Genomic DNA, 57,083 nt, shown 5'->3' with positions numbered 1-57,083 from the left:
ACGAGTACCGCTATGCCCACGACGAGCCCGATGCCTACGCCGCCGGTGAAGACTACTTCCCCGACGCACTGGAGCCACGGCCGTACTACCAGCCCGTGCCCCGCGGCCTGGAGCTGAAGATCGGCGAGAAGCTGCGCCACCTGGCCGAACTTGACCGCAACAGCCCGCGGCAGCGGAGAAAGCCGTGATGGCCGTTGCCTTGGGCTATACCAGTATCAGCGCAGTGGCCGGGCTGTCGGCCCGCCACTGACCCCATTCTGAACCAACACCTACCTATAACGAGAGAACGATATGCTCGATTCCAAACTGTTACGCGGCCAACTTCAGGAAGTGGCAGATCGCCTGGCCTCCCGTGGCTTCAGCCTGGATGTCGCGCGCATCGAATCGCTGGAAGAGCGCCGCAAGGCCGTGCAAACCCGCACCGAGCAACTGCAGGCCGAGCGTAACGCCCGTTCCAAATCGATCGGCCAGGCCAAGGCCAAGGGCGAAGACATCGCCCCGCTGATGGCCGATGTGGAGCGCATGGCCAATGAACTGGCCGCCGGTAAAACCGAGCTGGACGCCATTCAGGCGGAGCTTGACGGCATCCTGCTGACCATCCCCAACCTGCCGGACGCCAGCGTGCCGGTGGGCGCCAGTGAAGACGACAACGTCGAAGTGCGCCGCTGGGGTACGCCAACGGCCTTCGACTTCGAGATCAAGGACCACGTCGCCCTGGGCGAAGTGAGCGGTGGCCTGGACTTCGAGGCGGCCGCCAAGCTGTCTGGCGCCCGTTTTGCCGTGCTGCGCGGCCCGATTGCCCGCCTGCACCGCGCCCTGGCGCAGTTCATGATCAACCTGCACACCGGCGAGCACGGCTACGAGGAGCACTACACCCCGTACCTGGTGCAGGCCCCGGCCCTGCAGGGCACCGGCCAGCTGCCGAAGTTCGAGGAAGACCTGTTCAAGATCACCCGCGAAGGCGAGGCTGACTTCTACCTGATTCCAACCGCCGAGGTGTCGCTGACCAACCTGGTGGCCGGTGAAATCCTCGATGCCAAGCAGTTGCCGCTCAAGCTGGTCGCCCACACCCCGTGCTTCCGCAGCGAAGCCGGTGCGTCGGGCCGTGATACCCGCGGCATGATCCGCCAGCACCAGTTCGACAAGGTCGAGATGGTGCAGGTCGTGGAGCCGTCCAAGTCGATGGAAGCCCTGGAAGGCTTGACTGCCAACGCCGAGCGCGTGCTGCAGCTGCTGGAGCTGCCCTACCGCGTGCTGGCCCTGTGCACCGGCGACATGGGCTTTGGCGCGGTGAAAACCTACGACCTGGAAGTGTGGGTGCCAAGCCAGGACAAGTACCGCGAAATCAGCTCCTGCTCCAACTGCGGTGACTTCCAGGCGCGCCGCATGCAGGCGCGCTGGCGCAACCCGGAAACCGGCAAGCCGGAACTGGTGCACACCCTCAACGGTTCGGGCCTGGCCGTTGGCCGTACCCTGGTGGCGGTGCTGGAGAACTACCAGCAGGCCGACGGTTCGATTCGCGTGCCGGACGTGCTGAAGCCGTACATGGGCGGCGTCGAGGTTATCCGCTAAATGGATTACCTGCCGCTGTTCCACAAGCTGCAGGGCGGCCGTGTGCTGGTCGTCGGCGGCGGTGAGATCGCCCTGCGCAAGGCGCGCCTGCTGGCCGATGCTGGCGCTGCGCTGCGCGTGGTGGCGCCGGACGTCGACGGCCAGCTGGCCGCGTTGGCCCGGGAAGGTGGCGGTGAGGTGCTGGTGCGTGGCTATCAGGCCACTGATCTTGCCGGTTGCCGGCTGGTGATCGCGGCCACCGACGACCCTGGGCTCAATGCCCAGGTGTCGGCCGATGCGCAGGCGCAGAGCCTGCCGGTCAACGTGGTGGATGCGCCGGCCTTGTGCACGGTGATCTTCCCGGCGATCGTCGACCGCTCACCGCTGGTGATTGCGGTGTCCAGTGGCGGCGATGCCCCGGTGCTGGCGCGGTTGATCCGTGCCAAGCTGGAGGCCTGGATTCCTTCGGCCTATGGCGAACTGGCGGGGCTTGCGGCGCGTTTTCGGCACAAGGTGAAATCCCTGTACCCGGACGTCAACCAGCGCCGTGGTTTCTGGGAAACCGTGTTCCAGGGGCCGATTGCCGAGCGCCAGCTGGCTGGCCAGGGTGGCGAGGCCGAGCGCCTGTTGCAGGCGATGGTCGACGGCGCGCCGGTGCAGCAGGGCGGTGAGGTGTACCTGGTGGGGGCGGGGCCGGGCGATCCGGATTTGCTGACCTTCCGCGCCTTGCGCCTGATGCAGCAAGCCGACGTGGTGCTGTACGACCGTTTGGTGGCACCTGCGATCATCGAGATGTGCCGGCGCGATGCCGAGCGTATCTACGTGGGCAAGCGCCGCGCCGACCATGCCGTACCCCAGGAGCAGATCAACCGGCTACTGGTCGACCTGGCCCAGCAGGGCAAGCGGGTGCTGCGCCTCAAGGGCGGAGATCCGTTCATCTTCGGCCGTGGTGGCGAGGAGATCGAGGAACTGGCCGAGCATGGCATCCCGTTCCAGGTGGTGCCGGGCATTACCGCGGCCAGTGGTTGTTCCGCCTACGGTGGCATTCCGCTGACTCACCGGGATTACGCCCAGTCGGTGCGCTTCGTTACCGGGCACCTCAAGGATGGCACCAGCAACCTGCCCTGGCATGACCTGGTGGCGCCGGCCCAGACCCTGGTGTTCTACATGGGGCTGGTGGGCTTGCCGACCATCTGTGCCGAACTGATTCGCCATGGGCGGGCGGCCAGCACTCCGGCGGCCCTGGTGCAGCAAGGGACCACGCGCAATCAGCGGGTGTTTACCGGCACCTTGGCGGATTTGCCAGCGCTGGTGGCCCAGCATGAGGTGCATGCGCCGACCCTGGTGATTGTCGGGGAAGTGGTGCGGTTGCGCGACAAGCTGGCCTGGTTCGAAGGTTCGCAAAACGGCTGAAATCGTTGGGGCCGCTTTGCGGCCCTATCGCGACCTGCGGTCGCTCCTACCGGGCATGCATATCCCCTGTAGGAGCGACCGCAGGTCGCGATAGGGCTGCAAAGCAGCCCCAGCGATCTCACCCCTGATATATCCCTTTCCCGACCAACCGTTCGCGGTCATGCGGCACGGTAAAGTCCTGCAACGGCCCCTTTGGCACGATCCCGTTCGGGTTGATGGTCTTGTGGCTCATGTAGTAATGCTTCTGGATATGCTCCATGTCCACAGTCCCCGCCACCCCCGGCCACTGGTACAGCTCACGCAGCCAGTTCGACAGGTTGTGGTAGTCGCTCAGGCGCCGCAGGTTGCACTTGAAGTGCCCGTGGTACACCGCATCGAAGCGCACCAGCGTGGTGAACAGACGCACATCGGCTTCGGTCAGGTATTCGCCGGCCAGGTAGCGGTTGCGACCTAGCAAGGCCTCCAGATGATCCAGCTCGTTGAACACCTCGTCGAACGCCGCCTCGTAGGCGTCCTGTGTGGTGGCGAAGCCTGCGCGGTACACGCCGTTGTTCACCGCCGGGTAAATCCGTTCGTTCAACGCCTCGACAGTGGGGCGCAGTGGCTCGGGGTACAGGTCCAGGCTATTGCCGGTAAGTTCATTGAACGCACTGTTGAAGATGCGGATGATTTCCGACGATTCGTTGTTGACGATGCGCTGCTCTTTTTTGTCCCACAGCACAGGCACGGTCACGCGGCCGGTGTAGTGCGGGTCGTCCTGGGTGTAGCGCTGGTGCAGGTACTGCAGGGCGTCGAGGTGGTCGCCGCTGGAGCCTTGCTCGGTGTCGAAGGTCCAGCCATGGTCCTGCATCAGCCAGCTGACCACGGAAACATCGATCAATGGCTCCAGGCCCTTGAGGGCACGCACGATCAGGGTGCGGTGGGCCCAGGGGCAGGCCAGCGAGACGTACAGGTGATAGCGGCCAGCTTCAGGGGCGGGCAGGGCATTGCGGCGTTGGGCGTTTTCGCGTTTGAACGTGCCGTCCTTGCCGTTTTCATACCACTGGTCATGCCAGCGGCCGTCGATCAAAAGGCCCATGCTGAGCTCCTCGGAAACAAAAGTGTTTGTCGTTGGAGCCCAGTCTAGGGAAAAACGTTCGAATAACTAGCGCAAAGACTGCAGTGGTTTTATCTGTTAATTCGATTGATTGCGCTTGGCCCAGTAGTCACGTGCCTTGGCGAACGCCTGGTCGCGGTCGTCGCCCAGGCCACGCAGGGCCAGCGCCAGGGTGGCGACCACGGCCATTTCGCCATAGCTGTCCTCGGCTTCGCCGCGCCACACGGCCAGCAAATGCTCCGGTTGCAGGCTGGGAGGCTTCACATGGCGGCGCTCGCTCAGCGCTGGCCATTCCTCGTCCCAGGCTTGCCCAGCGGTGGTGCCATACAGGTGGCTGGTGACATCCGGGTTGACCTCGATTTCGCCGCCATCGCCCTTGATCACGATGACGTGATCGCCCAACAGCTGGCTGGCTTCGCGGTGCACGGCCTGGTAACCGGGGTGGAAGATGCTCTGCAGGCCACAGCGTGCGCCCAGCGGGTTGAGCACCCGGGCCAGGGAGTGGATGGGCGAGCGCAGGCCGAGGGTGTTGCGCAGGTCGATCATCCGCTGCAACTGCGGCGCCCAGTCGTGCAGTGGGGCAAAGGCCAGGTGCTGTTGCTCCAGGGCCTGGCTGACCGACGCCCAGTCGCGGCACAGCGGGATATCCAGCAAGGCCAGCAACTGTTCGGTGTACAACCGCCCGGCGGTGTGGGCGCCGCCACCGTGCATGAGAATACGCACGCCGTTGGCGGCCAGGCACTTGGCGCTGAGCAGGTACCAGGGCAGGTGGCGCTTCTTGCCGGCATAGGTTGGCCAGTCGATGTCCACGGCAATGGGTGGCGCCTGCAGGTGGCTGCGCAGGGCTTCGGTGAAGCCGGCAAGCTCTTCGGCGCTTTCTTCCTTGTGCCGCAGCAGCATCAGGAAGGCACCGAGCTGGGTGTCTTCGACCTTGCCTTCGAGCAGCAGGGTCATGGCGGCGCGGGCCTCTTCGCGGGTCAGGCCGCGGGCACCGCGCTTGCCTTTGCCAAGAATGCGCACGAATTCGGCGAATGGGTGTTCGGCCGGGGTTTCCAGGGTCAGTGGGCGGGCGTCGGTCATATGCAATTGGTCGGCTTGGGCAGGCCCGCCAGCTTGGCGGCGAGTTTGGCGGGGGTGCCGTTGAACAGGCGGTTGAGGTGCGGGCTGTTGCCCTTTTCCGTGCCCAGCTTGAGCGCGGTGTATTTGATCAGCGGGCGGGTGGCCGGCGATAGCTGGTACTCGGCGTAGAACTGGCGCAGCAGTTCGAGGATTTCCCAGTGCTCGGCGGTCAGGGCGATGCTTTCGCGCTCGGCCAGGGCTTGGGCAACCGGGTGCGACCAGTCTTGCAGGTCGAGCAGGAAGCCGTCCTTGTCCAGGGCGATGGCGCGATCGCCTACGGTAAGCGTACTCATAACCAGCTGTTGACCTTGTCGTAGTGCAGTGACAGTTCGACGAAGGCCGGGTAGTCCACGGCTTTGGCCAGCTCGCTGGCGATGGCGCGGGCTTGCAGGTCTTCATCGAGGGCGAACAGGCGTTGGGCCAGGCCTGCCGCTTCGAGCTGGCGCTGGCTGTCGCTGCCCTGGCGCAGGGCGTAGACCGCGTCGCCGCACAACAGCACGCCGTCGTCGGCGGCGAGCAGGCGCAGGCAGCTGGCCAGGCGTTCGTCAGCGAACGGGGAGTGGGATAACACGTGCAGGGTTGCCATTAGAGCGTCACCACTTGGTCGAAACGGGCAATCAGGGCCTTGAGCGCGGCGGCGTCCAGCACCTCCACTTGCAGGGCCAGGGCGTCGGTGGGCAGCCCCCGGCGTGCCAGGCTGTGCCCGCAGGCGAACAGCTCTTCGACGCCGAACATCGGCAAGGCTTGCAGGTTGGCGGCAAGGTTCTTTTGCTGCACCGCAGCCGGTTGCTGGTCGGGTGCGAGCTGGAGTACGCCGTCATCGAGAAACAGCATGGCCAGGGGCAGGTCGAAGGCGCCACCCGCCAGGGCAATATCCAGCGCCTCGCGGGCGGACGGGCCGCTCCACGGCGCCTGGCGGCTGATGATCAACATGGACTTGGCCATTTCAGTCGCCTCCGAAGCAGACCAGGCGGTCGGCAGTTTGTGCGGCTTCATGCAGCTGGCCCAGGCCAGACAACTCCCAGGGCTTGGGCAGGTTCACCGCCGGGCGCTGGTAGCGGCTGGCCTCGGCCTCGTCGAGCACGCCACGGCGCAGGGCGGCGGCGATGCACACCACGGCATCGAGCTGGTGGGTGTCGATGAAGGCACGCCACTGGGCGGCGATGTCCTGTTCATCCTGGGGCGTGACCACGTTGGCCGAGGCGCTGTGCACCCCGTCCTGGTAGAAGAACAGCCGGGCAATCTCATGCCCGCGGGCCAGCGCCGCCTCGGCAAAGCGCAGGGCGCGGCGCGAGGAGGGGGCATGTGCCGGGGAAAATACCGCAATGGCGAATTTCATGGGCAACTCGTGCAAGGGAATGCCGCCATGATAAAGCAAAAAAGCCCGCCCCCGCTGTAGCAAGCTCGCCACGATCCCTGCGGGCTGCGCTGTAATCCCCTGCCGTAATCCCCTGTAGGAGCGGGCTCGCCCCGCGAACACCGGCGCAGCCGGTGCCACGCAGCGCCTTGCTTGCTTGGCGGGTCAAGCCTGTTCCTTGCTCACCGGCAAGAACCAGTTCAGCACCAGCGCACAAATACCACCGGTAGCCACCCCCGATTCCAGCACATTGCGAATCGCCGCCGGCATATGCGCCAGGAACTCCGGCACCTGCGCCACACCCAGCCCCAAGGCCAGCGACACGGCAATGATCAGCAACGCACGGCGGTCGAGCCGCGTGCTGGCCAGGATATTGATACCCGAAGCCGCCACGGCACCGAACATCACCATGGCCGCGCCGCCCAGTACCGGCTCAGGCACCGCCTGGATCACGCCGGCCACCGTCGGGAACAACCCCAGCAGCACCAGCATCACGGCAATCCAGATACCGATATGGCGGCTGGCAATACCGGTCAGCTGAATCACCCCATTGTTCTGGGCAAAGATCGAGCTTGGGAAGGTGTTGAACAGCCCGGCCAGCAGCGAGTTGGCGCCGTTGACCAGCACACCGCCCTTGATGCGCTGCATCCACACCGGCCCTTCGACTGGCTGGCGCGACACCTTGCTGGTGGCGGTGACGTCACCAATGGCTTCCAGCGAGGTCACCAGGTAGATCACCAGCATTGGAATGAACAGTGCCCAGGAGAAACCCAGGCCAAAATGCAGCGGCGTCGGCACCTGGAACAGCGCGGCCTGGTGCATGCCAGTGAAATCCAGGCGGCCCAGGTAGGCGGCCAGGGCATAGCCGACCGCCAGGGCGATGACGATGGCGCAGCTGCGCATCCACACCACCGGAACCCGGTTGAGCACCACGATCACCGCAAGTACGGCGCCGGACAGCATCAGGTTCTCGCCATTGGCGAAGGTGCCGTTGGCCATGGCGCCAAAGCCGCCACCCATGCTGATGAGGCCGACCTTGATCAGGGTCAGGCCGATCATCAGCACGACGATGCCGGTCACCAGCGGGGTAATCAGGCGTTTGACGAACGGCAGGATCCGCGACACGCCCATTTCCACGGAGGAACCTGCAATCACCACGCCGAAGATCGCCGCCATCACGCTTTCAACTGGCGTGCCTTGCTTGACCATCAACGCGCCGCCAGCAATCAGCGGGCCGACGAAGTTGAAGCTGGTGCCCTGAACGATCAGCAACCCGGCGCCGAAGGGCCCGAAGCGTTTGCACTGCACGAAGGTGGCGATACCGGAAATCACCAGCGACATGGAGACGATCAGGTTGGTATCACGGGCCGAAACACCCAGGGCCTGGCAGATCAGCAAGCCAGGGGTGACGATCGGCACGATGATGGCCAGCAGGTGCTGCAGCGCTGCCAACAGGCCGATCACCAGCCGTGGCTTGTCTTCAAGGCCAAGTACCAGTTCGTTGGCAGGCGCCGCCGCGCCTGGGCTGTTTTCGTGTGAGCTCATCTAGGAAGCTGCCCCGGAAGAAAAAAGGAGCGCATTCTACGGGCAGAAGTGGGATTGGGGTAGGGGAATGCACGATACCGGCAAGATCGGCGATCAATTGCCTTGTTTTCTGACTTTTTAGTCAGCTTCAGGGTGTTTTAGGAGGGAGCAGGGGGCGAGGCTGACTGGGGCTTGGCTTGGGTTATGAGGTGGGGCGGAAATCGAGCGCCGCCCGTGCGGCGCATCGCGAGCTGCGCTCGCTCCTACGTTGTGACTGCCTTGTTTGTACGACGCAATTACGAGACAGGCGCCAAGGCGGTCGCGCGCAATTCACTGGCCCGAAACAAACGTAGGAGCGAGCACAGCTCGCGATGCGCCGCGCGGGCGGCGCTCGATCTCACAGGCGCCGCCCCCTCAAGGCGAGCACCTCACAACTCTCCGCATGTTCTTCAACACGCAAAGAAAAGCCCGCCGAAGCGGGCTTTCCCAAACACTCAATCAATTCAAATCAGTCATCACGGCCCATGATGCCAAACAGCTGCAGCAGGCTGACAAACAGGTTGTAGATCGACACATACAGGCTGATGGTCGCCATGATGTAGTTCCGCTCACCGCCATGAATGATGGCGCTGGTCTGGAACAGGATGCACACCGACGAGAACAGCACGAAGCCTGCACTGATCGCCAGCTGCAGCCCGCTGATCTGGAAGAAGAAGCTCGCCACCACGGCGCCTAGCAGCACGAAGAAGCCGGCGGTGATGAAGCCGCTCAGGAAGCTCATGTCCTTGCGGGTGATCAACACGTAGGCCGACAGGCCGCCAAACACCAGGGCAGTCATGGCGAACGCCGAGCTGACAACCTCAGCACCGCCCGCCATACCCAGGTAACGGTTCAGGATCGGGCCGAGAATAAAGCCCATGAAGCCGGTGAGGGCAAAGGTGGACACCAGGCCCCAGGCCGAATCACGTAGTTTGTTGGTGAGGAAGAACAGGCCATAGAAACCGATCAGCACCACGAACACGTTCGGGTAGCCGACGCGCATCTGCTGGGCCACGAAGGCCATCACGCCGCTGAAGGCGAGGGTGAGTGCCAGCAGGCTGTAGGTGTTGCGCAGGACCTTGCTAACCTCCTGCTGCTCGGCCTGTAGGCCGTGGTTTACGGCATAATCCTGTTCGCGCATGGCGACACTCCTGTGGTTTTGGACGTTCAGATGCTAGGAGTCTACCAGAGCACTCGCAACCCGCGACACAGAGAGTTTGACAGCGTGTTTCATTACGGTATTATGGCCGCCGCAAAACAAGCTGGAAGCGTGGCCGAGTGGTTTAAGGCAACGGTCTTGAAAACCGTCGATGGGCAACTATCCTAGAGTTCGAATCTCTACGCTTCCGCCATACAAATGCCTGATTTCATTGATGTTTACCTTAGGCGACCCCTCAAAAGGGAACGTTTTGGGAACATTGGGAGATCGAAGGCAAGCGAAGGGGCCGTCAGCAGGCTGTCTGAAGTCCAGCAATCTGCACGGCCTTTCAAGAGAATGCTCCGTATCGAAAGATACGGAGCATTTTTCGTTCTAGGCTCTGTCTGAAAAAAGCCGTCCATACACCGCATGACACAAGCCAGCGAGACCATCGCGGCATAACTTATTGCGAGCTTGTCGAAGCGTGTGACGATTCGACGGTTCTCTTTCAGCCAGCCAAACATGCGTTCGATGATGTTGCGCTGTCGGTATTTGGGCCGGTCGAACAGTCTGGGTAAGCCAGGCTTGGGCTTGCGCTTCATCGAGCGCAGCGGAATGACGGGTTGCATTCGATATTGGTCGCAGTAACGGCGTAGCGCTTCGGCGTCGTAGCCCTTGTCGGCGAGCAGCCATTTGCAGCGCTTGCGCGGGCGGCCACGTTGGCTCGATGGAATGCTGACCTCGTCCAACAGTGGTTGTGCGTAGCTGATGTCACTGGCTTGACCGCCAGAGAGAAGGAAGCGCAACGGTATCCCGTTGGCGTCGCAGAGCATGTGGATTTTGGTTGTCAGGCCGCCACGGCTGCGGCCTAGAGCGTGATCGGCAGGCTCGTCAGCCCCCCCTTTTTCCGCGCTCCAGATGAAGCACGGGTTGCTCTAACAGCGGTCGAATCGATCATCCAGGTGCGGGGATCGATCAAGCCTTTGTCATTGAGTCTGAGGTGCAATCGTCTGAGCATCTGATCGAACGTTCCGCGATTTCGCCAGACTCGGAAGCGGTGATAGACCGTCGCCCAAGACCCGAAACGCTCTGGCATATCTCGCCAGGCTGCTCCTGAGCAGAGCACCCAGAGCACACCATCGAGCATCAAGCGATCACTGCTGCGGGGCCTGCCCCTAACGTGGGCTGCCGTGAAGAGATCGGCGACTACTGCCCACGCTTCATCCGAGAGTTCGTACCGCTTTGCCATCACAGAATTCCTTTCCGTAGATGGTCGGCGACTGTACAGGACCCAAGCTGCTCCAGGGCCACATTTGAGTTTCTTGGGATTTCAGACAGAGCCTAGTCTTTGAAGGCTTAGTGTGGGTCCAAGGCCGGGTACCTCCCGTGTTCCACTTCGCCGTTACCGCCGTAGGCGCTAACTAATCTCAAAGAATCATCGAGGATGGAGACTGCGTTTAATCAGCTGGTCCTTCTGTCTCAGTCTACCGCACGCTGAAGCAGTTGACTGGCCGATGCCTGGGCCTTGCGCAGCAACGCTGGGACGTCGATACCTACGAGCTCGCCTTGATGCTTCAGCACTCGACCATCGACCAGTACAGTGCGGACGTTCTCTGGCCTAGCCGAATACACCAGCAAAGCCGCCGGGTCTCCACCGCCGTATCCTGCAAGGTTGATGGCGTCGATGGCCACGATTTGCAGGTCGGCTCGCTTGCCCGGTGTCAGGGTTCCGGTCACAGATGAAAGGCCCAGTGCTTCGGCCCCGCCGCGGGTCGCCAATTCCAGCAACGCGCGCGGGTCCGGCGCCCGCTCATTGCGCTCGGTACCGCTCCACGTCAAAGCCGCGAGGCGCAGTGTGGCATACATGTCGGCACTGCCGGCCAGCGCGTTGCCATCGATGCCTAGGCCCTGCCGCTTCACAGGCGCGAAACGCGCCAACGGGGTTACGCCGTAGCCTACACGGTGTTCGCTAATCGGCGTGAGCGCAAGGCTAGCTCCGGCTTTCTCCACTGCCAGCAACTGGGTAGCGCTGGCATCTGTGGCGTGAACAACAGTAAGGCCTGGGTACAGATAGTCGCGTGCTATTAGGGCATCTAACATGGGGCCGGGTTCGCCGCTGACATGCACCTGAATGGGAAGTCCGAGTCGACGAGCCGTGTCGTACTCTCGCTGACGCATTGCCCAGTTGTCGGCATCATTGCGGTCACGCGGCAGGCGCCAGGCGAGACCGAGCTGAACCAATTCACTTGCGGTCTGGGCCCGTGCCAGAGACTGGAACTGGTCAAGGTCGATAGGGTGTCGCGTGGTTTTGTCCGGTCCACCGTAGAACAGGATGGCGCGCAAGCCTGACTGCTGCAGTGCCCGTATTGCGGCATCAGCGTGGGCAGGGGTGCGCACGTTGTCGAAGAAGTCGCCTGTAGTTGTGATACCGCCAGAAATGAGCTCCAGCGCGCCTAGATGCATGGCTTCGTAGGTATCTTTGGGCGTCATTGCTGCCGCTAAGCGAGTGCTGATGGGAAAGAACTGGCCGGCCTGGTTGCGAAATTGGCCACGCATCAAAGTGACATAGAGGTGGTTGTGAGAGTCCACGAAGCCTGGAAGTACGATTTGACCTCGGGCATCGATGACCTGGGCGTCGCCGGCATCCAGATTATGGCCGACGGCGACGATGCGCCCATCGTGAATCAGCACTTCACCGTTCTCAATGTCACCCAAGGCCGGGTCCATGGTCATCACGCGACCCGCTTGAATCAGTATGGCATTGGGGATGTCGTTGGCGTTAACTGGCTCTCCAAGGGCACCGAGCAGCAGGACGAGGAAGGCGAAGCGTGATTTCACTGGGCTGGTCCTCTTTCTGAAAATTCAGCGTGCGACGCTCCAAAGCACCGCAGCCAGGTATCGGGGAGTCTAGGGTTGATTTCCCGATTGATAATTGGCGTAGACTTCAATGAATAGTTAACTTGCTTGGTAACAGTGATGCGATTCGAGAACGTGGCACTCTTGAGATTTTTCGTTGCCGTGGTGGAATCGGGTTCACTGTCTGCCGCTGCGCGCCTTCACCATGTTTCGCTGCCTGCAGCCAGTCGCAAACTTGCTCAACTGGAGGGGATATTCGGTCTGCGACTGCTACACCGAACCACGCGTCGGCAATCGCTCACCGAGGAAGGACAGAAATTGTATGAAAAGGCGCTGTCGATCCTGGACGAGCTGGAGTCATTGGAGCGCACCTTACGCTTGAGCGGGAGTTCAGTCTCGGGGCAGCTCAGGGTGACCGCACCGGTCTCCTTTGGCAGGCGTCGTATTGCCCCCTTGCTAGCGCAATTTTCCAGTCTGCATCCGCAACTGCGGATCCAGCTGCACCTTACCGATCACGTGCTGGATATGGTCGACAGCGGTGTGGACGTCGCCATCCGTTATGGCGCCCTGGACGATTCATCCTATGTATCGCGCTCGCTGGCGCCGAGTCATCGGGTGCTCTGCGCCTCCCCAAACTACATAAGTGCCTGCGGGAAACCTGAAAGCCCGCAGGATTTGCTGAACCATCGATGCCTGGTGATTGGCATGCAGCCTTTCGCGGATTGGCGCCTGGGGGAGGAGGTCGTGCGCATCACTCCAAGCTTCTGTGCCAACGATGGCGATGTCATCCATCAGATGGCGCTTGAAGGGCATGGTATTGCGTTGAAATCGATCTGGGATGTGGCAGATGACCTGCGCGCCGGCAAGCTCTGCCACGTGTTGCCGCAATTCCAGACTCCCGCCACTCCACTGCATGTCGTCTATGCGCACAGGCACTACCTGGCACCGCGCATCCGAGCATTCACAGACTATCTGATAGAGAACCTTCGCCGCCCAGACCCTCCGGCGGTGAATCTGGAACACATTTCGCCGGAAGGATGATTGCACAGTGATCGGGCACGGCTATTGGGTGCTGTTGCTGAGGCTGGCTGAGGAAGATGCGGAGGACAGAGACCGCTCAGGTGCCTTGATCAGGAACAAAAACATCAAGCACCCGACAATGGCAACTATTGCCGCGACAATAAATGCCATGGTGAAAGAGCCCGTTCGTTCCACGATGACCCCGGTAGCGATCGGCGCAATCGAGCCTCCCAGATAGCCACCAAAATTCATCAAGCTACCGAGCGATGCAGTCAATCGAGAGGGGATAACGATGCTTACTAGCGACCATGCGCCGCCATTGGCAATGTTGAGAAAGAACATGGCACTGGAGATGAATATCACGGCATGAGTGTTACTGTCGGTGAACGCTGCGGGAACCGTGCAAAGCGCGCTGGCCAACAGCCCCAGGCAGATGGGGTACTTGCGACTGGCAACAGGCGTCATCCCTCTGTTGGTCAGATAGTCGGATATCTTGCCGACCGCCAGCAGCCCAAGTGCGCCGCAGAGAAAGGGGATGGCTACTACCCAGCCCGTATGGGCCAGGCTCAGCCCACGCTCTTGTTCGAAGTAGCTCGGCAACCAATTGAGATACAGCCAGAGCATGTAGATCACGCCCACGAAGCCCAGAATCAGGCCCCACGTCGTCGGGAGCTTCAAGAGTGATTTCCATTCTGACGCAGTCAACTGTCCCTGATCCGCGCTCTGCGCTTCGCCCCCCAGCTCAAGGCACTCCTCAGCCGTCAAGGTGACATCTTTTCGATCCCTGTATAGCGCATAAAAGACGACTGCGAGCACCAACCCTGCAATCCCGGTAGAAATGAAAATGGCGCGCCAGCCGAAATTCAGCAGGATCAGCGTAAGAATGATGGGCGCAATGGCCGGCGCGAACATCGCGGCTGATGTGAATACACTCGTCCCGAACCCACGATTCTTGATGTTGAACCACTCGCTGATGACTTTGGCGCCCCCTGGGAAATGGCAGGATTCGCCAGCGCCAAGCACAACGCGTAGCCATATGAAATGAACGTAGCTTGAGATGAAACCACACAGCAGTTGAGCGCCGGACCAGAGTGCCAAACCGAGGCTCATGGTGCGCCTCACGCCAAACCTGTCCAGCAATGCGCCCATCGGAAGCTGGGCTAGCGCATAGGACCAGGAGAAGGCTGACAGCAGTATGCCCATCTGGGTCGGTGTCACCCCAAGCTCAGTGGAGATAGCGTGGTTGGCGATGGATAAGGCGCTGCGATCGAGGTAGTTGATGATGCCGATGACGAACAGTAGGACGAGCGCGATGGTTTGAATTTTTCTGATTCGGCTGCTTTTGGGGTCCATGGTCACTGTCGAGGCAGCAATCGCCTCGATCTCCTTTTCGAAGGTGTAGAGGTAGGCCGATGTGCGCTTGCAATAGCCAGCGCCGACGGCGCTGGCTAATGCAATGTTCAGTGGGTTGGGCGGTCGCTCAGTTCCCCGTTTACCAAGCGGATTATTTTCAGTGGGTTACTGTTTTTCAAAGCGTCGGGCAGCAGCGATTCAGGATAATTCTGGTAGCAGACCGGACGCAGGAACCTCTCGATGGACAAGGTACCGACCGATGTGCCGCGTGCATCTGAAGTCGCTGGGTAGGGGCCACCGTGAACCATCGCATCACATACCTCGACACCGGTCGGGTACCCGTTCACAAGGATGCGCCCGACTTTGGTTTCGAGGATTGGCGTCAGCGCTTCAAGCAAAGGCTGATCCTGCGCCTCAGCGATCAGCGTTGCAGTCAACTGGCCGCGCAACGCGTGCAGCAGTGCTTTGAGCTGCGGGACGCCGTTCGCCTCCACCATGACGGTGCACGGCCCGAACACTTCTTCCTGAAGCAACGCGTCGTTGTCCAGAAGCAGCGCTGCATCGGCTTGGAACAATTGGGCATTGGCGCTGTTGCCCACGCCGGGTTCGCCCGCCAGATGGGTAACGCCGCTGTGGCGCTGCAAGCGATCAAGTCCGCCCTGGTAGCTCTTCAGGCCGCCACTGCTAAGCATGGTTTGAGACGGTTGGCTGCAGATTGCTTGTCCAAGCTTCTTGGCGAACGCGGTGAAGTCGTCTCCAGCCATTCCCAGCACCATTCCTGGGTTCGTGCAGAACTGGCCTGCGCCCATCGCCACTGATGCGGCAAGGTCAGCGGCAATCTTGTCGCCGTTGCTCGCCAGTGCTGCGGGCAGGATGATGACTGGGTTGATACTGCTCATTTCGGCAAACACAGGGATCGGCTGCGGGCGGGCTGCGGCCATGTCACAGAGGGCGCGACCTCCAGCCAGCGAGCCGGTGAAGCCAACAGCCTGGATAGCCGGGTGCTTGACCAGCTGTGCGCCGACACTGCTCCCATAGATCATGTTGAAAACACCCTTGGGCATCGAGGTCTTTTCCGCCGCCTTGATCACAGCAGTAGCCACATATTCAGAGGTGGCCATATGCCCACGGTGCGCTTTGAACACGACCGGGCACCCTGCTGCCAAGGCTGCGGCGGTGTCGCCGCCGGCAGTGGAAAAGGCCAGGGGGAAGTTGCTGGCACCGAAGACCGCAACAGGCCCTACGCCTATTTTGTATTGGCGGATGTCCGGGCGCGGCAGCGGTTGCCGATCCGGCAGGGCCAGATCGATCCGAGCACCGTAGAAATCACCACGTCGAAGGACCGTGGCGAACAGGCGCAACTGGCTCGCTGTGCGCACCCGCTCACCGACGATACGAGGCCTGGGCAAGGCGGTTTCGCTGGTCACCACATCCAGAAAGTCGTCGCCCAGTTCTTCAAGCTCGCTGGCAATGGCATCGAGAAATTCCGCTCGGCGTATTGAGGACAATGCACGGAAAGCCGGATAGGCATCGGCGGCGGCTTCAGCTGCAGCATTCACTTCTTTTTCAGTGGCTTCGTGAAACTGGAACGGAAGGTCTTCACCTGTGCATGCGTTCACACTGTTCCAGCGCGTCTGTCCTTCGGCACTGCGTTCGCCACCAATGAAATTGTGGCCGGATAATTGGGTCATGACAGGTTCTCCACTTAACGCGTTTCAGTAATTGTTTGATGTGGCAAGGCGTGCACTTACTTGAGCATGAAGGTGTATGAAACGATGAAGCGGTTTTCATCCCTGCGTCCTGTTGCACTTCCCTGCAGCTCTACGTTGCGAGCGCGAAATCCTAGATTTTTCAACGGCCCGCTCTGGATGACGTAGCTGATATCAATATTGCGTTCCCATTCGCTGCCGTTTTCTCCGCCTATTTCAAAATTATCCCCATGCACATAACGCGCGAACGCTGTCAGCCCAGGGACACCCAGGCCAGCAAAGTTGATGTCGTAACGTGCTTGCCAGGAGCGTTCCTGCGGGCGGTCAAATCGTAAAACTTGGATGGCGTTCGGTACTGCGAGCAGATCGGTATCGAAAATAAACGGTAAGGCACTGTCGCCAGCGTTGTATTGATAGCCAATGCTAGCGGTATGAATGCCTCGGTTGAGGCTCATGTAAACCGATGACATACGGCTGTCGATATTGCCTGCCAGCGCCTGACCGCTTTCTCCGCTGTCGAGGTAGTTGAGGGTGGTGCTCAGCCGCCACGGGTCAGCGTTCAAGGTATGCGTTGCAGTCAGCAAGTGCTGGTCATAAACGTCCTCCAAACGCCCGCCCCAGGCGCCGACGGACAACTGCGGCGTTGCCTTCCACACACCTCCCAGGTAGTTGAAATTGTCGCTGCTGACCGTCGTGTAGTTACCCACGACCAAGTCATCCCTATGGCTTGAGTCCCGGTTGTTGGCTTGGCGCACGTGGCCGACACTCAGGCTGAGGTTGTCGATTTCATTGATATCGAGCATGACGCCTTCAAAAAATTGGGGCAGTAGCCGCGTGTCATTCGACGCGATCAGTGGGACCTTCGGGAACAGGCCGCCGGCAGTGAGCTCCGTTTTTGAATACTTGAGCTTGAGCGCTGCAGTAGCTTCGGAAAATTCGTCGGCCGATTCAGGATCGCTTTTTCTAGGCCCGCCTGGTCGGGTGTAGGCCCCAGGGAGCAGGGCACTGCCACTCCTCGCCGGGGAGGAATCCAGCTTCAGGCCAAGACCTGCATAAACGTCAACGCCAACACCGATGACGCCTTCGGTATAGCCAGATTGTGCTCGGAAAATGAATCCCTGCGCCCATTCCTCGATTTTCGATTGGGCGCCGGGCGCGGCATCGCGAAAATCGTGGTTGTAGTAGAAATTTCTGAGTGTGAGATTGGCCTTGGAATCTTCAATGAAGTCTGCGTGGGCTGGCCAAGGGCTCAAACTGCACGCAGCGATGAAGCAGGGAAGGCATTTGTTAGCAACTGGGCTGCGACTCATTTTTATTTTTATCCTGAGATGTCGTGACAGCGAAGCAGGCAGAGGCGCTCAGCCATTGCTCGCGATGGCCGAGTGCACGCATTAAAGTGACTTAGAAGTATTGATGCATCAAAGCGGAGTGATCTTGACCGGCTCGCTTTGAGTGGCGCGCAACGTGTTTTTCAGCGGCGCGCCAAAGTCCGGAAGCTCGACTTCCATTTCATCACCCGGCTGCAAGTTCAATCCGTCAGCGAACGATATTGTCGCTGTGCCGAAGAAGTGAACATGGACATCGCCAGGCCTCAGGAACTGGCGATATTTAAAGTGGTGGTGTTCCAGGTTGGCAATGGTGTGGCACATATTGTCTTCGCCTGACAGGAACTCGCGCTCCCAGATAACCTCGCCGCCCCGTCGAACGCGGCTCATGCCTTTGAGGTGAGAAGGCAACTGTCCCAGACGCAATTCGGGGCCATAGGAACACTGGCGCAATTTGGAATGAGAGAGGTACAGGTAGTTCCTGCGCTCCATCACATGGTCGGAATACTCGTTACCCAGGCAATAGCCCAGGCGATAGGGCTTACCGTCCTCGCCAATGACATACAGGCCACAGATCTCAGGTTCATCTCCGCCGTCTTCAGCGAAGTCAGGATAGTCCAGCGCTGTGCCTGGACGAACGACGGTCTGGCCGTCGCCCTTGTAGAACCATTCGGGCTGAACGCCGATCTGGCCCTCTTGGGGCTTGCCGCCGGCAACACCCCACTTGAACATTTTCATCGTATCGGTGAGCGCTTCTTCGGTTTGCTCGGTCTGCTGGTGCATTTTATCCCGGGCCGCAGCGCTGCCGAGGTGTGTAAGGCCGGTGCCAGTGATCAGGCAGTGGGCGGGATCGGGGTGGTCTAGCGGGGCAAGGACGCGCTTGTCTGCCAGCAGCTTCGTGTAGTCGTGTTCGCTCTCCAGGCCGAGCTCTGCAATCAAAGCACTCAGCGTTTTCCTCTGGTTGATTGCCTGGCGGGCGAGCTCCCAAGTCGTCTCCACACCGCGTACGACCGTCACTGTGGCGCCTTCGACTACACCAACCTGACGCTTGCCATTTTCCTGCTCGAACTGGATCAGCCGCATGAGGGGCTCCTTGTTGTTGTCATCCCTCCCCAGTGGAGGTATGGCTGGACGATAAAATAGTACTTTCTTTTTGGCAAGGGCTTCCTTGTTAGCTTTTTTGGGGGTAGGATCGCCAAAAAATCAAAGTTAGTACTACTAACTCGGAGTGAGCAGCCATGACAGAACAAAAACGTCCCCTTCGCTCGGAAGCCTGGTTCGGCGCGAATGACAAGAACGGTTTCATGTACCGTAGCTGGATGAAAAATCAGGGTTTTCCTGAGCACGAGTTCCAAGGCAAGCCGGTAATCGGCATCTGCAACACCTTCTCGGAACTGACGCCTTGCAACGCTCATTTCCGCAAGCTGGCCGATCATGTGAAGCGTGGTGTGTGGGAGGCGGGTGGTTTCCCTGTCGAGTTTCCCGTTCACTCCACCGGTGAATCGAACCTGCGGCCGACCGCGATGTTCACCCGCAACCTGACCAGCATGGATGTGGAAGAGGCGATCCGCGGAAACCCGGTCGATGCCGTCGTCCTGCTGACCGGCTGCGACAAGACGACCCCAGCATTGCTGATGGGGGCCGCGAGCTGCGATGTCCCCGCCATCGTGGTCACTGGCGGCCCTATGCTCAATGGCAAGCACAAGGGCCGCGACATCGGCGCCGGAACCAGCGTTTGGCAGATGTCCGAGCAGGTGAAAGCGGGTGAAATCAGCCTGGATGAGTTTTTGGCCGCTGAGGCAGGAATGTCCCGCTCGGCAGGTACCTGTAATACCATGGGTACAGCCTCGACCATGGCCTGTATGGCGGAGGCGCTGGGCACTTCCTTGCCCCATAACGCGGCAATCCCTGCTGTGGATGCGCGTCGTTATGTACTGGCCCACCTATCCGGCATGCGGATTGTCGACATGGCCCTGGAGGATCTGCGCTTGTCCAAGATCCTGACCAAAGAAGCCTTCGAGAACGCCATTCGCGTGAACGCTGCAATCGGCGGCTCGACCAATGCGGTGATCCACCTTAAAGCCATCGCAGGTCGAATTGGCGTCGACCTTCAACTGGACGATTGGACCCGCGTCGGTCGTGGTACGCCCACCATCGTCGATCTCCAGCCCTCGGGCCGCTTCCTGATGGAAGAGTTCTACTATGCGGGTGGTCTGCCCGCAGTGATTCGCCGCCTCGATGAGGCTGGCCGGCTGCCCAACCCGAACGCGCTGACTGCCAACGGCAAGTCGATCAGTGAGAACTGCCGAAATTCACCGATCTATGGTGACGACGAAGTCATCCGCCCGATCGAACGCCCTCTGTGTGAGGATGGTGGCATGTGCATTTTGCGCGGTAACCTCGCTCCGCAAGGTGCAGTGCTCAAGCCTTCCGCCGCAACACCTTCGCTGATGCAGCACCGAGGTCGTGCGGTCGTATTCGAAACCTTCGATGATTACCGTGCACGGATCAACGATCCTGATCTGGATGTCGATGAGACCTGTGTTCTGGTTTTGAAAAATGCAGGACCCAAGGGCTTCCCGGGCATGGCGGAGGTCGGGAACATGGGCTTGCCTCCGAAGATTCTGGCTAAGGGCATCACCGATATGGTGCGCATCTCCGATGCCCGCATGAGTGGTACTGCCTATGGCACCGTGGTGCTGCATGTCGCTCCGGAAGCGGCGGCGGGTGGGCCACTTGCGGCGGTGCGAAATGGCGACATGATCGAACTCGATTGCGCCAGCGGCCGTTTGCACCTGGATATCAGTGACGTCGAACTGCAACAGCGGTTGCTCGATATCGCCCCACCGACGCTGCCGCTCATCGCAGGCGGCTATCGCCACCTTTATATCAACCACGTGCTTCAGGCCGACCAGGGCTGCGATTTCGATTTCCTCGTCGGTTGCCGTGGCTCGGAAGTGGCGCGCCACTCCCATTGAATTCAGGGGCCGATGCGCATCGGCCCGTTCTATCGCCTATTCACAAAAACATTAAAGGTGTAGAGAAATGAGCAGTCAGAACCAGCGACCACTGCCGACCCAAAGCGTAGAGCTCAACAGTGCCCGAAACCAGGATGCTGCCAGCGGGGAAGGGATCTACTACGTCCCGACCAACCCGTTCAATTACAAGCAGCCACAGGTGCCGATTCACCTCTTCGAAGCAGAGCGTCAGCGCGCGCTATTCCAAGAGGGAGGCAGCGAGGTCATCGACCTGGATCTCGGTGAGCATCTGCATCTGAACTACCCGGCCACAACGCCTAATCTGCTGGCTCGTTACGTGAAGCTGCAAGGGACTGCCCCCTTGCAAACTCAAGTCTGCGCAACGTCGGAAATCTACATCGTCATTTCCGGCACCGGTGTCAGTACGGACGGACATGCCAGTTTCGAGTGGAGTGAGGGCGACGTTTTCATTTTCAGCGCGGGCCAACTGCTCACGCACCGCGCCACCAGTGGCAACGCCTTGCTGTTCATGGCCTGCGATGCGCCTATCCTGGCGTACTCAGGCGCGCAGCCTGCCAGCCGAGAGAAGGCCATCGTTAAGCCGACGCATTATCGGCTTGATGAGATCAACGACAACATGGACAAAGCCTACGCTCGCAGCCAGGCGGCCGATGAGGTGAGCAAGGCGGTAGTATTCACTAATCGGCAGATGGAATTGCTGCGCACTACCACACCTTTCATCACCACGAACATGAATACGCTGAGCCCCCACTCAGATCAGCGACCGCACCGTCACAACGCGGCCGCTATCACGTTGGCCCTGGATTGCGAAGACGTTCATTCGATGATCGATGGCACCCAAGTGCAATGGAAGCCCGCCGGCGCGATGGTGACCCCGCCCAATGCGGTTCACTCCCATCACAATCGCGGCAATACATTGATGCGAAGTTTCGTTGTTCAGGACTCAGGCTTGTATTACTACTCGCGCACCGTCGGCTTCAGCTTCGCAGACTGATATACGGCCCCCCTGCATCAGGGGGCCTCAAACCTCTACTTCCCACAATGATAATAATCGAGGAAGAATCATGGCTATCAAACGTCGCTGGCTGGGTGTCGTTTTATTGTTCTTCGCTGGCATCATCAACTTCATCGACCGAAATGCGCTGCCTATCGCAGCACCCTTGGTTGTAAAGGAATTCGGCTTCACGCCCTCTGAAATGGGCATCGTGTTCAGCAGCTTCTTCATTGGTTATACCCTTTTCTGCTTCGTGGGTGGCTGGGCATCAGATCGTTTCGGTCCATGGCGGGTTTTTGCAGTAGCTATGCTCTTCTGGTCGGTAGCCTGCGGCTTCACGGCAGCCGCTGTCGGCTTCGCTTCGCTGATCCTGGTGCGTATCCTGTTCGGTATGGGAGAAGGGCCATTTACCTCCTGCACAAGTAAGTTCGTATCGAACTGGTTCCCTCGCAAGGAAGCAGCGTCAGCGCTTGCGGTAGCCAATGCGGGGACACCTGTCGGCGGGGCCATCGCTGGCCCGGTCATCGGCCTTATGATCTTCTACATGGGCTGGCGCCCAGCGTTCGTGGCCGTTGCGATCCTTGGCATCGTTTGGCTGATTTTCTGGCTCTACATGTCGCGAAACACGCCACGCGATGACGCCCGAGTCACTGAGCAAGAGCTTAAAGAAATCGAGATCGATCAGCCTAGCGAGCTTTTGTCGAGTGCCCAGCCGCTGCGCAGTTACCTGAAACAACCGCGCGTATTAGCAACGGCCTTCGCATTCTTCGGGTTGAACTACACGCTGTATTTCTTCCTGTCATGGTACCCAAGCTACCTGACTTCCGTTCACGGCCTCGATCTGAAGTCGATGGGATGGGTAATGGCGATCCCATGGACTTGCGCATTCATTGGCATGTTGGGCGGCGGCATGTTCTCCGACTGGATCTACCGGCGCACCGGAAGGCTGCTTTTCAGCCGCAAGATCGTGCTGATCAGCTTTTTGGGGAGTTCGGCCATCGCGATTATGTTTGCTGGCATTGTCCCGTCGTTTGTCCTGGGCGTTGCGCTCACGAGCTTGGGCATCTTCCTCTTGTACATGACCGCCACGACATACTGGACGATCCTCCAGGCAGTGGTACCTAAAACCAGGATTGGTGGTGTGGGGGGCTTTGTTCATGCCCTGGCGAACATCGCGGGCGTCATCGGGCCGGTTGTGACCGGGTTCATTGTCCAATGGACAGGTTCCTACACCAGTGCGTTTGTTCTGGCAGGTATAATCGCGGTCTTGGGGGCATGTGCCGTGCTGATGTTCGTGCGCTCTGACACCGAGGCATCGGTCGAGCATCCAGGGCATCCCGTAGCCGAGTAAGGGGAGGGGGCAGGTGATGGAAGACCAAACATTCAACGCGGTGGCACCTGGTGAGCGTGGCGGGCATGGTCAGTGGTATCATGCGGCCTCCAGCGAGCTTCGGAAGCCAGTGAAGATGGATGCCCCCTCCAAACAAGTCGGTAAAAGTCGGCCGTCTGATATCGTGCAGACGCTCGGATTGCAGATCATCGGCGGGCATTTCAAGGAAGGTGAAAAGCTCCCGCATGAAAGCGAGCTCATGGAGACGCTGGGTGTGAGTCGAACTGTCTTGCGCGAATCTTTCAAGGTGCTGACCGCCAAGGGGCTGGTGTATTCCAGGCCAGGGCTGGGGACGGTTGTGAAGGCGCGAGAAAACTGGCATGTGATGGACCCGGAAGTGCTGTGTTGGCTTGTCGAGTGCACCCCGCAATCCCAGTTCTTCGAAGCCCTGACAACGGTACGACGCATCTTTGAACCTGCCATGGCTGCTCTTGCCGCTTCGCGAGCAGAAGCGGCGGACATCGCGGTGATCAAGGACGCGTACGAGCGAATGGAAAAGGCAAAGGACCGTACCGAGTTTCTGGTGCCAGACCTGGACTTTCATCGCGCTATTGCCAAGGCGACGCATAACTTCTTCCTGGTTCACCTTTCGGACATGTTGTCCGTGGCGCTGCGTGAATCCATCGAGCTGACGGTTCAGCGGCCCAACGTCAGCTCGCACAGCCTGCCCAGGCATAAAGCGATTCTGACTGCCATTGAAAGTCGGGATCCCGCCGCTGCCAGGCAGGCATCTCTCCTTCAGCTGGATGACACTGAAGAAGCCAAAGAACTCGTGAGCAACAAACTCACCACCCTCTGATTATTTGGGCAGCGCGCTGACGCGCTAGCCATAAATACTTATCGACACCCACGGCGCTCAGCCGATGGGTGCACATGCTCATGGCCCACAGCCAGACAATAATAAGGAGCACTCAGTGATCGACGAGGCCCGCGTTACGCGAAAAATCACCCTCAAACTCATACCCTTTCTTGTACTGCTGTATGTGGTTGCTTATATAGACCGTTCTGCCGTTGGTTTTGCCAAGCTTCATATGGGGGCTGATGTAGGTATCGGCGATGCAGCCTATGGCCTGGGAGCAGGTTTGTTCTTTATCGGCTACTTCCTTTTCGAAGTGCCTAGTAATCTCTTGCTTGACCGATTTGGTGCGCGCCGTTGGTTTGCTCGAATCCTGCTAACCTGGGGCGCTATTACCATGGCGATGGCGCTGATCAGTGGGCCGTACAGTTTTTATTTCCTCCGTTTTCTCCTTGGGGCGGCCGAGGCTGGATTCTTTCCCGGAGTACTGTATTACCTCACCCAGTGGTACCCAATCCGCAACCGAGGCAAAGTTGTTGGTTTATTCATGCTGTCTCAACCGGTTGCCATGGTTGTGACAGGCCCACTGGCTGGGGCGCTGCTCGGAATGGAAGGGGTGGGTGACCTGCACGGCTGGCAGTGGCTGTTCCTGATGATCGGGGCGCCTGCGGTGCTTTTGACCTGGCCGACACTACGCTTCCTGCCAGACAATGCACGGCAGGTGAGTTGGCTATCCGAGGATGAAAAGAATTGGCTGAGCGGTGAATTGAAAAAGGACGAAACACTTTACGCTCAGACCCGACATGGTAATCCGCTGCATGCGCTGAAAGACCGGCGCGTGCTGACCCTTGCGGCCTATTTCCTGCCGATCACATTGAGTATCTACGGTCTGGGACTCTGGCTACCGACGATTCTAAAAGCATTCGGTGCAAGCGACCTTGCCACCGGGTTCATGTCATCGGTGCCCTACCTGTTTGGCATTCTGGGCCTGCTCATCGTGCCTCGCAGCGCCGACAAGCTGAAGGACCGCTACGGCCATCTAACTGTTCTCTATTCAATGGGCGCGATCAGCATGTTTCTCAGCGCCTGGTTCGCCTCTCCAATGCTCCAGCTGGCGGCGTTATCGGTCGTGGCCTTTTGCTTGTTCTCCATCGCCGCCTTGTTCTGGGTCCTCCCGGGTCGGTTCCTGGTCGGCGCAAGTGCCGCTGCTGGCATCGCTCTGATCAACTCTGTTGGTAATCTTGGCGGATATCTGGGCCCATTCGGTATTGGTGCGTTGAAGGAATACACGGGGAGTATCGCCTCGGGCTTGTATTTCCTGTCGGCGGTGATGGTAGGTGGCTTGCTGCTAACGGCGGTTGTCTATTTTTGCCTGGAGCGGTCCTCGGGAGCGGTTGAGCAAGCCACTGGCGATCAAGCAAAAGTATAATCGATGTGTCTGTGCGCGTTACCGCGCACGAGCATCAGGTGAATTTTGGTCAAACTGGCTGCCCCCTCCCGCGGTTTTTACCCGCGTCCACGTGGAGGGGGCGTTGCCGTGTTGAGGTTGTCATCGCCGGTGACGTTGAGACCTGCTCAGTTAAGCTCGAGCAGGTAGTTGATCACGACGGCATTGATATTCACCTTCGCCGTTGCCAAGCAGGCGAAATCCTCGGCGCCCATGACCTTCGGCGTGTGCGTCAGCAGGCCTTCGCCAAAGAGGGGCGCAAGGCTCTGCTGGACGACGCGTGCTTGCACTTCATCATTTACGAGTGCCGGCGCCAGCGGTGTGAATTGCAGCTCAATAACCACATCGAACAATGTTTCATCCCCTCGGACGATGGCTTCCATACGCTGATTGATCTTTGCCTGCGTCTGCGGGGGTATCGGTCCGAACACTGATGAGCATGCATGAAGGGTAGCCGCCAGCCCCAGCTTTCCAGATCCTCGACACTCAAAACACTGGCCAGCAGCAATCCGGTACTGGCACTGAACAGGGCGGAATAGCCCTGACTCGCACTTTGCCAGTCGCACGCAAGAGGGCACTCACAGCGTTCTACGCCTGATGTGTGAGTGTTCGGTATGCAAATCTCAACCCGCCTGCAGTCGCAATAAGTAATACTATCTGGCCTTAAATCTCTAAAAAATCCAATAAATTCGTTGTTGATTTGTAGAAAATAGTACTTTATGGTCTCTTGGCGTTTTCGGTGCCATAGCAGTGCTAGGCATTAGCGCTGCTGGCATGAGCTCTACAAAAACAACAATGGAGGCTCCCCCATGCTCGATGACTCGAAAAGTCACCGCTCGCTGTACGGTGCAATGGAAAAAATCCCGGGCGGCTTGATGATAGTGCCAATGATCATTGGCTCGATCTTCGGCACTTTTTGCCCGACGGTGCTCGACGCCGGCAGCTTCACCTCTGCGCTGTTTCGCGACGGTGCATTGCCGCTGATGGGTCTGCTGTTGTTCGCGACCGGCATGCAACTGACGGTCAGGACTCTGGGACAGGTCGCCAGCACCACCGGTGTGCTCCTGACATGCAAGTCGATCATCCCGGGCCTGCTGGTGATCGGGCTAGGCTACTTCTGCGGCCTGGACGGTATTTTCGGTATATCCCTGATTGCATTGCTGGCTGCCATGGACAACAACAATGGTGGCGTATGGGTTGCGTTTGCCGGCAAATATGGCGACCGTCGCGATCAGGGCGCGTACATCGCCAGCGTATTGAATGACGGCCCGTTCTTTTCGATGGTACTGATCGGCGCCGCAGGTTTCGCGGTGATCCCTCTGGATACCATGCTGGCGGCCCTGTTCCCTGTTGCCCTCGGCGTTTTGGTGGGCAATCTCGATTGCAAATGGCGAACGGTCATGGAGCCCGTCGCCAATGTAACCATCCCCTTCATCGCCTTTGGCCTGGGCATCCGTATTGACCTGTTCGATATCCTCAAGGGCGGCCTGACAGGTATCGGTTTGGGCATCGCAGTGGTCGCTGTGACCGGCACGCTCGTCTATGCCGGTTATCGATTCCTGCTCAAGCGGGGCGAGGACAGTGCAATCGGCTTCGCTGCCGGCACTACCAGCGGTAACGCCATTGCCAACCCGGCAATCCTCGCGGCCATCGACCCTGCTCTGAATCCGTATGTCGGTGTGGCAACGGCCCAAGTTGCGGCGAGCGCATTGGTAACTGCCTTACTTGCGCCAACTGTCGCTGCCTGGTTGCTCGGCCGCGCGCGTAAACGGGCTCGGACACGCCAGCGGGTTGCACCTCCCAGCGGGGCGCCAGCGCCGTCAGCCAGTGGCAGGGGCCTGTCATAAGTTCTCATGACCGAGGGGCGTTGCTCGACGCCCCGATTGCAAAGGAGATGTACATGCACAACGATAAGAACGTCCATCACCGCTACCTGGCAAGCGATGTCGAGCAATTCGCCAAGGCCCTGTTCACGCATTACGGGGCTGATGAGGAAAAAGCCGCAGCCTTGGCCAATGTATTGCTGGAAGGTGAACTGCTTGGACACCGAACCCACGGCCTGGCTTTGCTCGAACCTTACCTGCGCGAAATCGAAAGTGGCAGCATGACGCTGCAGGGAGAGCCTGCGGTAATTGCCGACAAGGGCGCGGTGAGCACCTGGGATGGCCGCCGACTGCCTGGGCCATGGTTGATGAAGCGCGCTCTGGGGCAGTGCATCGAGCGGGCCCGGGAGTACGGCACTGCGACCCTGGCTATCCGTCGCAGTCACCACATCGCATGCTTGGCAGCCTATCTAAAGGAAGCCACAGATCAAGGCTTCATCCTTGAGATTCAGGCTTCCGGGCCCTCATCTGCCAGCGTGGCACCGTTCGGAGGGCGGCAGGGCGTGTTATCGCCCAACCCCATTGCAATCGGTTTCCCGACCCGCGACAGCGCCGTGCTCATCGATGTGTCGACGTCGGTTACGTCCAACAGCTATGTCAACCGCTGTCAGCAGCAGGGCAGGGAGCTGCCCTGGCCATGGCTGCTGGACGCTGCGGGGCAACCCAGCAAAGATCCAGCTGCCATCGGGCAGGGGGGGACCATCCTGCCATTGGGTGGCATGGACGCCGGGCACAAAGGGTATGGCCTTTCGCTCATGATAGAGGCCCTAACCACCGGTTTGGGTGGCCATGGCCGTGCAGATCCTGCCGAGGGATTCGGTGCCAGTAGCGTGTTGTTGCAAGTTTACGATCCACAAGCATTCGCTGGCACGGAAGCGTTCTTGCGGCAGACGCAGTGGCTGCAGGAGTCGTGCAAGGCGTGTCCGCCGGTGCATGAGCAACAGCCCGTCAGACTGCCCGGAGAGCGGGGCCTCATCCAACGCGAGACCCAGTTGCGTGAGGGGCTGCTGCTCGAGTTCTCTGTAATTGCCAGTTGGCCTGCCCGTGCGGCCGCTGCGCGTATCGCCCTTCCCGAACCCTTGCGTTGAAACCGAGCGGGTCCTTGAGCCTTCCGTCAGGAGTGATCGTTAATGTCACCGATGTCATTCAGCAAACAGGTCTGCCTAGCCATGCAAGAGCCAGACAGGCCCTTGGTGCTTGCGCAGGAACAGCATCCGCAAACCCGCGAGCAAGCGTATGAAATGCAGTTGCAGGTTTTGGAGCAATTGCAGCAAAGCCCGGGCGGCTGGAAAGTAGGACCTACGCCCACGGCCGGCCTGGCGCAAGGAAGTGTGCTGCCAGGCAGTTGGCTGCTACCCACGGGTGCGCAGGTCCATCTGAACGCGTTCAATTATCTTGGCCTGGAAATGGAAATTGCCTTTCGCTTCAAGCAGGCATTCAGCGCTCGGACTGTGCCGTATACATTCGAAGAGGTCGAAGCCAACCTGCAGTCGATGGCTGCCACCTTCGAGTTGGTGACCAGCCGGCTGGAAGGCTGGCCAAGCGTGCCCGCGCTCTTGCAACTTGCCGACCTGCTCAATCACGGGCGCTTGATCGTGGGCGATTTCATCGCCTATGACCGAGCGTTCGATTTCCAGGCACCCACGGCTACCCTAACCGCTGGCGGGCGCTCCGTGTGCCCGGAAAAAATAGGCAATCCGGCAGGCGACCCACGGTTACTACTGCCGTGGCTGGTCAATCACCATACGTGCAACGGCCTGGATTTCCTGCCTGAATGGTTGGTAACGACAGGGTCCTACACAGGACTGCAGGCGCTGGAATCCCCCGCCGTTTATCGGGGGCAGTTCCAGGGCCTACCGCCTGTGGAGTTAACACTCAGCTGAACGCGCAAGCCCTGGCAATTACAAGCATGTGTCTCATTATCTGGAACGCCGTCGCTTTCGGAGTGTGGGCAAGGCTGCCGGCCATTTTCGTGCGGGCAGGCACTTCATATGATCGGATTCATCTGTGGAATCCCCATCCCTGAAGAATGGCAGGTGCTTGCAAGCCCTGCCCACCCACCACCTCGAAGGTGACTCATGTTCAACAATAAAAAGAAATACCGCTCCGTTGTGCTATTCATGCTGCTGCTGGCCATGATCATCAACTACATCGACCGCGCCGCGTTGTCGATTGCCATGCCGTTCATTACCCAGGACTTTCATCTCACTCCAGTTGAGAAAGGGCTGATCTTCAGCGCGTTCTCCGTAGGCTACGCCGCGTTCAATGTCATTGGTGGTTACCTCGCCGACCGTTTCGGTGGCCGTCGGGTACTGATCTGGTCGATGGGTGGCTGGTCTGTGGTGTGCGCGGCCACCGCAGCGGCGTTCAACTTCTGGTACCTGATCGTGGCGCGGGCGCTGTTCGGGGCGGGCGAGGGGCCCAACTCGGCTACCGCGAACAAAGTGGTGAATGTCTGGTTCCCGCTGAAGGAACGCGCCAGCGCGGCCGGTATCAACCAGGCCGGCGGGCCGATCGGTGGCGCACTGGCAGGGCCGGTGATCGGCTTCATGGCCTTGTGGCTGGGATGGCGTGTAGCGTTCGTGGTCATGGGTGTGCTCGGGCTGCTCTGGGTAATCGCCTGGGCAAGGCTGGTGACTGAGACCCCGGCCCAACACCCCAAGGTAAGCCCCGAAGAACTGGCACTGATCAACGAAGGTCGGAGCGATATCCCGGGGGCAAACGGCGAAAAAGCTTCGTTTGGCGACGTGCTGCGTAACCGTTCGGTACTACTGACTGGGATTTCGCTGTTTTGTTACAACTACATCCTGTTCTTCTTCATGACTTGGTTCCCCAGCTATCTGGTCGATGCCAAAGGGGTGAGCTTGCAGCACATGGGCATCGTCAACTCGCTGCCCTGGTTGGTCGGCGCGGTCGGGTATCTTGGGGGTGGCATTCTGGTGGATTACATCTTCCGTCGCACGGGCAAGCAGACCCTTTCGCGCAAGGTCGTATTGGTGCCTTCGTTGCTGACCGCGGCAACCTGCATCGGCGTGACGGGTTTGGTCGACAGCGTTACCGTCGCCGTGGCCGTGATGACTGTTGCCATTGGTTTTCTCATGTTGACCGCGCCGGCCTATTGGGCGTTGATCCAGGACAGCGTACCCAGCAATCAGGTTGGCACCGCCAGCGGCTTCATGCACGGTCTGGCCAACTTGTCCGGCATCGTCGGGCCTACCATCACCGGTTACTTGATCCAGCAATCGGGCACCTATTCCACAGGGTTCATCCTGGCCGGTGCGTTGGGCATTGCGGGCGCGATGATTGTGGCGTTCTTCGTAGGGCGCAATGGAGCCAACGCCATCGGTGTCGCGCGTACAGCGTGACGACTGACGATTCTGATCGGGTCGCCATGCGGCCCGTTCTTCTTTTGCCTGCGAGTCCGGAACAATGACTTCATACGTGTTGACGCCTGCGATCCAGGCGCTGCTTGAGCGCAGCGCTCATTTCACGCCGCTTGATAACTCCTTGAACGCCAGACGTGTAGCATTCCAGGCCCTGTGCCGTGCGTTCACCCCGGCCACTCCTGGCAACCTGACCCTGCACGACATCTGCCTGGATGGCCTGAGCTTGCGTCTGTACCTACCTGCAGGCGAGCCCCCGGACGGAGGCTGGCCAGTCATGCTCTATCTGCATGGCGGTGGCTGGAGCATGGGTAATCTCGACAGTCATGACTGGTTCGTCTACCCGGTCATGCAGCGCGTGCCGATAGCTGTGGTTGCGGTGGCGTACCGGCTGGCCCCGGAGCAGCCCTATCCTGCAGCGCTAGAGGATACCCTGACGGCCTGGCACCTGTTACGTCGTGGCGCTTTGCGCCCGTCTCTGTCGACAGTACGAATGCTGGTCTGCGGCGAAAGCGCTGGTGGTACGTTAGCGGCGGCTTTGTGTGTGGCGCTGCAGACTCAAGGCCAAGTACAGCCCTTGACCCAGGTGCTGCTGTATCCGGTGTTGACGGCTTCTGAGCAGCTGCCATCCGCCCGTGAGTGCGCCGATGCACCGTTTCTGACCAGCGCTGCCTTGAAAGCCTCCATCGAGACCTACCTACCCAACCCGGAGGATCGCGACGCTGCCACCGCCATGCCGCTGAATGCCTTGACCCTCAGGGGCCTCGCCAGCGCCTTCATCGGCGTGGTGGAGCATGACCCGCTGCGCGATCATGGTATCGAGTATCACTGCCGTCTGCTGGCGGAGGGTGTGGCCAGTTCCTTGTATGTGGGGGAGGGCCTCGTTCACGGCTGCCTGCGCGATGCCGGCATCACCGAGGTGGCTGCGCTGTATGATCGCGTCGCCGACCACGTGCGAGCCGCTCTGGCGGTGAACTGACCTTTACCGCTGGTTACCAGGCAACCAGCGGGTAGCGCTTGTTCAGGCAAGCTTCAGCGGATGTGGCATGTAGGGGCCTCCAACATACCCAGGCCCCTCGCTGTCGGGCATATCGGCAAGCGCAACGAAGTTGTCCGCCCGATGTTCATCGGCGCGATCCTGCGGCGTATAGCCGAGTTCCAGCGCACGACGGTTGGGGAAAAACGCCTCTGGGCAATCAGAGACGCCGTAGACGGTGTCACAACGCAACGCGGGATGGTCCAGGCCAATCTGGATCAGTTGCAACAAGTCACGAATACTCACCCACAGGCGTACGCGTCGCCCGTCGACGGCGTGAGGCCCAGCACTGCCAATGCGAATGATCAATGCGCGCAAACCGGTGCGATGGGCATACAGCGACACTGCGCCTTCTCCGAACACCTTGCTCAGTGCGTAAAATCCGTCAGGCGCTATTTCGGCACGGTCATTTCGAAAGCCCTCTGCAGCGTGATGGCCAACGACATGATGGCTGCTGGCGAAGACGAATCGCTCGATGCCGAATCGCTGGCAAGCATCCAGCAGGTGGAGGGTGCCGCGGTAGTTGGCATCCAATGTCGCTTCGAAACTGATGTCCAGGCTATGGGCGCAAGCCAGGTGAATGATTGCATCCACGCCTTCACAGGCCTTCAGCACTGCTGCCTGGTCCGAGAGGTCGGCGATGAAGCCCGTTTCACCGGGCTGCAAATCATCCAGGGCAACACGATCCAGCAAGTGCAAGCGATAGCGGTCACGCAGCAGTGGGCGTATTGCAGCAGCGATGCCGCCAGCGGCGCCGGTAATCAAAACAGTTTTCATGGTCATCGTTCTTGGCGTTGTTATGAGAAGTCGGGCTGGTGCGACGCTAAGGCACACGAGCAAACGTCATTGCACTATCGCAGAAGTCCAGGTTGTGCATGCAGTCAGCGACGTGACCGGCATGCCCTTGCGGTCGCCGTGTTCCACATCCTGGGAGCAATCAGGACGGCCAACGCTTGGCCCCTGTAAGCGAAGCCGCCTCAGGCGTAAACCTGGGGCGGCTTGAGTTGAGGCTCGACAGGGCTTTAGTGGGTGTAGTCGACCGCGACCCATTCGAAGTACTGCTTCAGCTCGGCGACCAGTGCCTGATGTGCCGGGTGTGGCAGGTAGCGCTCCACGGCAGTGGCGTCGTCGAAGCCAGCATCTAGCACGTAGTCCCAGCAGATCGGGCGCTTGAGCTCATTGGCCGCAACGGTCCAGTCCCTTATGAAGTCGATCTGTTCCGGCAGGCGATGCATACGCTCTACCAGCTGTTGCTCCAGTTCCGGATTCGCCGCCATGCCTGGCAGGCGGCGGAACATCACCAAGTGTCTCATCATGGTCGGTTCTCCTCAGCCCTGCGCCCAGACTGGGGCATCCTGTAGCGCCACGGGCCGCAGGAAGCGTTCCATCGCCGCGTAACCTACCGAAGTGGTCTGCGGTGCAGTCGAACTCGGCCACGGCCCACCGTGTTGCTGTGCCGCGCACACCGCCACGCCGGTAGGAACGCCGGCGAACAGCACGCGGCCACTGACAGCCTCGGCGGCGTGCACCAACGCACGGTTGGCAGGCGTGTCCTGATCGACGCCCCAGAGGGTACAGGTCAAGGTACCGCCGATGGCGTCCAGAACCTGATGCACCTGCTCCAGATCGCTCGCTTTCACTACCAGTGCGCCGGGTCCGAACATCTCTTCGCGCAGCGCAGGGTTGGCCACGAACGTGGCAGCGTCGCAGGCATACAAGCGCGGTGCCGGGCCTGCGTCAGCTTCGCCAGGAGCGAGCAATGTGGTGGCGTTTGCCCCAACATGGGCACTGGCTTGTTCGAAGCCAGCGAGTATGCCGGCTGTCAGCATGGCGTGCGTCTTGATCGGCGCCAGGGCTTCGACAAGTTGCCCGACGAAACGCTCGCTAGCTTGTCCTTCAAGTAGCACGATCACGCCGGGGCTGGTGCAGAATTGACCGCAGCCGAGCGTCATAGAAGCGGCCAGGGTATTTGCCAGCGCCTCACCGTTCTGTTCCAGAGCGTGAGGCAAGGCCACTAGAGGGTTGATCGACCCCAGCTCGCCGAAGAAAGGAATGGGGCGTGGCCGTTCGTTGGCCAGCTTCCACAGTGCAGTGCCGCCTTGGTACGAACCGGTGAAAGCGACTGCTGCAATGTCCGGATGCTGCACCAGGTAGGCGCCAGCGCCACGGCTGGCATTGTCGACCAGGGTCAGTAGCCCGTCAGGCAGGCCTTGGTTTTCGATCACATTCAGGGCAAGGTCGTAGACTGCCTGCGACAACTTGGGATGCCCGGAGTGCGCCTTGATGACCACAGGGCAACCGGCCGCCAAGGCAGAAGCGGTGTCGCCGCCTAGCACAGAGAAGGCGAAAGGAAAGTTGCTGGCCGAGAACATGGCCACCGGTCCCAGGGGGCGCAGTACTCGAGTCAGTTGCGGGCGCCCGACGGGTGGAACACCGACCACGGCTTCATCGACAATGCGGATCTGGGACTTGCCCAACTCCAACTGCTCGGCGAAGCCACGCAATTGAAACGCGGTACGGGCCACTTCTCCATTCAGGCGTGGAGCGCCCAAATGAGTTTCATCATCCGCCAACTGCACCAGCACGTCCTTGCCCGCCTCCAGGGCATCCGCCAGGCTGCGCAGCAGGTGGGTCCGGGTGGAAATGCTTGCCTGCGCCCACATTGGCGCAGCCGCACGGGCTTTACCTACGGCGCTGTCGATCAGGCCATGCTCGTTCATTTGGCCTCCTTGGCAACTGGCTCCAGGTGGTAGCCGCGACCGCTGTAGTCGAAGTCGAGCAGTTCATTGATCGGCACGTCCTTCTGTGCCGGTGAGGCGTAGTACGCGCGGATCTCTTTGATCAGGCCCGTTTGTTCATCGAAGACGTACCACTCATCACCGCGCAGGGCAGTGCCCAGTTTGCTTTTCCAGTGGGTCCACTCGATGACCGCTTCATGGCTGTCGTGGCTGACCAGAATCTTTTCGATGGTCCACTGCGAGCCTAGATTCTCGACGCACCAGATCCATTTGTCGGCGATGGTTGCCGCACTGCGCCACGGAATTTCAGGCAGCCCGGCCGGGAAATAATGGACGGCGTCGGGGGTGAAGCATGCAAGCAGTTCATCACGATCGGCAGCATTGCATGCGGCGAAATAGCGCCGGATGAGGGCACTGTACTTGGATTGATCGATGCCAGGCATATCACGCGGTTCCTTCGTTGGGTGACTCGAACGGAGCACGCTCCGGTAGTCTCTCCGATACTAGGGAGCGGACAGGGGCAGGCAAGGGCGCAACGGTCACTCCGGCGCCCTTTAGGCGAGGTCGTCCCAGATAATGGAACGAATGGCTAGAGGTCGATCTGCAAGATTGACCCCGACAGGGGTGCTTTCTTCAGGATGTCCAACGCGATGTCATGCCGAGAAGAGGTGACATACAGCGTCTCGCCGGCGTCACCCGCGATGGCGACGCCGGTCGGGCAAGGCAGCGGCAGCGGAATGGTGTTGTCAAGCACGCCGTCCTGAGAAAAGTGCACCACGCTCCAGCCTTCGCGCAGCGCCGTCCACAGCCCGCCTTTGGCATCGACGGCCAGGCCGCTGAGTATCCCCGAACTGCGCGGCACCGTGGCGAACTTGCGGATAGCCTGGTTACCTGGCTTTAGCATCAGGAGTGAGCCTGATTGCGGTGCGTTGGCGTAAAGTGTCCCGCTCTCTTCGTGCCACAGCAGATGATCGACCGGCTCGGCCAGTTGCCAGATGCTTTCGAAGGTGCCGTCGCGTTCGACTATTCCGATGCGACTCTGCTGACCAGTACCCACCGACATCCACAACGTACTGGCGGAGCGGTTGCAGATTGCGCGAACGTGCTTGTGCAACCACATTGGCAGCGGCCGGGGCTCGGCACCCTCCAAGGCAAACGCGGTATTTTCCAGTACCAGCACCGGGGTGTGTTCCCAAGTGAACATGGCAATGATCGGTTCAGCCATCATTACGCGTGTTGGGCCCGCTTGCGGTTGCCAGGTACGGTAGGCTGGGGCAAGCGTATCCAGCCAGCAAAGCGTTTGCGTTCGCGAATCCCACAGGGGCTGACTGGCGTGAATGGACTTGGGCACCTGCTCCAGCGCTGTGACGGCAGATTCCGAGGCACTTGCCTTCGATGAATGCAACTGGCTGCCGATATGGCGTGCAGCTTCCGCCAATTCAGGGCCAAGCAACTCGATACGCGCCAGCGGCAGGCGGTAGGCTGGACCGGCCACGCTGATGGCGCCACGCACGACGCCATCCATATCGACCACGGGCGCACCGACGCAGCGGGTTCCCAATACGTTCTCTTCATCGTCGATGGCATAGCCGCGCCGCTGAATGATGCGCAGCTCCGACTGCAGGCGGCGGCGATCGGTAATGGTCAGGGGTGTCAGGGCCTTGAGCGAAACCTCGCGAATCATCGCATCGCGTTCATGCTCCGGCAGTGCGGACAGGATCGCCTTGCCTTGGCTGGTTGCGTAGATAGGTTTGCGATGGCCCATCGATGCATTCGAGCGCATGGAGTGCGGGCTGTCGAATCGCTCCAGGGAGATGACATCCAGCCCTTCGAGCACGCCCACGTAGGAGGTCTCGCCAGTCAGGTCGCGCAAGTTGCGTAACTCTGCAGCGGCCGCAGACACCAGGTCGGGCAGCGCATAGACCTGGCGGGCCATTTCCAGACAGCGAAAGCCCAGGCAGTAGAGGCGCCGGCCCGGGTCGCGGCGGACCAGCCCGCGGGCGATGAGGGTGGCGAGGATGCGATACAGCGTGGTCCGCGGCAGGCCCAGGCGCTCTGCGAGCTCATTCTGACTCAGCCCCTGAGGCGCATCGCTGATCAGGTCGAGTATGTCGATCGCCTTTTCCAGCGATCCGGTTCCGTCTCCGGCAGTTCTTGTCACAGCCTGCTCCCATTATGTGGAACAAACCCGATGGCTGGCTTGCGCAGTGTTCGCGGGGCGCTTCCGGCCTCGGGTGGGTTGAGTGATAGTCGAAAGGGAGGGGCAACTGACCTTGCCCAAGGTTAAGCCGAGCCAGCGCGGATGTCTACGCGGACCCATCCGCCGCCTGGTCGCCTGGCCAGTCGTAGAGAACAACAACTAAGCGATCGTTCGTCACCCCAGCCTGGCGGCGAGCAGGTCGAAACGCTACGGAGAACGCCGTGTACAACTCTGAAAACTCAATAACAGGAGGGCAGGAAGCCCGTTCCATCCTGCCTGCCGTGGCCACCTTCGATGGATACGTGCGCGCCGACGGTAGCGTGGGTACTCGCAACTTTCTTGCTGTGACCATCGTCGGCAATTGCGCAGCAAGTGCGGCCCGGATGGTCAGCGATCATTTCACTCCTGCGCGTCTGGCTGCCTGGCCGAACGTCGATGGTGTAGTACCGCTGATTCACGAACTCGGTTGCGGCATGGAAATGACTGGCGAGTTCATGGACGTGCTCAGGAGGACATTGGGCGGCTGCATTCGCAACCCTAACAATGCGGGCACTGTGGTGTTGGCATTGGGCTGCGAACGCAACAACATCTATGGTTTCCTTGAGCAGGAAAACCTGGCGCGCGGCGCCACCGTGCATACCGTCGTGCTGCAGGAGGCAGGTGGGACTGCAGCCGCAGTGCGCCAGGGTATCGAGGCGATTGAGAGCATGCTGCCGCTCGCCAATCAGTTCGAACGCCAACCTGTTTCCGCCAGTCATCTGTGCGTGGGTTTGCTGTCGGCATCCCTTGACGCGCAATGCGGGGTTTCTGCCAACCCTGCACTGGGCGCGGCCATGGATCTCATTGTGGAGCAGGGTGGTTCGGTGATTCTTTCCGATACGCCCGATCTCGTGGCGTTGAGTGACGAACTCGCACCCCATGCCGCAACCGACCAGGTGGCGCAGGCCTTGCGAGGACGGGTCGAAGGCTGGCGGGCCTATCAGGCTGGCCGCGACACTCGCAGTAACCGAATCGCTCTGAGTGATGCCAACGGGTTTGTCAGTGTACGCGACAAGGCTAGTGCGGGATTGGCACGTGGTGGTCACTCCGCCATCCAAGCAGTTTATGACTATGGTCAGGCCATCACCAAGCCCGGCCTGGTGTTCATGGACGGGCCAAGTGACGAGGCGGTGTCCGCGAGTGGGCAAATGGCTGCCGGCGCCAATATGTTGTGCCTCACCACTGGCAAGGGATCAGGTTTTGGCACGGCGCTGGTGCCGACCATCAAGCTGGCCAGTAACAGCCAGGTCTTCGCCCATTTCAACGACGACCTGGATGTTGATTGTGGCGGTGTTCTGGAAGGGCGCCTGAGTGTCGAGGACATGGGGCGGTGCATTTTTGATGCGGTACTGCGCTATGCGTCCGGACACAAGACCTGCAACGAAATACTCAACGTGGGCAACACGGAGTTTGCGCCGTGGCCCAAGGGTGTTCTGGCCTGAGCCGAGGATGACATGATGACTAGCGCAACCGAATCCGTGGCCAGCCCACAAGCATTGGGCCAAAAGGCCGTCAAATCGCCATTCATCCGGCTTGATTCGCGTGACAACGTAGTTGTTGCCCGGGTGGCGGTCCAACCGGGCACTCCAGTACCCAGCGAGCAACTGGTGACCCTGCATGAGGTACCCGCGGGCCACAAAATCGCCGCGATTGCCATCAAGCGTGGCGAACCGATCCTCAAATACAACACCGTGATCGGCTATGCCGCCGAAGATGTCGTACCCGGCACCTGGCTGCACAGCCACAACATCAACTTCGATGAGGTGGTCAAAGACTACCGGTTCGGCCTGGACTACAAAGCAACCGAGCGCGTGCCCGCCGAACGCCAGGCGATGTTCCAGGGCATCGTCCGCAGCGACGGGCGCGTCGCCACGCGCAACTACATCGGTGTGTACTGCGTCAGTCACCGCGCCGCGAGCGTCGCTCGTCAGGTAGCCGCGTGGTTCACCCCGGAACGCCTGGCAGCCTACCCGAATGTCGATGGCGTGGTGCCCTATGTGCACGAGCAAGGCGCTGCGATGGAGCGCTCTGGCGAGCCAATGGAATACCTGCACCGGGTGCTGTCCGGTTACATCGTTCATCCCAACAATGCTGGCGGCGTGCTGATCGCTCTGGGTGAAGAAGATAACGACCTGGATTACTTCATGCGGGCACATAGCCTGGAGGAGGGAGGGCAGCTCAAGACGCTCGTCATGCAGGACCTGGGCGGCTCCAAACGCACCCTCGAAGCTGGCATCGCGGCCGTCCAGGCCATGCTGCCGCACGCCAACCAAGTGCGACGCGAGCCGGTATCCGCCGAACACATCGTGGTGGGTTTGCAGTGTGGTGGTTCCGATGGCTTTTCCGGCCTTTCGGCGAACCCGGCACTGGGCGCCGCCATGGAATTGCTGATCGCCAACGGTGGCACTGCAATCCTTTCGGAAACCTCTGAAATCTTCGGTGTCGAGCACACCTTGACGGCCCGCGCGGTGACCCCGGCCGTGGGGCAGAAACTGGTGGACCGAATCAACTGGTGGCTGCGCTACAACGAAGGTAAGGATACCCAGATCAATGGTCGGGTCAGTCCTGGTAACAATGCCGGCGGACTTGCCAACGTGCTTGAGAAAAGCCTGGGTGGGGCGAAGAAGGGAGGCAACGCGCCGCTCATGGAGGTCTACCAATATGCCGAAAGGGTTAACGCCCGAGGCCTGGTGTTCATGGATACGCCGGGTTACGACCCGGTTGCGGCCACTGGCCAGATCGCCGGCGGCGCCAACCTGATCTGCTTTACCACCGGCCGAGGTTCATGCTTCGGCTCGGTACCGGCGCCAACCGTGAAGCTGGCGAGCAACACGCCCATGTACGAGCGGATGGTGGGCGATATGGACATCAATTGCGGCGTGATCATCGACGGTGAAGCGACGATCGCGCAAATGGGAGAAATCATCTTCCAACAGGTACTGCAACATGCCAGTGGCCTTCCCACCAAGAGCGAGGCGTTAGGCGTTGGCATTAACGAATTCGTGCCATGGCCTCTAGGCGTGGTGGATTGAGTTCACCTTACTCGGTGTTTTGCCCGGCATAACGCCGGGCGTGCATCAACTGTTCTGCCAAAAGCCATTCAAAAATAATATGAGGCGATTCCGATGAGCAAAGATATCGGCATGACATCTGCGGCTGCGCCGCTGGATGTCGCAGATGCGAAGAAAGTTACTTATTGGCGTTATGGCATGCTGGCGCTGATTACCCTGGTCTTGACCTTGAGCGCTGGTGATCGTGCTGCATTGTCGGTGGCCGGCAGTACCATGACCCAGGAACTCAATATCAGCGCTGTCGAACTTGGATATCTGTTTTCTGCCTTTAGCTGGGCCTATGTCATCTTCCAGATGCCGGCGGGTTGGTTGGCGGACAAGATCGGTTCGAAACTGGCCATGGGCCTGGCGGTTGCGACCTGGTCGCTGGTCACGATACTGATGGGCTTTGCCCATTACTTCCCAATGGTCGTGTTGGCGCTGCTGGTGATGCGCTTCCTGCTGGGCGTGTGCGAATCGCCTGTGGGACCTGCGGGTGGGCGGGTGATCGCCTCATGGTTCCCATCGTCGGAGCGCGGCACTGCAGGCGCGATCTTCAACAGCGCCCAGTACCTGTCGCTGGCGATCTTCACCCCGTTCATGGGCTGGTTGTGCCATCAGTACGGCTGGGATTCGGTATTCATCGTCATGGGTCTGATCGGCCTGGTGGTGGCCGTTATCTGGGCTAAGTTTTATTACCTGCCGGTCAGGCACCCGAAACTGCCCGTCGAGGAGCTGGAATACATCCGCGCCGGCGAAGGCCTTGTCGACCTGGAAACCCTAGGCAGCAAGGGGCAGGGCCAAAAAAAGACTTCGCAGTGGGCCGACATCCGGCAACTGTTCCGCAACCGGATGATGGTGGGGATTTTCCTCGCGCAGTACTGCATCAACGCAATCACCTGGTTCTACATGAGCTGGTTCCCGATCTACCTGGTGAAGGACCGTGGCCTGGACATCCTGCAGGCTGGCTTCATCGCGGCGATCCCGGCGCTGTGCGGTCTGATCGGGGGCGTATCCAGCGGCTTCGTCTCCGACGCACTGTTGAAAAAGACCGGCAGCCTGAGCATTGCGCGTAAGACACCGATCACCATTGGTTTGTTGCTGAGCGCGAGCATCATGCTTTGCACCTTGATCGACTCGGCCTGGCTGGTAGTGGTGGTCATGAGCCTGGCGTTCTTTGGCAAGGGCTTCGGCTCCCTGGGCTGGGCAGTGGTGGCAGATACTGCGCCGAAACGCCTGATCGGTACGACAGGGGGCGTATTCGGTGCCATCGGAAACCTGTCCGGGATCGTCACCCCGGTGGTGATCGGCTACTTGCTGCAATCGAGCGGTTCGTTCGCCAGCGCGCTTATCTACGTTGGTGTTCACGGGCTGGTTGCTGTTTTCAGTTACTGGGTCATTGTCGGCAAGATTCAGCGCATGGCGCTGGACTGAAGGTCCATTTCTAAAAACAAGTCTTTCGCAAGGTTGCCGTCCTGAGTTGGTTTCAGTCTTGAGTATTCAAGACTGCGGGTGATTGCACCTTGCGTTAGACGAATTCACTTAATCTAAAGAAGGTAGGATTGAACATGAGCACGCATGATCGCGCAAAAATCTCCAACGCCGTAGAACCTACGCTGGACGAACTCGCTGCCCGCACTAATAACAAGTTCGTGTCCGATGAAACGCTGGCGCGTTTGGCGAAAGTGTCCAGCGGCACGTTGACCACGCAACTGTTCAAACGCGGTTATCGTCAACCGGTGATGGTGGGCATCACTGCGCTGAACAAAGCCACCAAGCCGTTCGCGGGTCGTGCATACACCATGCGCTTCATTCCGGCCCGTGAAGATCTTGATACCGTGGCCACCGTCACCACAGGCCCTAACCCGGACAACCTGCAGTGGTTCGGCGTCGAGCAAGTGGCCGAGGGCGATGTTCTGGTCATTGACAGTCGTGGCGACTCCCGAGCTGCCGCAATGGGTGATGTGTTGATCAAACGCATGATGCTGCGTGGCGCCCGCGCAGTGATTACCGACGGTGCCTACCGTGACGGTGACGAGATCGCCGAGATGGAAATTCCCGCATGGTGTGCTGGCGTAACTGCGACGTCACGCTTGTCGTTCCACCATGTAGCCGATCTGCAAGTTCCGATCGGTTGTGCCGGCGTTGCCGTATTCCCTGGTGACATCATTCATGGTGACCGCAACAACATCACCGTGATTCCGGCCCACTTGGCCGATGAGCTTGCCGATGTCTGCGAAGCCCAGGACGACATCGAGAACTACATCGCCCAACGGATTGGCAGCGGTGATCCGATCTGGGGCGTGTTCCCGGCGGACGAGAAGACCCGTCAGGCATACCAGCAATGGGTAGCCGATGGCCGTCCGGCATTGCCACAGAAGTGAACCCTGACCATGGTCAGTAAGGGAGGGTGACAGGGTGCGCAAGCAGACATTGCAGGATTACTCGCTGCCTGACGGCAGCCTGTATGAGGCCGGTGCGACACGCTATGTGCGAACCGCCAATTTCATGGTGGCCATGACCTGGGTGAATGGCCACACGCGACTGGAGCGTGACAATGTCGATGAGTACATGGTCGTTGCCCCCGCTGGCATCATGGTTGCTGCCACGGCAGGCACGCAGACGCTGTTTGGCGATGGTGATGATCTTTTCATCGCTCCGCCTGGGCACAGTGTGATCGAGGCAGAGGGCTCGGGCTGGCTGGCAAGAATCTTCAGCCATCGCGCCACTGATTTGGTCGAACTGGCCGTGAATCAGGCGGACTATGCCGATGGTGCCGCCGAGATCGCCCCGTTGATCGACTGGCCGTCGCCAATAGATGGCTTCCGCCTACGTCATTACCCGTTGCAGCACTACGTGAATGGAAGCTTGCCAGGTCGGTGTTTCCGTTCGAGCAACCTGATGGTGAACATTACCGACGTCTACCCGGGTAAACGCGATAGCCGCAAACTCAAGCCGCATTCGCACAGTGACTACGAGCAGATCACCCTCACCGGGGCCGGGCAGTTTGTTCATCATTTGCGCGCACCGTGGGGAATTGATTCGACCCAGTGGCAAGCCGACCAGCATCTGGAGGTCGGGAGTCCGTCGCTGCTCACCATTCCGGCGGGCCAGATTCATACCACTCAAGCCATGGAGGCAGGGTGCTGGCTGGTGGATGTATTCGCCCCTCCACGCATGGACTTCTCGAAAATGGCCGGTTTCGTGCGCAATGCCGACGAGTACCCCATGCCGCCAACTACCTGTTAGCGTGCATGGCATCGGCTAATGAACGCTCTGTTCAGCCGACCGCTGAACAGAGCGCAGTACGTTTCAATTGAATTGAGTAGAAGTACATGAAGATACGTTCGGTACAAGCGCGCATTGTCGAAATTCCCTTCAAGGACGGTGGTAGTGGCCAGGGCATTACCCCGACTACCTGGAATATGCTGGAAACCGTTCTGGTACGCGTAGAGGACACCGAGGGCAATGTTGGCTGGGGCGAGTCTTTTGCCTACTTCATCGCGGATGCGACCTGTTCGGTGATCGACTCGCTGATCAAGCCGATGGTGGAAGGCACTAAGGTCGACTCCATTGAAGCATGGAACCAGCAAATACAGCGCCAGTTGCACCTGTTTGGGCGTTATGGTGTCACCCTGTTCGCGATTTCAGGTGTCGACATGGCGCTCTGGGACCTCTATGCAAAGCGCGTCGGCAAACCCCTTTACAAGGTGCTCGGTCAGGGTGAGCGCACACGCTTGTCGACCTATGCCAGCCTGGTACGCTACAACGATGCCCGGATCGCTCCGCAGGTATGTGGTTTGGCGCTCGACGAAGGCTTCACTAGTCTGAAGCTGCACGAGATAAGCATGGAGCCGATAGAAGCTTGCCATGCTGCTACTCGAGGTCAGGTGCCAATTTCCGTGGATGTGAATTGCAGTTGGTCAGTGGCCGACGCCCATGCCCACCTGCAGCGTCTTGGGCAAATGGGCAATATATCCTGGTTGGAGGAGCCAATTTTCCCACCCGAGGATTTCAAGGCACTGAACAGCCTGCGTAATGCAACGGTGCCAATAGCCGCGGGGGAGAACTGGTGCACTGAACAGCAGTTCCGCCAAGCCATCGAAGCGCGTGCGGTCGACTACATACAACCCAGTGTGACCAAGGTCGGCGGTATCAGCGAGTTCTTGCGAGTCATGCACACCGCCGATCAACACGGCATTGGGGTGTTGCCGCACAGCCCGTATTTCGGTCCAGGGTTATTGGCCACGTTGCATCTGGCAGCCGCGTTCCCGCAAATGATGCAGGTGGAATACCTGTATGTAGAGCCCGACGCCTGGTTGATCGACCTAAGCCCTATTCGCCATGGCGCCGAATTTACCTTGAGTGATCAACCCGGGATTGGCCTTGAGCCGGATGAGGCAGTGATCGCGAAATTCTTGCGCCCCTGACTCACGAGGAGAGCCCACAATAACGTCCCTCATTCACGCCTACTCCGACATGTGGCTGACCTGCAGGTGCCGATGGTTTGCGCCGGGGTGGCCACCTACCTGGGAGACATCATCGTGGGTGACGCCGACGGCCTGACCGTGGTGTCGGCGCACCTGGCCGAGGAACTGGCCGAAGCGTGCAGCGTGCAGCGTGCAGGACGACATCGAAAGCTACCTGGCCATGCGGATTACCGCGGGCGAAGCACTGTGGGGCGTTTATCCGCCGAGTCCAGCTTCGGTTTCCGACTACCACGCTTGGGTTGCCGCCGGGCGCCCGGCGATCCCATCGATCATCGATCGAGAGGAGCGCTGAGAGGCGTTGGTCAAACTTAGAACTGACTCTGAACTTGCAAACCGAGTACCCAGGCATCGTCTATCTCCCGCAAGCCTGCAGGATCTTTTACATATTGCAGGTTCGGCATCACGCTCAACCAGCCCGTTGCGTGGATACGGTAGTGCAGCTCCGCCTGGTACTGGGAATGTTGCTCGGGCACGAAGCCTGTCGCTTCATCGTCCAGGCCGCTCAGTTCATTGGCCTTCTTGGCATTGCGCAAGAACCTTGAGCTCAGATGCATGCGGGCTATTCCGAAGCCCAGCTCGTCACGCGGCCTGGCATCGAACAGGCCGGCATAGACCAGGCTGAGTTTTTGATAGCTGTCCACCGGGGTTGTCTGGCGGTCGTGAAAGGTGGCACTGGCTGTCAGCGTCAAACCACGCGAGCGGTCACCGTTTACTTCGGTAAGTTGCTGTTTGCCGACGATCCACGCGCCGTGACGGCGGTCGCGATTGCGATAGGCGTTGCCGCTGAGCGCAGCGCTCTGGCCGAACGCGTCCTGATACACATCGGTGACCGCCGCAGTGGTGGTGTAGTAGCCGAGGCGGTACTCACCCGGGAGGCCATCGAGGGTCGGCCGCCAGAGCAGTTCGACCGGGAAGTGGCCACCTTCAGTACCGCCAGGGTCCAGCCTGAATCCCTTGTCGTTTTCGAGGTTTTCCGGGTTGATCGCATAGGCCCCTGCCTGCAGGTACCAGTCTGGCGCCAGCCGATAACGCAGGCGTGCACCCCATGAGCTGATGGGGCCGTTGTGGATGCTGCTGACGTAGTTGCCGGGCTGGGCGCCACAGAACGCGACGTTCTGGAACAGGCAATCCTCGCTGGCGAAGTCATCGCTGGAGGCCATGCGGCCCAGCTTCAGGTTGATGCCATCGTCGAACCAGCCTTTGCTCAACCACAGTTCGCTGAGGCGGGTGACGCTGCCACGCCCGTGAATTTCCTGCACGGAGCCTACGGCCGAAGCACGGGGGTCATTGATGTCGTCGTCAAGGGTGTCGCCGTTACGGTTGGCTACCGCGATGGAGAAGGCTGCATCCTCCCAGCCCAGGAACTTCTGCAGGTCGATGTCGGCACCGATGCTGAACTGGTCGGTGTAACGTGTCGGGTGCTTGCCCTTCGAGTATCCGCCGCCCAGCAGCGTGGCAGTCTCGCCAATGTAGCCGAGCTTGATGTCGATGCCTTGCTCCAGCAGTTCGGTGCGTTTCCCGTTCCAGTCGCCGGTCATCCAGCGTGACTGCGGCGCAAAGGCGCTATCGGCCATTGCATGGTCAACAGCTCCCCCCAACCCGCATGCAACCGCGATGCAGGCAAATGGCACTCGTTTCATTGTTGTTCCTTGGCACAGGTAGAAGGCGAGGGGCCGGCGTTTTCTGCGCTGCCCCTGTCAGCTGGGTTTATTGTTGTCAGCCTTGTGGCGTCTTGAGTTTTTCGTGCGCGTTCAGCTCGCTGCGCTGGGTCGCCACGTCCTTGGCAGTTACCTCCGCGGCGCCGTTGCCCCACGAATTGCGCACATGGTTGAGGATGTCAGCGATCTGACGGTCATCCATCTTCCAGGCGAACGAAGGCATGCCGGCGGCGGTCTGCAGCGTCTCGGTATGGGGCGCGCGGGCACCTTTGAGCATCGCGTGGATCAGGTTGGTCGGATCGTCGGCGGTGATCCGAGTGTTGCCCGCGAACGCGGTTACCATGCCCTTGATGCCTTCACCCTGAAGGCCATGGCAGGCCGAGCAGTTGACCTCGTAGGCGAGGGCAGAGGCCTGGGCCTTCTGCGCGTCGATCTGCATCGGCAGCGGTGCCTTGCCCGGCGAGGCGGCGAGTGACTTCAGGTACACACCGATGGCCTGCAGGTCGTCCATCCGGTAGTACTGGAAGGAGTGCTCGACAGCCTCGGCCATCGGCCCGGCGGCCACGGCGTTGCCGTCGGATCCGGTCTTCAGGTAGGTGGCCATTTGCTGGACGGACCAGTGACCGATGCCGGTATGCGGGTTCGGCGTGATGTCCGGGGCGTACCAGGCACCCAGTCGGCCGCCCTGCAGGTAGTTGCCGGTTTGTTCGCCGCCCAGCAGGTTGCGCGGTGTGTGGCAGGTACCGCAGTGGGCCGGCCCATCAGTGAGGTATTTGCCACGGTTCCAGTCAGGCGACTGCGCGGGTTGTGCAGTGAATGGGGAATTGTCAAAGAACAGCATGTCCCAGCCTGCCATTGCCAGGCGGATGTTGTACGGGAAGTGCATGCCCGCGTTCTCATCGATCTTCTTCTTCACTGGCGCAATGGTGGAGATGTAGGCCCACAGGTCATGCATGTCCTGGTCGCCCAGCTTGGTATAGGCGGTGTAGGGCATGGCCGGGTACAGCAGGCCATGGGAGCCCATGCCTTGGCGCACGGCGTTGAAGAAATCGCGCTCGGTCATCTTCCCGATCCCGGTTTCGGCATCGGGGGTGATGTTGGAGGTCACCAGCGAGCCGAATGGCGTATCGATGGTGTATCCACCGGCGAAGTTGCCCTTGTGGCAGGCCGCGCAGTCGGACAGGCGCATCACGTATTCGCCGCGTTTGATGGCTGAGGCATCGGCGCTGCGGAAGTCCGCCAGGCGCACCTGGTTATCGGCGACGTTCGAGCGTGAGGTGTCAAAGGTCTTCCAGGCCAGCCAGCCGGCGCCAGCACCTATCACGACGGCCGCCACGCCCAGGGATTTGACGATCTTGTTCAGTGTGGTCATGGCTCAACCCCTCACCAGCGGGCCGGGGTTTTTCACATACTGCTCGTGAATCGCCCGCGCGGCCCGGATGGCCAACGCGCCAACGGTGACCGTCGGGTTATAGCCGCCGTTGTTGGGGAACGCCGAGGCGCCGACCACGAACAGGTTGTGTGCGTCCCAGCTCTGCAGAAACGGATTGAGCGCCGAAGTGTGCGGGTCGGCACCCATTACCGCACCGCCGATGGTGTGCGAGCTGTGCTGCATATACGGGTTCCAGCTGGTCTCGGTCTGGTTGTCGACCATGATGTCCTTGCCGCCGGCGGCCTTCATGATCTCGATCGCGCGCTGGGTGGTGTAGTGCAGCATGCGCGTGTCGTTGCGGTTCCAGTCGAAGGTCAGGCGCAGCAGCGGCTGGCCGTGGCGGTCCTTGTAAGTAGGGTCGAGGTCCAGATAGGCCCCGCGCACCGGCATCGAGGTGCCCTGGCAGAAAATGCCTGCTGCCTGCTGGTAATCGCGCGAATAGGCTTTCTTCCACTCGCTGCCCCAACGCTTGGTGCCAGGGCGCACAGTATTGGCGTTCTGAATCGGACGGCCGTTGGTGGAATAACCCATGATCCCGGCGCCACCGATGAAATCGAGGTTGGAATGGTCGAAGTTATCGCCATTGAAGTCGTCGATCTGCACCCCAAGCGCGCCGCCACCGATGAACGGGTTCATGGTGTGGTCGTCGAAGAAGCCGGTAACGCTGGAGCAGGTCTGGTAGTTGTAGTTGCGGCCGATGGTGCCACGCCCGGTGTGCGGGTCGTACTGCTCGCCCACCCGCGACAGCAGCATCAGGCGCACGTTGTCCATCTGATAGGCGGTGAAGCAAACAATGTCGGCAGGCTGGAAGCCTTCGACGCCTTCCTTGGTGATGAACTTCACACCGGTCAAGGTCTTGCCGTCTTCGTGTTTGACCGCGTGCAGCACTTCGCTGTCGGTCAACAGGGTGAAGTTCGGGCGACGCATCAGGGCCGGCAGGATGCAGGCCTGTGGTGAGGACTTGGAGAAGTTGCCGCAGCCGTGGAAGTCGCAAAAGCCGCAGTACGTGCATGGCCCCATGGTCACACCCAGCGGGTTGACGAAGGCCTGGGAGATGTTGCCCGCCGGAATGGTGAACGGGTGGTAGCCCAGCTGGTCGGTGGTGTTGCGGAACGTGCGCATCCAGTGGGTGTCTTTCAGCGCAGGCGTCGGGTAGTCACGTTTGCGCGGACCCTCGAAGACGTTGCCGCCTGGGTGTTTCTGGCCCTGGATGTTGCCGGCGGTGCCGGAGGTACCGGCGATGCGCTCGAAGCGATCGTAGTACGGTTCCATCTCGTCATAGGTGACGCCCCAGTCCTGCACCTGCAGCTCCTTCAGCTTGCCGGCGCCGTAGCGCTCGCGGGTGCGGGTGGCCACTTCGAAGTCCCACGGCGTGAAACGCCAGGACATGCCTGCCCAGTGCGCGCCGGCCCCGCCGACGTTCCAGCCGAACTGGAAGGCCGACCAACTGCGTACGGGTGCGGCCTTCTGGTCGACGCGGTTGCGGAAGGTAGTGGTTTCCACGCTCATTGGCTGCAGCAACTCGCGGCGGGTGGTCCAGCGCAGTTCATCGGGGTCGACGGCAGGCGGGAAGTCGGTTGAGGTGTCGCGCCAGGCGCCACGTTCGATGGCGACGACGTTGAGGCCGGCGCGGGTCAGCTCTTCGGCCATGACCGAACCTGCCCAGCCGAGGCCGACAATCACGACGTCGGCCTTGGGACGTGCATTACTCATGTGTAGTTCCTTAGCGGGTTCAGTCGGCGGGGATCAGGCTGACGGGAATCAGGCCGAGTTTTTCGTTGCGACGGTCGACGTAGGGCCGGTAGTCGTAACGGGCACCGGGGAAGCCGATCATCTTCCAGCCGGCCATGTTGCGGTTGCCGCCGTAGATGGGATCGCTCAGGTAGCCCTCGCGGACGTTCTGCAGCATGAGTTCGAAGAAGCCTTTGCTGTCGATGCCTGGATCCGGCACCAGACGACCGCCTTCCAGTTCGGTGAGGAAGCGGTCGATCTGCTCGGCGCCAAGCTCCGCGAACGGTTTGCCATGGGTCTTGAGCGCCCACGCCTGCATGGCCTTGAGCCCACTGCGGTAGCGCTCTAGCGGCGAAGCCAGGAATTGCGCGGAGCCCATCAGTTGCAACTCGCTTTCCGGACGGATCGGGCCCTCCAGGTAAAGCGCCTTGCCCGTGCCGTAATCACCGGCCAGTTGGCTGTCGATGAATTCGAGGCAGCCGGCCTCGGTTGCTGACGGGCCGAACTGGTCCGCTGGCAACAGGCGATCGTAGGCCGCTGCAAGGGTCTTGCGCTCTGTTTCGTCGAGCACCATGAAACCGCCGCTGCGCACTGCAGGCTTGGGCAGATGGTCGTCGCTGAGCTGGGTTTCGTGAGGAACGCCTTTGAGTTCCAGGGCCTTGATCCCAGGAGCGACCGCCATGGTGGCGGCCAGCGTACCGAGGGAGAACAGGGCTTCTCTTCGGTTCATGCACGGTTTCCTGTCTGTGGTTTGTTTTTTGGTTTTGAGTATCAAGCGCGCAGCCGATTACCCGCCCGGTATGGCGCGCATGCGTTATTCGCTGGGTGCAACAAAGAGCGCCAGGGCGCAAAGGCCCGGCGGCTTGCCAGAGACGAGGGGAGGCGGGGAGTACAGGGCAGGGTCAAGACCCAGTCTGCGATACGCGCTTCACTGCAATAACTGGCCCATGAGCTGCACCGTTTTAAAGCGGTGCAGGCTCGTCAAGGCCGACAGTGTGCCAAATTGACGCGGTAGACATCAAGAAATGATTTCTAAAGCATCATTATTTAGAGGTTTTCGATTGTATTGATATCAAATGGTATCAGTACGTTCTGAAAGCCAATGCCCGGCACGTGGCTACCGTTCACCGAAGCATCCACCATGAGCGATATCAAGGCAGCGACGCTTGGATCTACGGGTAGGGATATCGTCATGTCGACCACTTCTGCCACCAAAGCGTCCCGAGTGGAGCCGGTAAGGTCATGGGTCACAACAGTGATGTCATGCTGTCGTTCCCTGGATTTCAACGTTTCGATGACGCCGTCCTCGCCTCCGCAACTTACGTAAAGACCGACGAGATCGGGATGCTCGTCCAAGAGCTGACGGGTTACAAGAGCCGCTTGCCCGGCCGATTCGAACGTCAGTTGCGTTTCCAGAACCTTGAACTGGGAAGAGCGTTCTCGGAAATAGGAGCGGAAACTGATTTCGCAGAGTTCCTGGCAAAGAAAACGGTGGTCACCCAACAAAATGCCTACCTTGCCGGGCCGTGAGCTCAACCGGCTGATGGCCCAGGCCGCCGTGCGCCCGGCCTTGCGGTTGTCAATGCCGACGTAACCAGCGCGCATTGATGCGGTAATGTCAGTGATGAACGTACACACTCGCACACCCATGTCGCTGAGCTGATCGACTGCCTGGTTGATCCTGGGGTGATCGACCGTCGCCAAGGCAATCGCATCATGACCTGCGCCTTGCTTCAGGATAAGTTCCGCGCACTCTTCAGGCGTCAAGCCATCCATGAAATGAATTTCGTGGTGCGACACCTGAGAATGGGCATCTGCCTGACGGTTCATGCTTCGTTCGAGCGCGCGGTAAAAGTCGTCATCGCCTCGCAGCAGAAAGAAGGCGATGGATTTCGATCTGCCTGGCTCGGCCGCAGTGCTGGGTTCGCCTCGAACATCTTGGATCTTGGCCAGCGCGAACTGCAGGCGCTGGGCAGCTTCCAGCACCTTCTGCTCAGTGGCGGGTTTTACCGGCGCGCGTTTGTTCAGTACGCGATCGACGGTCACTTTCGATACTCCCGCCTCTCGCGCCACATCGGCCATGGTAGGAAGCAGTTTGGACATAATATTCCTTAATTCAATCGGGCATTTCAGGCCTGGCCTGAGTCGCTTCTGCGGCGATAACGGCATTATGGGACTATGGCCCGGCCAGGTGGGCGAGATTGTGAAGGTTTCTAACCCAAACCGGCCAATTCTGTATCAGGCCAACCCTCCCGGGCTGCCGAGCGCAAACCCTCCAGCAACATGGTGAACGCCGGGTTGTCGTTGCCCTCGTGCCAGGCCAGGTGAAGTTCACTCAATACACCTTCACCCAGATCAATCTCACGAAAGACCACGTTCTTGAACACCACGCTGCTAGCGCAACGCGGTACCAGAGCCAGGCCCATGCCCGCGTTGACCAGCGCCAAAATCGTCAGCGATGAACCCAGCCATTGAACGTACTGGGGAGACACCCGTGCAGATCGAAGTCTTCCGGTCAGCAATTCGTTGAACGGCGGATATGCCGAGTGCGCGTACATCAGAAACGGCTGGGCATCCAAGTCACTGATGGAAAGAGGCGTTTGCCGGGCAAGTCGATGGTCGCAAGGTACAGCCAGGACGAAGGGTTCACGCACGAGGCATTCCGTGGCATATCCCAGCTCGAGAAGTGGGGCGCGGACGATGGCCAGATCCACGCGTCGAGCGCGCAGTGCTTCGTGTTGCTGATAAGTGTTCATCTCTGACAGAACGATTTTGACGTGCGGCTGGTTTACCCGCGCTTCGGCGATGACTTTCGGCAAGAACTCATAAACCGCACTGCCCACGAAGCTTACGTTGACAGTACCGATGTCCCCTTCTGCGAAGCGTCTTGCTGCGACGGCAGCCTGCTGTGCGCGCTCCAGCAGGTTCTGCGCTTCAACGAAAAAAGCGCGCCCCGCAGCTGTGAGGGTAACCGTGCGTGTGGTGCGGGTGAACAACTCGACCCCGAGGGCATGTTCCAGGAGCTGTATCTGCCGGCTAAGCGGTGGTTGAGTCATGTTCAGACGCTCGGCTGCCCGGCGGAAATTCAACTCTGTCGCCACTGTGGTAAAGCAGCGAAGCTGTGTGAGTTCGAACATTGATTCATTCCGGGTATCAATTGCATGAAAGGTTAGATTAGACAGCAACAATGGCTGCCGTCCATCATCGTTTTGTTCCCCAAAAAAACAATCAACGGGAGTTACCTGCGATGACCTTTCCCATCTCGCCTGATCCAGCTGCCCTGGCAAGTGCAGCTGCCAAGGTCAAGCGCCATGTGCTGCCGCTGTTTGTCATCATGTTCATCGTCAACTACATCGACCGGGTCAACATCGGCTTTGTGCGCAGCCAAATGGAAACCGACCTGGGTATTGGCGCAGCCGCCTATGGTCTGGGCGCCGGATTGTTCTTCATCGGCTACGCGATTTTCGAAGTACCCTCGAACATGCTGCTGCAACGCTACGGTGCCCGCGCCTGGCTGACCCGAATCATGTTCACCTGGGGCGCGGCCGCCATGGCCATGGCTTTCGTTCGCGGGGAGACCAGTTTCTACGTCTTGCGCTTCATTTTGGGAGCGGCCGAAGCGGGTTTCTTCCCTGGCATCATCTACTACTTCACCCAGTGGCTGCCGGCCGCCGAGCGTGGCAAGGCGATGGCGATCTTCCTCAGCGGCTCGGCCATTGCGTCGGTGATCTCCGGGCCGGTATCGGGCGCATTGCTGCACATCAACGGCTTGAGTCTGCATGGCTGGCAATGGATGTTCTTGATCGAAGGCTTCGCCTCCATCGTGTTGTGCGGGTTCGTCTGGTTCTGGCTGCAGTCGCATCCTCGCCAAGCCCGATGGCTTAGCAAGAACGAACAGGACGCACTGGTCACGGCCATCGAGCTGGAGCAGAAAGCCCGCGAGGCAAATCAGGTCAGTCGTCCCTCGGCGTTCAAATTGCTCGCCGACAAGCAGATCGCGCTGTTCTGTTTCATCTACTTCGCCATAGCCCTGACCATCTACGGCGCAACGTTCTGGTTGCCGAGCATGATCAAGAAGATGGGCAGCCTGAGTGATTTCGAGGTCGGCCTGTTCAACTCGATCCCGTGGCTCATTTCCATTGTCGCGATGTACGTCTTCGCTGCCATGGCCAGCAAGTGGAAGCACCAGCAGGCTTGGGTTGCGCTGATGCTGGTTATCGCCTCGTTCGGCATGTTCATGTCAACCACTGGTGGCGCAGCGTTCGCCTTCATCGCTATCTGTTTTGCCGCAATTGGTTTCAAGGCCGCCTCGGCGTTGTTCTGGCCGATCCCGCAGGGATATCTCGATGCCCGAATCGCGGCGGCGGTGATCGCCCTGATCAACTCGATCGGCAACCTCGGAGGCTTCGTCGCGCCGACCGCCTTCGGCTTCCTGGAGCAGACCACTGGCTCCATCGAGGGCGGGTTGTACGGTCTGGCGGCCACTTCGCTACTGGCTGCGGCGGCAGTGTTCTTCGCTCGCACCGCGCCTCGCAGTGGCTCGCCCGGCCAATCCAAGGTGGAGACTTCCGGCCCCGTCGCCGCTCAAACTCAAACCCATCATCACGCCATGCGTACCGGTCCACAGGGAGCAGCCTCTTGAAAATCGCCCGCGTCACCGTCACCCCGATCGCCTTCCGCGACCCGCCGCTGCTCAATGCCAGCGGCATCCATGAACCCTACGCGTTGCGTTCGATCATCGAGATCGAAAGCGACACCGGCTACATCGGCCTGGGCGAAAGCTACGGCGATGCCCCGGCGCTGGCTATTCAGCAGGCGGTGCAGCAGCAACTGATCGGGCTGGATCCGTTCAACCTCAACCAGCTGCGCAGCATCGTCAAGGCCACCGTAGCCGCGCATCGGCCTGCTTCCCTGGCTGGCGCCGAGCTGGCGCCTGGCTCCCATGCAAGCAAGGCGTTGAGCAATGCTTATTCCGCCTTCGAAGTGGCGTTTCTCGACTTGCAAGCGCATTCGCTGAACGTACCGCTGGTGGACCTGCTCGGTGGCGCTATCCGAGACCGCATTCCGTTCAGTGCCTACCTGTTCTTCAAGTATGGCCGGCACATCGACTCGCCCTACAAAGCGGACAACTGGGGCGAGGCGATCAGCGAGGAGCAGATCGTCGCCCAGGCCCGGCGCATGATCGAAGCCTACGGCTTCCAGAGCATCAAGCTCAAGGCCGGCGCGCTGGAGCCGGAGCACGAGGTATCGTGCATCAAGGCTTTGAAAAAGGCCTTCCCGGGCCTGCCGTTGCGAATCGACCCCAATGGCAACTGGTCACTGGAAACCGCCATCCGCATGGCAGAACTACTGGGTGACGACTTGCAGTACTACGAGGACCCAACCCCGAACCTGGAGGGCATGGCCGAGTTGCACCGGCGCACCGGCCTTCCGCTGGCGACCAACATGGTGGTAACCGACTTCGACGAGTTCCGCCGCAGCGTCGCTCAGAACAGCGTGCAGATCGTGCTGGCCGATCACCACTACTGGGGCGGCCTGCGCGACACCCAGATCCTGGCCAAGATGTGCGAGACCTTTGGCCTGGGCGTGTCGATGCATTCCAACTCTCACCTGGGCATCAGCCTGATGGCCATGGCCCATGTTGCGGCAGCGGTGCCCAACCTCGACTACGCCTGCGACACCCACTACCCGTGGCAGGAGCCGGACGAAGAGGTAATCAAGGGCGGCAAGCTGCCAATCGTCGATGGCTGCGTGCAGATCACCCGCGCGCCGGGCCTCGGCGTGGCGCTCGATTACGATCAATTGGGTAAGCTGCATGACCAATACCTGACGTGTGGCATTCGCCAACGTGACGACGTCAGGCAGATGCAGCGTTACCGGTCTGACTGGAAAGCAGTCAAGCCACGCTACTAATGAAGGCAGCCGCGGCGAACGCCGCGGCCGCTGCTAAATGTGTTGGCACGCTGCTTAAAAGAGCGGCGGGCATTTTGCTTGTCTAAAAATGATGCTTATTGAGTCATTTATTGATTTTTTTAGTTTCATGAATGATGCTTTTGCGACAAGCTTCGGTAGCAAATCTGAGTAACGCCACAAGGACGACAACAATGATAAGAAGACGTGAGTTATGTAAGGTTACAGGTGCTGGATTGGCGTTCCTTGGCATCAGCCCAGCCATTCGCGCCCTAGAGCGTGTCGGGCAGTCCTTGACTGAAGTCGCTCAACTGCCTTGGATCTGCAATGCGGTGGCCAGCACGAAGGCAGGTAGGCTGTTTGCCGGGCTGCCTCGCTGGCCAGGCTACGAGGATACTCCCTCGATCGTAGAGATCCTCCCGGACGGTCGACACAAACCTTTTCCCGGTGGCCAATGGAATGAATGGAAAGCGGGCAAACCTACCGCCCAAGCGATGGTCAAGGTCAATACAATCCATATTTTTGACGACGACACGCTATGGGCAATCGATCAGGGGGAGGAAAACCCTGATGGCATGAGCCGCGGACAGAAAATCCTGCAGTTCGACACTCGCGACGGTAAATTGCTGCGCAGCATCAGTTTGCCAGCCAACGTGCTACCTGCGGGCGCAGGGCTCAACGATCTGCGCCTGGACTCCGAACACATTTACCTGACTGAGTCCGGCCTTGGCGCGATCATCGTCATCAACCTCACGAGCGGCGCCGCTGTACGCCGCCTTGCCGGGCATCTGTCGACAAAGATGATCCGCAGTCGCCGACCACTAGGCGAGGGCGGTCAGCCGTTGCTCAAAGCCGACGGTTCCGACAACCAGGTGCACGCAGATCCGATAGAGATCAGCCCGGACGGGCAATGGCTCTACTACCAAGCACTGACTGGCCCGTTGTGGCGCGTGCCAACCGCCGGGCTGCGCGACCGCTCGCTCAGCGAAGAGCAGCTCGGGCAACAGGTTCAGTTGGTCTACGACACTGGCACTTTGACCGGCACAGCGATAGACAGCAAAGGCAACCTGTACCTTGGCGAATATGACAAGCCCAGGGTCAGCGTATTGTCACCTGACGGCTCGCTGCGTGTCCTGGTCGAGGACGAGCGGCTGTGGAATCCGGATGCAATGATCATCAATTACCAGCGTGAGCTCTTCATACCCGTTCCGCAGAGCGCCCGTCTGGCCAGCAACCGCGGGCCTGGAGGGAAAAGCCGGGTGCAAGCGCCTTTCAAGATCTACAAATTGGCACTTCCAATGGCGTTTGGTGACCGGTCGGCGGTGCCGGCGCTCGTGGGAAAGCCCTTGATGGAGGAGCACGTATGAAAATTGGTGTCGTTACGTGGACCTTGGGGTTGACGGCTCCTGCCCAGGCTATTGCCAAAGCGCGTGAGCTTGGCCTGGATGCAATTCAGTACGCAGGTGATTTTCGCGATTGCAGCGGTTCGCAGCTCAGACAGGAAGCCGCTGCTGCAGGCATGAGGATTCTCGCCATTGACCCCTTCAACGCAGGTCCGGTGCAGCCGGATCAGGCGAGCGAGCAAGGGGCAATCGCCTACTACCGCAAGGTCATTGACTTTGCCGTTGAGGCTGGGCACGTACCCGTTACCTTGCAAGGCTTGTCGCAGTGGACCCGCAACTGCCCAGATAAGGCAAGTGCACAATCGCGACTGTTAGCCTGCTGCAAGGCCGTCGATGCTTATGCCCAGGAAAAAGGTGTGCGCACGCTTTACGAGGTTTGCAATCACTATGAGGTGCCGCTGATTCATACCAGTGATGCTTGTCGGGAGCTCATCAGCCAGGTCGGCGGTGACAACATGCGGATGATCCTGGACAGCTTCCATATGAACGTCAACGAGCCCGACCCGTTGGCCACGATTCGGCGCAATGCAGCGTTCACTGCCATCTACCACATATCCGATTCCGGGCGCGGCGGAATCGGTAGCGGGCATATCGACTTCCGAGCGCAGTTCGATGCGCTATTGGCATCCGGCTTTACCGGCGATGTTGCTATCGAGCCCGTGTTGCCTCATCGCACCCCGAGCCTGCCACCCGCGACGGGCGCCGATGCGCAACTGTTGGATCAGGAAATCATGCGCAGCGCCGCCGCTTGGCGCAGCTACCTTGGGGGCCCTGTGGCCGCTTGAGCCCAGGCGAAGCCTGGGATGCTTCCCGGGCCTCGCTCTCTGTGAGAGAACACCATGACGCTTTCGAAACCCGATGGCGGGGATGATCGCGCGCGCCTGCTCGCGCAAGGTGTAGCCAAGGTCAAACGCCATGTGCTGCCGCTATTCGTGATCATGTTCATCGTCAATTACATCGACCGGGTGAATGTCGGCTTTGTCCGGGGCCAACTGGAAAGTGAC

The 57,083-nt window shown here is 60.0% G+C and carries 51 protein-coding genes, 1 tRNA gene and 1 pseudogene (2 of these 53 cut by a window edge); 26 read left to right on the top strand and 27 right to left on the bottom strand.

The window, feature by feature from the left end; genetic code table 11:
* From F3J45_RS02450 to cysG, 3 genes are all read left to right on the top strand, one after another.
* On the top strand, positions 1-188 hold the end of the coding sequence (locus F3J45_RS02450) for a replication-associated recombination protein A (RefSeq protein WP_167056734.1). Its footprint begins 1,138 nt before the window's first position; 188 of the gene's 1,326 nt are visible here — the last part of the coding sequence; its start codon lies beyond the left edge, outside the window; the stop codon is at positions 186-188.
* A 103-nt stretch (positions 189-291) separates the two neighbouring features.
* On the top strand, positions 292-1,572 hold the full coding sequence (serS, locus tag F3J45_RS02445) for a serine--tRNA ligase (RefSeq protein ID WP_167056729.1): 1,281 nt from the start codon (positions 292-294) through the stop codon (positions 1,570-1,572).
* Entirely contained in the window at positions 1,573-2,964 is a 1,392-nt protein-coding gene (gene cysG, locus F3J45_RS02440) for a siroheme synthase CysG (protein WP_167056725.1), read from the top strand. It begins immediately after the preceding gene.
* 118 nt (positions 2,965-3,082) lie between these two features.
* Here cysG and F3J45_RS02435 read toward each other — a convergent pair whose 3' ends face one another.
* The 8 genes from F3J45_RS02435 to F3J45_RS02400 all read right to left on the bottom strand — a co-directional run bounded on the left by F3J45_RS02435 (position 3,083) and on the right by F3J45_RS02400 (position 9,240).
* Positions 3,083-4,042, bottom strand: a complete 960-nt coding sequence (locus tag F3J45_RS02435) for a glutathione S-transferase family protein (protein WP_167056722.1) — start codon at positions 4,040-4,042, stop codon at positions 3,083-3,085.
* A 96-nt stretch (positions 4,043-4,138) separates the two neighbouring features.
* Complete coding sequence (locus F3J45_RS02430; RefSeq protein ID WP_167056719.1) at positions 4,139-5,140, bottom strand: glycosyl transferase family protein; 1,002 nt, start codon at positions 5,138-5,140, stop codon at positions 4,139-4,141.
* Positions 5,137-5,472: a TusE/DsrC/DsvC family sulfur relay protein gene (locus tag F3J45_RS02425; RefSeq protein ID WP_167056716.1), complete on the bottom strand. Its 336-nt coding sequence runs from the start codon at positions 5,470-5,472 to the stop codon at positions 5,137-5,139. Before F3J45_RS02425 ends, F3J45_RS02430 begins: the two co-directional genes overlap by 4 nt.
* Complete coding sequence (gene tusB, locus F3J45_RS02420) at positions 5,469-5,765, bottom strand: sulfurtransferase complex subunit TusB (protein WP_167056712.1); 297 nt, start codon at positions 5,763-5,765, stop codon at positions 5,469-5,471. Before tusB ends, F3J45_RS02425 begins: the two co-directional genes overlap by 4 nt.
* On the bottom strand, positions 5,765-6,124 hold the full coding sequence (tusC, locus tag F3J45_RS02415; RefSeq protein ID WP_167056709.1) for a sulfurtransferase complex subunit TusC: 360 nt from the start codon (positions 6,122-6,124) through the stop codon (positions 5,765-5,767). The genes tusB and tusC overlap by 1 nt, the downstream gene beginning before the upstream one ends.
* 1 nt (position 6,125) lies before the next feature.
* On the bottom strand, positions 6,126-6,518 hold the full coding sequence (gene tusD, locus F3J45_RS02410) for a sulfurtransferase complex subunit TusD (protein WP_167056706.1): 393 nt from the start codon (positions 6,516-6,518) through the stop codon (positions 6,126-6,128).
* Between the two features lie 183 nt (positions 6,519-6,701).
* Entirely contained in the window at positions 6,702-8,081 is a 1,380-nt protein-coding gene (locus tag F3J45_RS02405; RefSeq protein WP_167056701.1) for a nucleobase:cation symporter-2 family protein, read from the bottom strand.
* A gap of 487 nt (positions 8,082-8,568) precedes the next feature.
* The gene (locus F3J45_RS02400; protein ID WP_167056698.1) at positions 8,569-9,240 is read right to left on the bottom strand and encodes a Bax inhibitor-1/YccA family protein; all 672 of its coding nucleotides are present in this window, start codon (positions 9,238-9,240) and stop codon (positions 8,569-8,571) included.
* 123 nt (positions 9,241-9,363) lie between these two features.
* Here F3J45_RS02400 and F3J45_RS02395 point away from each other — a divergent pair.
* Positions 9,364-9,451, top strand: a tRNA-Ser gene (locus F3J45_RS02395).
* 193 nt (positions 9,452-9,644) lie between these two features.
* Here F3J45_RS02395 and F3J45_RS02390 read toward each other — a convergent pair.
* A pseudogene (locus F3J45_RS02390) lies at positions 9,645-10,486 on the bottom strand (IS5 family transposase); the annotation flags it as partial.
* Between the two features lie 230 nt (positions 10,487-10,716).
* Complete coding sequence (locus F3J45_RS02385) at positions 10,717-12,075, bottom strand: amidohydrolase family protein (RefSeq protein ID WP_370526179.1); 1,359 nt, start codon at positions 12,073-12,075, stop codon at positions 10,717-10,719.
* 138 nt (positions 12,076-12,213) lie between these two features.
* Between F3J45_RS02385 and F3J45_RS02380 the strand changes: the two genes are divergently transcribed.
* Entirely contained in the window at positions 12,214-13,134 is a 921-nt protein-coding gene (locus F3J45_RS02380; RefSeq protein WP_167056694.1) for a LysR family transcriptional regulator, read from the top strand.
* 21 nt (positions 13,135-13,155) lie between these two features.
* Here F3J45_RS02380 and F3J45_RS02375 read toward each other — a convergent pair whose 3' ends face one another.
* The 4 genes from F3J45_RS02375 to araD1 form a co-directional block, all read right to left on the bottom strand.
* The gene (locus tag F3J45_RS02375) at positions 13,156-14,466 is read right to left on the bottom strand and encodes an MFS transporter (protein WP_167056690.1); all 1,311 of its coding nucleotides are present in this window, start codon (positions 14,464-14,466) and stop codon (positions 13,156-13,158) included.
* Between the two features lie 107 nt (positions 14,467-14,573).
* Positions 14,574-16,157 (bottom strand): aldehyde dehydrogenase (NADP(+)), encoded by a 1,584-nt coding sequence (locus tag F3J45_RS02370; RefSeq protein WP_167056685.1) that lies wholly within the window; start codon positions 16,155-16,157, stop codon positions 14,574-14,576.
* Positions 16,158-16,213: 56 nt separating this feature from the next.
* Positions 16,214-17,485 (bottom strand): OprD family porin, encoded by a 1,272-nt coding sequence (locus F3J45_RS02365; RefSeq protein ID WP_167056682.1) that lies wholly within the window; start codon positions 17,483-17,485, stop codon positions 16,214-16,216.
* Positions 17,486-17,593: 108 nt separating this feature from the next.
* Positions 17,594-18,583: an AraD1 family protein gene (gene araD1, locus F3J45_RS02360; protein WP_167056680.1), complete on the bottom strand. Its 990-nt coding sequence runs from the start codon at positions 18,581-18,583 to the stop codon at positions 17,594-17,596.
* A 155-nt stretch (positions 18,584-18,738) separates the two neighbouring features.
* Here araD1 and F3J45_RS02355 point away from each other — a divergent pair, with 155 nt between their 5' ends.
* From F3J45_RS02355 to F3J45_RS02335, 5 genes are all read left to right on the top strand, one after another.
* A complete protein-coding gene (locus F3J45_RS02355; protein WP_167056677.1) occupies positions 18,739-20,478 on the top strand; it encodes an IlvD/Edd family dehydratase in 1,740 nt (579 codons plus the stop codon).
* 67 nt (positions 20,479-20,545) lie between these two features.
* On the top strand, positions 20,546-21,493 hold the full coding sequence (locus F3J45_RS02350; RefSeq protein WP_167056674.1) for a hypothetical protein: 948 nt from the start codon (positions 20,546-20,548) through the stop codon (positions 21,491-21,493).
* A gap of 70 nt (positions 21,494-21,563) precedes the next feature.
* Positions 21,564-22,844 carry an MFS transporter gene (locus F3J45_RS02345; protein WP_167056670.1) on the top strand — a complete coding sequence of 427 codons (1,281 nt, stop codon included), beginning with the start codon at positions 21,564-21,566 and terminating at the stop codon, positions 22,842-22,844.
* Positions 22,845-22,860: 16 nt separating this feature from the next.
* Positions 22,861-23,682 (top strand): FadR/GntR family transcriptional regulator, encoded by an 822-nt coding sequence (locus F3J45_RS02340; protein ID WP_205300352.1) that lies wholly within the window; start codon positions 22,861-22,863, stop codon positions 23,680-23,682.
* Between the two features lie 115 nt (positions 23,683-23,797).
* Positions 23,798-25,108 carry an MFS transporter gene (locus F3J45_RS02335; RefSeq protein WP_167056667.1) on the top strand — a complete coding sequence of 437 codons (1,311 nt, stop codon included), beginning with the start codon at positions 23,798-23,800 and terminating at the stop codon, positions 25,106-25,108.
* Positions 25,109-25,254: 146 nt separating this feature from the next.
* Here the strand turns inward: F3J45_RS02335 and F3J45_RS02330 are convergent, their stop codons facing one another.
* Complete coding sequence (locus F3J45_RS02330) at positions 25,255-25,509, bottom strand: amidohydrolase (protein ID WP_167056664.1); 255 nt, start codon at positions 25,507-25,509, stop codon at positions 25,255-25,257.
* 426 nt (positions 25,510-25,935) lie between these two features.
* On the opposite strand from F3J45_RS02330, the gene F3J45_RS02325 reads away from it, so the two are divergent.
* The 5 genes from F3J45_RS02325 (at position 25,936) to F3J45_RS02305 (ending at position 31,371) form a co-directional block, all read left to right on the top strand.
* On the top strand, positions 25,936-26,973 hold the full coding sequence (locus tag F3J45_RS02325) for a 2-keto-3-deoxygluconate permease (RefSeq protein WP_167056661.1): 1,038 nt from the start codon (positions 25,936-25,938) through the stop codon (positions 26,971-26,973).
* Between the two features lie 53 nt (positions 26,974-27,026).
* Entirely contained in the window at positions 27,027-28,097 is a 1,071-nt protein-coding gene (locus F3J45_RS02320; protein WP_167056658.1) for an Ldh family oxidoreductase, read from the top strand.
* Positions 28,098-28,139: 42 nt separating this feature from the next.
* Positions 28,140-28,892 carry a 2-keto-4-pentenoate hydratase gene (locus tag F3J45_RS02315; RefSeq protein WP_167056655.1) on the top strand — a complete coding sequence of 251 codons (753 nt, stop codon included), beginning with the start codon at positions 28,140-28,142 and terminating at the stop codon, positions 28,890-28,892.
* Between the two features lie 237 nt (positions 28,893-29,129).
* Positions 29,130-30,374, top strand: coding sequence for an MFS transporter (locus F3J45_RS02310; RefSeq protein WP_240164500.1), 1,245 nt, complete (start codon positions 29,130-29,132; stop codon positions 30,372-30,374).
* Positions 30,375-30,438: 64 nt separating this feature from the next.
* Positions 30,439-31,371 carry an alpha/beta hydrolase gene (locus F3J45_RS02305; protein WP_167056649.1) on the top strand — a complete coding sequence of 311 codons (933 nt, stop codon included), beginning with the start codon at positions 30,439-30,441 and terminating at the stop codon, positions 31,369-31,371.
* 42 nt (positions 31,372-31,413) lie between these two features.
* On the opposite strand, the gene F3J45_RS02300 is transcribed toward F3J45_RS02305, so the two are convergent.
* The 5 genes from F3J45_RS02300 to F3J45_RS02280 all read right to left on the bottom strand — a co-directional run bounded on the left by F3J45_RS02300 (position 31,414) and on the right by F3J45_RS02280 (position 36,327).
* On the bottom strand, positions 31,414-32,205 hold the full coding sequence (locus tag F3J45_RS02300; RefSeq protein ID WP_167056647.1) for an NAD(P)-dependent oxidoreductase: 792 nt from the start codon (positions 32,203-32,205) through the stop codon (positions 31,414-31,416).
* A 245-nt stretch (positions 32,206-32,450) separates the two neighbouring features.
* Positions 32,451-32,744, bottom strand: coding sequence for a Dabb family protein (locus F3J45_RS02295; RefSeq protein WP_167056643.1), 294 nt, complete (start codon positions 32,742-32,744; stop codon positions 32,451-32,453).
* 12 nt (positions 32,745-32,756) lie between these two features.
* The gene (locus tag F3J45_RS02290) at positions 32,757-34,148 is read right to left on the bottom strand and encodes an aldehyde dehydrogenase (NADP(+)) (RefSeq protein WP_167056640.1); all 1,392 of its coding nucleotides are present in this window, start codon (positions 34,146-34,148) and stop codon (positions 32,757-32,759) included.
* The gene (locus tag F3J45_RS02285; RefSeq protein WP_167056638.1) at positions 34,145-34,609 is read right to left on the bottom strand and encodes a nuclear transport factor 2 family protein; all 465 of its coding nucleotides are present in this window, start codon (positions 34,607-34,609) and stop codon (positions 34,145-34,147) included. Before F3J45_RS02285 ends, F3J45_RS02290 begins: the two co-directional genes overlap by 4 nt.
* A 146-nt stretch (positions 34,610-34,755) precedes the next feature.
* Positions 34,756-36,327 (bottom strand): IclR family transcriptional regulator C-terminal domain-containing protein, encoded by a 1,572-nt coding sequence (locus tag F3J45_RS02280; RefSeq protein ID WP_167056635.1) that lies wholly within the window; start codon positions 36,325-36,327, stop codon positions 34,756-34,758.
* Positions 36,328-36,587: 260 nt separating this feature from the next.
* Between F3J45_RS02280 and F3J45_RS02275 the strand changes: the two genes are divergently transcribed.
* The 6 genes from F3J45_RS02275 (at position 36,588) to F3J45_RS02250 (ending at position 43,885) form a co-directional block, all read left to right on the top strand.
* The gene (locus F3J45_RS02275; protein ID WP_167056631.1) at positions 36,588-37,847 is read left to right on the top strand and encodes a UxaA family hydrolase; all 1,260 of its coding nucleotides are present in this window, start codon (positions 36,588-36,590) and stop codon (positions 37,845-37,847) included.
* A gap of 15 nt (positions 37,848-37,862) precedes the next feature.
* Positions 37,863-39,437: a UxaA family hydrolase gene (locus F3J45_RS02270; protein WP_167056627.1), complete on the top strand. Its 1,575-nt coding sequence runs from the start codon at positions 37,863-37,865 to the stop codon at positions 39,435-39,437.
* 93 nt (positions 39,438-39,530) lie between these two features.
* Positions 39,531-40,889 carry an MFS transporter gene (locus F3J45_RS02265; RefSeq protein ID WP_167056624.1) on the top strand — a complete coding sequence of 453 codons (1,359 nt, stop codon included), beginning with the start codon at positions 39,531-39,533 and terminating at the stop codon, positions 40,887-40,889.
* 134 nt (positions 40,890-41,023) lie between these two features.
* Entirely contained in the window at positions 41,024-41,839 is an 816-nt protein-coding gene (locus F3J45_RS02260) for a ribonuclease activity regulator RraA (RefSeq protein ID WP_167056621.1), read from the top strand.
* A 34-nt stretch (positions 41,840-41,873) separates the two neighbouring features.
* On the top strand, positions 41,874-42,704 hold the full coding sequence (locus tag F3J45_RS02255) for a hypothetical protein (RefSeq protein WP_167056618.1): 831 nt from the start codon (positions 41,874-41,876) through the stop codon (positions 42,702-42,704).
* Positions 42,705-42,790: 86 nt separating this feature from the next.
* Complete coding sequence (locus F3J45_RS02250; protein WP_167056614.1) at positions 42,791-43,885, top strand: mandelate racemase/muconate lactonizing enzyme family protein; 1,095 nt, start codon at positions 42,791-42,793, stop codon at positions 43,883-43,885.
* Positions 43,886-43,924: 39 nt separating this feature from the next.
* On the opposite strand, the gene F3J45_RS02245 is transcribed toward F3J45_RS02250, so the two are convergent.
* The 7 genes from F3J45_RS02245 to F3J45_RS02215 form a co-directional block, all read right to left on the bottom strand.
* Positions 43,925-44,089, bottom strand: a complete 165-nt coding sequence (locus tag F3J45_RS02245) for a hypothetical protein (RefSeq protein WP_167056611.1) — start codon at positions 44,087-44,089, stop codon at positions 43,925-43,927.
* A 164-nt stretch (positions 44,090-44,253) separates the two neighbouring features.
* Positions 44,254-45,519: a carbohydrate porin gene (locus F3J45_RS02240; RefSeq protein ID WP_205300350.1), complete on the bottom strand. Its 1,266-nt coding sequence runs from the start codon at positions 45,517-45,519 to the stop codon at positions 44,254-44,256.
* 142 nt (positions 45,520-45,661) lie between these two features.
* Positions 45,662-46,975 carry a cytochrome c gene (locus F3J45_RS02235; RefSeq protein WP_167056603.1) on the bottom strand — a complete coding sequence of 438 codons (1,314 nt, stop codon included), beginning with the start codon at positions 46,973-46,975 and terminating at the stop codon, positions 45,662-45,664.
* A gap of 3 nt (positions 46,976-46,978) precedes the next feature.
* The gene (locus tag F3J45_RS02230; protein ID WP_167056600.1) at positions 46,979-48,748 is read right to left on the bottom strand and encodes a GMC family oxidoreductase; all 1,770 of its coding nucleotides are present in this window, start codon (positions 48,746-48,748) and stop codon (positions 46,979-46,981) included.
* Between the two features lie 19 nt (positions 48,749-48,767).
* Positions 48,768-49,496 carry a gluconate 2-dehydrogenase subunit 3 family protein gene (locus F3J45_RS02225; protein WP_167056597.1) on the bottom strand — a complete coding sequence of 243 codons (729 nt, stop codon included), beginning with the start codon at positions 49,494-49,496 and terminating at the stop codon, positions 48,768-48,770.
* A 317-nt stretch (positions 49,497-49,813) separates the two neighbouring features.
* Positions 49,814-50,869: a LacI family DNA-binding transcriptional regulator gene (locus tag F3J45_RS02220; protein WP_167056594.1), complete on the bottom strand. Its 1,056-nt coding sequence runs from the start codon at positions 50,867-50,869 to the stop codon at positions 49,814-49,816.
* A 110-nt stretch (positions 50,870-50,979) separates the two neighbouring features.
* Positions 50,980-51,903, bottom strand: coding sequence for a LysR family transcriptional regulator (locus F3J45_RS02215; RefSeq protein WP_167056591.1), 924 nt, complete (start codon positions 51,901-51,903; stop codon positions 50,980-50,982).
* A 110-nt stretch (positions 51,904-52,013) separates the two neighbouring features.
* Between F3J45_RS02215 and F3J45_RS02210 the strand changes: the two genes are divergently transcribed.
* The 5 genes from F3J45_RS02210 to F3J45_RS02190 form a co-directional block, all read left to right on the top strand.
* Positions 52,014-53,408 carry an MFS transporter gene (locus F3J45_RS02210; protein WP_167056588.1) on the top strand — a complete coding sequence of 465 codons (1,395 nt, stop codon included), beginning with the start codon at positions 52,014-52,016 and terminating at the stop codon, positions 53,406-53,408.
* Positions 53,405-54,679, top strand: coding sequence for a glucarate dehydratase family protein (locus F3J45_RS02205; protein ID WP_167056583.1), 1,275 nt, complete (start codon positions 53,405-53,407; stop codon positions 54,677-54,679). Before F3J45_RS02210 ends, F3J45_RS02205 begins: the two co-directional genes overlap by 4 nt.
* Positions 54,680-54,969: 290 nt before the next feature.
* Positions 54,970-56,043, top strand: a complete 1,074-nt coding sequence (locus F3J45_RS02200; RefSeq protein ID WP_205300349.1) for an SMP-30/gluconolactonase/LRE family protein — start codon at positions 54,970-54,972, stop codon at positions 56,041-56,043.
* The gene (locus F3J45_RS02195; protein WP_167056577.1) at positions 56,040-56,864 is read left to right on the top strand and encodes a sugar phosphate isomerase/epimerase; all 825 of its coding nucleotides are present in this window, start codon (positions 56,040-56,042) and stop codon (positions 56,862-56,864) included. The genes F3J45_RS02200 and F3J45_RS02195 overlap by 4 nt, the downstream gene beginning before the upstream one ends.
* A gap of 54 nt (positions 56,865-56,918) precedes the next feature.
* Positions 56,919-57,083: the start of an MFS transporter gene (locus tag F3J45_RS02190; protein ID WP_167056573.1), read on the top strand. The gene runs 1,185 nt beyond the window's last position; 165 of the gene's 1,350 nt are visible here — the first part of the coding sequence; it begins with the start codon at positions 56,919-56,921; the stop codon falls past the right edge of the window.

It is taken from the genome of Pantoea sp. Ap-967, assembly GCF_011752565.1.
Lineage (GTDB): Bacteria > Pseudomonadota > Gammaproteobacteria > Pseudomonadales > Pseudomonadaceae > Aquipseudomonas.
The sequence above is the reverse complement of the archived record's forward strand: the minus strand, read 5'-3'. Positions and strand labels throughout refer to the sequence as shown.

Excerpts from the sequence above, each read along its gene's own strand:
- serS (WP_167056729.1), top strand. The coding sequence starts at position 292 with ATGCTCGATTCCAAACTGTTACGCGGCCAACTTCAGGAAGTGGCAGAT.
- cysG (WP_167056725.1), top strand. The coding sequence starts at position 1,573 with ATGGATTACCTGCCGCTGTTCCACAAGCTGCAGGGCGGCCGTGTGCTG.
- F3J45_RS02435 (WP_167056722.1), bottom strand. The coding sequence starts at position 4,042 with ATGGGCCTTTTGATCGACGGCCGCTGGCATGACCAGTGGTATGAAAAC.
- F3J45_RS02430 (WP_167056719.1), bottom strand. The coding sequence starts at position 5,140 with ATGACCGACGCCCGCCCACTGACCCTGGAAACCCCGGCCGAACACCCA.
- F3J45_RS02425 (WP_167056716.1), bottom strand. The coding sequence starts at position 5,472 with ATGAGTACGCTTACCGTAGGCGATCGCGCCATCGCCCTGGACAAGGAC.
- tusB (WP_167056712.1), bottom strand. The coding sequence starts at position 5,765 with ATGGCAACCCTGCACGTGTTATCCCACTCCCCGTTCGCTGACGAACGC.
- tusC (WP_167056709.1), bottom strand. The coding sequence starts at position 6,124 with ATGGCCAAGTCCATGTTGATCATCAGCCGCCAGGCGCCGTGGAGCGGC.
- tusD (WP_167056706.1), bottom strand. The coding sequence starts at position 6,518 with ATGAAATTCGCCATTGCGGTATTTTCCCCGGCACATGCCCCCTCCTCG.
- F3J45_RS02405 (WP_167056701.1), bottom strand. The coding sequence starts at position 8,081 with ATGAGCTCACACGAAAACAGCCCAGGCGCGGCGGCGCCTGCCAACGAA.
- F3J45_RS02400 (WP_167056698.1), bottom strand. The coding sequence starts at position 9,240 with ATGCGCGAACAGGATTATGCCGTAAACCACGGCCTACAGGCCGAGCAG.
- F3J45_RS02380 (WP_167056694.1), top strand. The coding sequence starts at position 12,214 with ATGCGATTCGAGAACGTGGCACTCTTGAGATTTTTCGTTGCCGTGGTG.
- F3J45_RS02375 (WP_167056690.1), bottom strand. The coding sequence starts at position 14,466 with ATGGACCCCAAAAGCAGCCGAATCAGAAAAATTCAAACCATCGCGCTC.
- F3J45_RS02370 (WP_167056685.1), bottom strand. The coding sequence starts at position 16,157 with ATGACCCAATTATCCGGCCACAATTTCATTGGTGGCGAACGCAGTGCC.
- F3J45_RS02365 (WP_167056682.1), bottom strand. The coding sequence starts at position 17,485 with ATGAGTCGCAGCCCAGTTGCTAACAAATGCCTTCCCTGCTTCATCGCT.
- araD1 (WP_167056680.1), bottom strand. The coding sequence starts at position 18,583 with ATGCGGCTGATCCAGTTCGAGCAGGAAAATGGCAAGCGTCAGGTTGGT.
- F3J45_RS02355 (WP_167056677.1), top strand. The coding sequence starts at position 18,739 with ATGACAGAACAAAAACGTCCCCTTCGCTCGGAAGCCTGGTTCGGCGCG.
- F3J45_RS02350 (WP_167056674.1), top strand. The coding sequence starts at position 20,546 with ATGAGCAGTCAGAACCAGCGACCACTGCCGACCCAAAGCGTAGAGCTC.
- F3J45_RS02345 (WP_167056670.1), top strand. The coding sequence starts at position 21,564 with ATGGCTATCAAACGTCGCTGGCTGGGTGTCGTTTTATTGTTCTTCGCT.
- F3J45_RS02340 (WP_205300352.1), top strand. The coding sequence starts at position 22,861 with ATGGAAGACCAAACATTCAACGCGGTGGCACCTGGTGAGCGTGGCGGG.
- F3J45_RS02330 (WP_167056664.1), bottom strand. The coding sequence starts at position 25,509 with ATGGAAGCCATCGTCCGAGGGGATGAAACATTGTTCGATGTGGTTATT.
- F3J45_RS02325 (WP_167056661.1), top strand. The coding sequence starts at position 25,936 with ATGCTCGATGACTCGAAAAGTCACCGCTCGCTGTACGGTGCAATGGAA.
- F3J45_RS02320 (WP_167056658.1), top strand. The coding sequence starts at position 27,027 with ATGCACAACGATAAGAACGTCCATCACCGCTACCTGGCAAGCGATGTC.
- F3J45_RS02315 (WP_167056655.1), top strand. The coding sequence starts at position 28,140 with ATGTCACCGATGTCATTCAGCAAACAGGTCTGCCTAGCCATGCAAGAG.
- F3J45_RS02310 (WP_240164500.1), top strand. The coding sequence starts at position 29,130 with ATGCTGCTGCTGGCCATGATCATCAACTACATCGACCGCGCCGCGTTG.
- F3J45_RS02305 (WP_167056649.1), top strand. The coding sequence starts at position 30,439 with ATGACTTCATACGTGTTGACGCCTGCGATCCAGGCGCTGCTTGAGCGC.
- F3J45_RS02300 (WP_167056647.1), bottom strand. The coding sequence starts at position 32,205 with ATGAAAACTGTTTTGATTACCGGCGCCGCTGGCGGCATCGCTGCTGCA.
- F3J45_RS02295 (WP_167056643.1), bottom strand. The coding sequence starts at position 32,744 with ATGATGAGACACTTGGTGATGTTCCGCCGCCTGCCAGGCATGGCGGCG.
- F3J45_RS02290 (WP_167056640.1), bottom strand. The coding sequence starts at position 34,148 with ATGAACGAGCATGGCCTGATCGACAGCGCCGTAGGTAAAGCCCGTGCG.
- F3J45_RS02285 (WP_167056638.1), bottom strand. The coding sequence starts at position 34,609 with ATGCCTGGCATCGATCAATCCAAGTACAGTGCCCTCATCCGGCGCTAT.
- F3J45_RS02270 (WP_167056627.1), top strand. The coding sequence starts at position 37,863 with ATGACTAGCGCAACCGAATCCGTGGCCAGCCCACAAGCATTGGGCCAA.
- F3J45_RS02265 (WP_167056624.1), top strand. The coding sequence starts at position 39,531 with ATGAGCAAAGATATCGGCATGACATCTGCGGCTGCGCCGCTGGATGTC.
- F3J45_RS02260 (WP_167056621.1), top strand. The coding sequence starts at position 41,024 with ATGAGCACGCATGATCGCGCAAAAATCTCCAACGCCGTAGAACCTACG.
- F3J45_RS02250 (WP_167056614.1), top strand. The coding sequence starts at position 42,791 with ATGAAGATACGTTCGGTACAAGCGCGCATTGTCGAAATTCCCTTCAAG.
- F3J45_RS02245 (WP_167056611.1), bottom strand. The coding sequence starts at position 44,089 with ATGTCGTCCTGCACGCTGCACGCTGCACGCTTCGGCCAGTTCCTCGGC.
- F3J45_RS02240 (WP_205300350.1), bottom strand. The coding sequence starts at position 45,519 with ATGGCCGATAGCGCCTTTGCGCCGCAGTCACGCTGGATGACCGGCGAC.
- F3J45_RS02235 (WP_167056603.1), bottom strand. The coding sequence starts at position 46,975 with ATGACCACACTGAACAAGATCGTCAAATCCCTGGGCGTGGCGGCCGTC.
- F3J45_RS02230 (WP_167056600.1), bottom strand. The coding sequence starts at position 48,748 with ATGAGTAATGCACGTCCCAAGGCCGACGTCGTGATTGTCGGCCTCGGC.
- F3J45_RS02225 (WP_167056597.1), bottom strand. The coding sequence starts at position 49,496 with ATGAACCGAAGAGAAGCCCTGTTCTCCCTCGGTACGCTGGCCGCCACC.
- F3J45_RS02220 (WP_167056594.1), bottom strand. The coding sequence starts at position 50,869 with ATGTCCAAACTGCTTCCTACCATGGCCGATGTGGCGCGAGAGGCGGGA.
- F3J45_RS02215 (WP_167056591.1), bottom strand. The coding sequence starts at position 51,903 with ATGTTCGAACTCACACAGCTTCGCTGCTTTACCACAGTGGCGACAGAG.
- F3J45_RS02210 (WP_167056588.1), top strand. The coding sequence starts at position 52,014 with ATGACCTTTCCCATCTCGCCTGATCCAGCTGCCCTGGCAAGTGCAGCT.
- F3J45_RS02195 (WP_167056577.1), top strand. The coding sequence starts at position 56,040 with ATGAAAATTGGTGTCGTTACGTGGACCTTGGGGTTGACGGCTCCTGCC.